The 57,671-nt window shown below is 41.1% G+C and carries 48 protein-coding genes (1 of these 48 running past the window's edge); 5 read left to right on the forward strand and 43 right to left on the reverse strand.

From position 1 onward, the window contains the following. The coding region (locus COD92_RS00490; protein ID WP_141561061.1) for a TPM domain-containing protein at nt 1–722 on the reverse strand (722 nt) is incomplete at its 3' end. Further along, nucleotides 722–1,297, reverse strand: coding sequence for a LemA family protein (locus tag COD92_RS00495; RefSeq protein WP_098531076.1), 576 nt, complete (start codon nt 1,295–1,297; stop codon nt 722–724). The genes COD92_RS00495 and COD92_RS00490, both read right to left, overlap by 1 nt. A gap of 409 nt (nt 1,298–1,706) precedes the next feature. On the opposite strand from COD92_RS00495, the gene COD92_RS00500 reads away from it, so the two are divergent. After that, entirely contained in the window at nt 1,707–1,988 is a 282-nt protein-coding gene (locus tag COD92_RS00500) for a YggT family protein (RefSeq protein ID WP_098531077.1), read from the forward strand. An 81-nt stretch (nt 1,989–2,069) separates the two neighbouring features. On the opposite strand, the gene COD92_RS00505 is transcribed toward COD92_RS00500, so the two are convergent. The 7 genes from COD92_RS00505 to COD92_RS00535 all read right to left on the reverse strand — a co-directional run bounded on the left by COD92_RS00505 (nt 2,070) and on the right by COD92_RS00535 (nt 10,349). Then, on the reverse strand, nt 2,070–3,077 hold the full coding sequence (locus tag COD92_RS00505) for a 2-hydroxyacid dehydrogenase (protein WP_098531078.1): 1,008 nt from the start codon (nt 3,075–3,077) through the stop codon (nt 2,070–2,072). A gap of 159 nt (nt 3,078–3,236) precedes the next feature. After that, nucleotides 3,237–4,568 (reverse strand): MFS transporter, encoded by a 1,332-nt coding sequence (locus tag COD92_RS00510; RefSeq protein ID WP_098995820.1) that lies wholly within the window; start codon nt 4,566–4,568, stop codon nt 3,237–3,239. 87 nt (nt 4,569–4,655) lie between these two features. After that, nucleotides 4,656–6,191 (reverse strand): xylulokinase, encoded by a 1,536-nt coding sequence (locus tag COD92_RS00515; RefSeq protein ID WP_098995821.1) that lies wholly within the window; start codon nt 6,189–6,191, stop codon nt 4,656–4,658. 13 nt (nt 6,192–6,204) lie between these two features. Further along, nucleotides 6,205–7,029 (reverse strand): class I fructose-bisphosphate aldolase, encoded by an 825-nt coding sequence (locus COD92_RS00520; protein ID WP_098531081.1) that lies wholly within the window; start codon nt 7,027–7,029, stop codon nt 6,205–6,207. 35 nt (nt 7,030–7,064) lie between these two features. Then, nucleotides 7,065–8,102, reverse strand: coding sequence for a zinc-dependent dehydrogenase (locus COD92_RS00525; RefSeq protein ID WP_098531082.1), 1,038 nt, complete (start codon nt 8,100–8,102; stop codon nt 7,065–7,067). Nucleotides 8,103–8,415: 313 nt separating this feature from the next. Next, nucleotides 8,416–9,282 carry a MurR/RpiR family transcriptional regulator gene (locus COD92_RS00530; RefSeq protein ID WP_098531083.1) on the reverse strand — a complete coding sequence of 289 codons (867 nt, stop codon included), beginning with the start codon at nt 9,280–9,282 and terminating at the stop codon, nt 8,416–8,418. A gap of 221 nt (nt 9,283–9,503) precedes the next feature. Beyond that, on the reverse strand, nt 9,504–10,349 hold the full coding sequence (locus tag COD92_RS00535; RefSeq protein WP_369689338.1) for an NRDE family protein: 846 nt from the start codon (nt 10,347–10,349) through the stop codon (nt 9,504–9,506). A 151-nt stretch (nt 10,350–10,500) separates the two neighbouring features. Between COD92_RS00535 and COD92_RS00540 the strand changes: the two genes are divergently transcribed. After that, entirely contained in the window at nt 10,501–10,731 is a 231-nt protein-coding gene (locus COD92_RS00540) for a hypothetical protein (RefSeq protein WP_098531084.1), read from the forward strand. Between the two features lie 67 nt (nt 10,732–10,798). On the opposite strand, the gene COD92_RS00545 is transcribed toward COD92_RS00540, so the two are convergent. Continuing rightward, nucleotides 10,799–11,644, reverse strand: coding sequence for a VOC family protein (locus COD92_RS00545; RefSeq protein WP_480254012.1), 846 nt, complete (start codon nt 11,642–11,644; stop codon nt 10,799–10,801). Between the two features lie 255 nt (nt 11,645–11,899). Between COD92_RS00545 and COD92_RS00550 the strand changes: the two genes are divergently transcribed. Together COD92_RS00550 and COD92_RS00555 are read left to right on the forward strand one after the other, a co-directional pair. Beyond that, the gene (locus COD92_RS00550; RefSeq protein WP_255286682.1) at nt 11,900–12,703 is read left to right on the forward strand and encodes a UDP-glucose dehydrogenase family protein; all 804 of its coding nucleotides are present in this window, start codon (nt 11,900–11,902) and stop codon (nt 12,701–12,703) included. A 105-nt stretch (nt 12,704–12,808) separates the two neighbouring features. Then, the gene (locus tag COD92_RS00555) at nt 12,809–13,339 is read left to right on the forward strand and encodes a phosphatase PAP2 family protein (RefSeq protein WP_098531086.1); all 531 of its coding nucleotides are present in this window, start codon (nt 12,809–12,811) and stop codon (nt 13,337–13,339) included. Nucleotides 13,340–13,497: 158 nt separating this feature from the next. Here COD92_RS00555 and COD92_RS00560 read toward each other — a convergent pair whose 3' ends face one another. The 28 genes from COD92_RS00560 to COD92_RS00695 form a co-directional block, all read right to left on the reverse strand. Next, a complete protein-coding gene (locus COD92_RS00560; RefSeq protein ID WP_098531087.1) occupies nt 13,498–14,880 on the reverse strand; it encodes an L-cystine transporter in 1,383 nt (460 codons plus the stop codon). Between the two features lie 254 nt (nt 14,881–15,134). Further along, nucleotides 15,135–16,760 (reverse strand): ATP-binding protein, encoded by a 1,626-nt coding sequence (locus tag COD92_RS00565; protein WP_098995822.1) that lies wholly within the window; start codon nt 16,758–16,760, stop codon nt 15,135–15,137. Between the two features lie 131 nt (nt 16,761–16,891). Further along, nucleotides 16,892–18,313: a sigma-54 interaction domain-containing protein gene (locus COD92_RS00570; protein WP_098531089.1), complete on the reverse strand. Its 1,422-nt coding sequence runs from the start codon at nt 18,311–18,313 to the stop codon at nt 16,892–16,894. Between the two features lie 124 nt (nt 18,314–18,437). Next, entirely contained in the window at nt 18,438–19,223 is a 786-nt protein-coding gene (locus COD92_RS00575) for a 3-hydroxybutyrate dehydrogenase (RefSeq protein ID WP_098531090.1), read from the reverse strand. A gap of 37 nt (nt 19,224–19,260) precedes the next feature. Then, nucleotides 19,261–20,694, reverse strand: coding sequence for a GntP family permease (locus COD92_RS00580; RefSeq protein WP_098995823.1), 1,434 nt, complete (start codon nt 20,692–20,694; stop codon nt 19,261–19,263). A 218-nt stretch (nt 20,695–20,912) separates the two neighbouring features. Continuing rightward, entirely contained in the window at nt 20,913–22,097 is a 1,185-nt protein-coding gene (locus COD92_RS00585; protein ID WP_098531092.1) for an acetyl-CoA C-acetyltransferase, read from the reverse strand. Continuing rightward, entirely contained in the window at nt 22,090–22,770 is a 681-nt protein-coding gene (locus tag COD92_RS00590) for a 3-oxoacid CoA-transferase subunit B (protein ID WP_098531093.1), read from the reverse strand. Before COD92_RS00590 ends, COD92_RS00585 begins: the two co-directional genes overlap by 8 nt. Beyond that, entirely contained in the window at nt 22,770–23,429 is a 660-nt protein-coding gene (gene atoD, locus COD92_RS00595) for an acetate CoA-transferase subunit alpha (RefSeq protein WP_098531094.1), read from the reverse strand. The genes COD92_RS00590 and atoD overlap by 1 nt, the downstream gene beginning before the upstream one ends. Nucleotides 23,430–23,641: 212 nt before the next feature. Continuing rightward, nucleotides 23,642–24,820, reverse strand: coding sequence for an ABC transporter substrate-binding protein (locus tag COD92_RS00600; protein ID WP_176541248.1), 1,179 nt, complete (start codon nt 24,818–24,820; stop codon nt 23,642–23,644). 376 nt (nt 24,821–25,196) lie between these two features. Then, nucleotides 25,197–26,249 carry a galactose/methyl galactoside ABC transporter permease MglC gene (gene mglC, locus COD92_RS00605; protein ID WP_255286683.1) on the reverse strand — a complete coding sequence of 351 codons (1,053 nt, stop codon included), beginning with the start codon at nt 26,247–26,249 and terminating at the stop codon, nt 25,197–25,199. Nucleotides 26,250–26,261: 12 nt separating this feature from the next. After that, nucleotides 26,262–27,767 carry a galactose/methyl galactoside ABC transporter ATP-binding protein MglA gene (mglA, locus tag COD92_RS00610; RefSeq protein WP_098531096.1) on the reverse strand — a complete coding sequence of 502 codons (1,506 nt, stop codon included), beginning with the start codon at nt 27,765–27,767 and terminating at the stop codon, nt 26,262–26,264. 491 nt (nt 27,768–28,258) lie between these two features. Continuing rightward, nucleotides 28,259–29,323 carry a galactose/glucose ABC transporter substrate-binding protein MglB gene (gene mglB, locus COD92_RS00615; protein WP_218011291.1) on the reverse strand — a complete coding sequence of 355 codons (1,065 nt, stop codon included), beginning with the start codon at nt 29,321–29,323 and terminating at the stop codon, nt 28,259–28,261. Nucleotides 29,324–29,562: 239 nt separating this feature from the next. Then, nucleotides 29,563–31,149 (reverse strand): response regulator transcription factor, encoded by a 1,587-nt coding sequence (locus tag COD92_RS00620; RefSeq protein WP_098531098.1) that lies wholly within the window; start codon nt 31,147–31,149, stop codon nt 29,563–29,565. Then, nucleotides 31,124–32,605, reverse strand: coding sequence for a sensor histidine kinase (locus tag COD92_RS00625; protein ID WP_098531099.1), 1,482 nt, complete (start codon nt 32,603–32,605; stop codon nt 31,124–31,126). Before COD92_RS00625 ends, COD92_RS00620 begins: the two co-directional genes overlap by 26 nt. Continuing rightward, nucleotides 32,605–33,606, reverse strand: a complete 1,002-nt coding sequence (locus COD92_RS00630) for a sugar-binding protein (protein ID WP_098995824.1) — start codon at nt 33,604–33,606, stop codon at nt 32,605–32,607. Before COD92_RS00630 ends, COD92_RS00625 begins: the two co-directional genes overlap by 1 nt. A gap of 167 nt (nt 33,607–33,773) precedes the next feature. Next, complete coding sequence (locus COD92_RS00635) at nt 33,774–36,164, reverse strand: beta-glucosidase (RefSeq protein WP_255295231.1); 2,391 nt, start codon at nt 36,162–36,164, stop codon at nt 33,774–33,776. A gap of 95 nt (nt 36,165–36,259) precedes the next feature. Continuing rightward, nucleotides 36,260–37,252: a LacI family DNA-binding transcriptional regulator gene (locus tag COD92_RS00640; RefSeq protein WP_098531101.1), complete on the reverse strand. Its 993-nt coding sequence runs from the start codon at nt 37,250–37,252 to the stop codon at nt 36,260–36,262. A gap of 3 nt (nt 37,253–37,255) precedes the next feature. Next, nucleotides 37,256–38,314 (reverse strand): aldose epimerase family protein, encoded by a 1,059-nt coding sequence (locus COD92_RS00645; protein WP_098531102.1) that lies wholly within the window; start codon nt 38,312–38,314, stop codon nt 37,256–37,258. A 35-nt stretch (nt 38,315–38,349) separates the two neighbouring features. Further along, on the reverse strand, nt 38,350–39,831 hold the full coding sequence (galT, locus tag COD92_RS00650) for a UDP-glucose--hexose-1-phosphate uridylyltransferase (protein ID WP_098995825.1): 1,482 nt from the start codon (nt 39,829–39,831) through the stop codon (nt 38,350–38,352). A 12-nt stretch (nt 39,832–39,843) separates the two neighbouring features. After that, a complete protein-coding gene (gene galE, locus COD92_RS00655) occupies nt 39,844–40,833 on the reverse strand; it encodes a UDP-glucose 4-epimerase GalE (protein ID WP_098531104.1) in 990 nt (329 codons plus the stop codon). A 15-nt stretch (nt 40,834–40,848) separates the two neighbouring features. Next, nucleotides 40,849–42,012: a galactokinase gene (locus tag COD92_RS00660; RefSeq protein WP_098531105.1), complete on the reverse strand. Its 1,164-nt coding sequence runs from the start codon at nt 42,010–42,012 to the stop codon at nt 40,849–40,851. Nucleotides 42,013–42,194: 182 nt separating this feature from the next. Then, nucleotides 42,195–43,595 (reverse strand): nickel pincer cofactor biosynthesis protein LarC, encoded by a 1,401-nt coding sequence (gene larC, locus COD92_RS00665; protein WP_218011289.1) that lies wholly within the window; start codon nt 43,593–43,595, stop codon nt 42,195–42,197. 123 nt (nt 43,596–43,718) lie between these two features. Beyond that, nucleotides 43,719–44,471: a nickel pincer cofactor biosynthesis protein LarB gene (gene larB, locus COD92_RS00670; protein ID WP_098531106.1), complete on the reverse strand. Its 753-nt coding sequence runs from the start codon at nt 44,469–44,471 to the stop codon at nt 43,719–43,721. Between the two features lie 41 nt (nt 44,472–44,512). Next, a complete protein-coding gene (locus COD92_RS00675) occupies nt 44,513–46,321 on the reverse strand; it encodes a sigma-54 interaction domain-containing protein (protein WP_176550381.1) in 1,809 nt (602 codons plus the stop codon). Nucleotides 46,322–46,415: 94 nt separating this feature from the next. Beyond that, entirely contained in the window at nt 46,416–47,240 is an 825-nt protein-coding gene (gene larE / locus COD92_RS00680) for an ATP-dependent sacrificial sulfur transferase LarE (RefSeq protein ID WP_098995827.1), read from the reverse strand. A gap of 120 nt (nt 47,241–47,360) precedes the next feature. Then, the gene (locus COD92_RS00685) at nt 47,361–48,146 is read right to left on the reverse strand and encodes a 2-keto-4-pentenoate hydratase (RefSeq protein WP_176541245.1); all 786 of its coding nucleotides are present in this window, start codon (nt 48,144–48,146) and stop codon (nt 47,361–47,363) included. 41 nt (nt 48,147–48,187) lie between these two features. Then, nucleotides 48,188–49,108 (reverse strand): molybdopterin-binding protein, encoded by a 921-nt coding sequence (locus COD92_RS00690; RefSeq protein WP_098531109.1) that lies wholly within the window; start codon nt 49,106–49,108, stop codon nt 48,188–48,190. A gap of 45 nt (nt 49,109–49,153) precedes the next feature. After that, nucleotides 49,154–49,993, reverse strand: a complete 840-nt coding sequence (locus COD92_RS00695) for a beta/alpha barrel domain-containing protein (RefSeq protein ID WP_176541246.1) — start codon at nt 49,991–49,993, stop codon at nt 49,154–49,156. A gap of 451 nt (nt 49,994–50,444) precedes the next feature. On the opposite strand from COD92_RS00695, the gene larC2 reads away from it, so the two are divergent. Then, nucleotides 50,445–51,644 (forward strand): nickel pincer cofactor biosynthesis protein LarC2, encoded by a 1,200-nt coding sequence (gene larC2, locus COD92_RS00700; RefSeq protein ID WP_098995828.1) that lies wholly within the window; start codon nt 50,445–50,447, stop codon nt 51,642–51,644. Nucleotides 51,645–51,747: 103 nt separating this feature from the next. Here larC2 and COD92_RS00705 read toward each other — a convergent pair whose 3' ends face one another. From COD92_RS00705 to COD92_RS00725, 5 genes are all read right to left on the reverse strand, one after another. Continuing rightward, nucleotides 51,748–52,458: a HoxN/HupN/NixA family nickel/cobalt transporter gene (locus tag COD92_RS00705; protein ID WP_098531112.1), complete on the reverse strand. Its 711-nt coding sequence runs from the start codon at nt 52,456–52,458 to the stop codon at nt 51,748–51,750. Between the two features lie 121 nt (nt 52,459–52,579). Next, nucleotides 52,580–53,962, reverse strand: coding sequence for a UbiD family decarboxylase (locus tag COD92_RS00710; protein ID WP_098531113.1), 1,383 nt, complete (start codon nt 53,960–53,962; stop codon nt 52,580–52,582). Between the two features lie 292 nt (nt 53,963–54,254). Beyond that, complete coding sequence (locus tag COD92_RS00715; protein ID WP_098995829.1) at nt 54,255–55,820, reverse strand: L-lactate permease; 1,566 nt, start codon at nt 55,818–55,820, stop codon at nt 54,255–54,257. A 147-nt stretch (nt 55,821–55,967) separates the two neighbouring features. Further along, a complete protein-coding gene (locus COD92_RS00720) occupies nt 55,968–57,371 on the reverse strand; it encodes a sodium:solute symporter family protein (RefSeq protein ID WP_098531115.1) in 1,404 nt (467 codons plus the stop codon). Nucleotides 57,372–57,396: 25 nt separating this feature from the next. Next, nucleotides 57,397–57,671 carry the 3' portion of an iron-containing alcohol dehydrogenase family protein gene (locus COD92_RS00725; RefSeq protein WP_098531116.1) on the reverse strand. The gene runs 904 nt beyond the window's last position, so 275 of the gene's 1,179 nt are visible here — the last part of the coding sequence; its start codon lies beyond the right edge, outside the window; it ends in the stop codon at nt 57,397–57,399.

Below are 57,671 nucleotides of genomic sequence, written 5' to 3' on the forward strand. Positions count from 1 at the left end.
CCAGAGGAACCGCCCCCGCCGCCTCGCGACCCTCCACCTCCACCGCCTCCGCCTCGTCCACCACCACGGGATAGAATGGAGAGGAGTAAGTAGGTAAGGGTACCTCCGAAAAATTTAAAGTCAAGGAAGACGACAACCAATACGATGATAATAATCAACCAGGATGGGATGCCGGTTCCTTCATTTTTTGGCGCCGTTTTTTGTCCACTTTCACCGTTATATTCGGCCATGACTTCCTTGGCGAGTGCTTTGTAAGTTTCCGTTACGGCTTGGTTGGGCTTGTTATTTTTTAAAAAAGGTATAGCATATTGATCTAAGATTCTTCCGGCTTTCGCATCGGGAATTCTTCCTTCGAGACCATACCCGACCTCAATCCGGATTTTGTGTTCCTTCATCGATAAAACAAGGAGGATACCATTGTCCTCTTTTTCGCTGCCAATTCCGTATTGGCGAAATGCCTCATTCGCATATTCTTCAATGGTTCTGTCACCAATACTATCAACGGTCAACACAGCAACCTGTGCGGTTGTCTGATCTTCAATGTTTCTGCCTAAGTTGATTAGTTCTGCTCTTTCTGTTTCGTTTAGGACATGAGCAAAATCTTGTACATAGATATCTCCGACGGGAGCAGGTATTTGGACATCCTCAGCAAGTGCACGGGCTGCACACAGAAATAATGTGGTAAAAACCAATAGAAGGCTGAAGATCCGTTTCGCTTTCATTACCCGTTGCCTCCAAAGTCAACTTTGGGAGCTTCTTGGGCTTGTGGGTCTGCTTTGAAGTATTCTTTTTCGTCAAAACCTCCGATTCCTGCAATAATCGAGCCCGGGAATCTTTTTACTTTTTTATTGAATTCCGCTACTTGTTCATTGTAATCCTTTCGTGCGACAGCAATTCTGTTTTCGGTTCCGGCTAGTTCATCCATTAGCTGGGTAAATTGCTGGTCTGCCTTAAGGTTAGGATAGTTTTCAACGACGACGAGCAAGCGGCTTAGTGCACCGGATAATTGATCGTTAGCGGTTGCTTCTTCTTCGGGGGTTTTTGCTCCGGCAAGCTTTGCACGTGCATCTGAGATGGAGGCAATGACTTCTTTTTCATGTGCTGCATAGCCTTTTACTGTATTGACTAAGTTCGGTATTAAATCTAGCCTTCGTTGGAGTTGATTTTCAATTTGAGCATGCGACTGATTTACGTCTTCTTCTAGATTGACAAAGCTGTTATAGCTGGACATAAACATGAGGCCAAAGATAACAATGACAGCGACCACAATTCCTAATCCTAACCAACCTTTTTTCAATCTAATCACGTCCTTTCTCACTTATAGTATATATCACTTGGTAAATAAGTTCCCTATTTAAGCCATTTAAAAACTTACCTATAAATCCATTTAATTAAACGTTTGATTAGTTTTGCTGCTGAATTAATTAAACGTTTGATTATTTTTTTTCATTCGCCAATCCAATTGAATTTAAGAATTTGTTAAGCTCCTTATGGCATAATAAAACCATTGTAAAACCTTTGTCACTAAAGGCTTTTCTCCAACTAATCAATCGTTTGATTAATTTTTATTTATGAGATGTCCGAATAAAAATAGCATTTTATGTCAATCAGAATTATGAAACCTTTAGTGGGCTTAGCCGTATATATATGTATCTTTACGAATTTCGTACCTACAATAAAAACTATAAAAGACGGGGAGATATAAATTGGGATTATACATTTTACAAATTGGACAGTATGCTTTTGAAATTTATTATTGGCTTATCTTAATATCAATTTTTGGCTCCTGGTTTCCACAATTTCAATCAACAAAGATTGGGATGTGGATCTCAAAGCTCGTCGAACCATATTTAGGCTTCTTTAGGCGGTTCATCCCTCCACTTGGGCCTATTGATATTTCACCTATTGTCGCTATATTCGTTTTTAGATATATAACAGGATTTGCTCTAGAAGGACTGCGACAGTCATTGAATGTAATTGGTGTGTGATTTTCTCTAACCTACATTAAAAAAAACCCGAATAAGGTGCACTAATTAAAGAAGTGATCCTTATTCGGGTTTTTTATTCACTTATTCATTAACCGTTTTTACACTGGTTTTAGAGGTTTCTTTATACTGCTGGACCGGGGTAATTGGTTCTTCACCATTTAATACTTTCACCATATTATCAACTGCAAGATTAGCCATCCTCATTCTTGTTTTAACACTTGCACTTCCAATGTGAGGCAAGGTAACAACATTGGATAAGGATAACAATGGATGATCCATTGTTACTGGTTCTTGTTCAAAGACATCTAAACCGGCACCCCAAATATCACCATTCCTCAAGGCTTCATATAATGCTTCCTCATCTACGATCCCACCTCTTGCAGTGTTGATGAGGATGGCATTCGGTTTCATCAGAGATAATTCCTCTTTACTAATAAGATGATGTACCTCCGCACTATATGGAAGCATGAGGCAAACGTAATCGGATTGCTGCAATAAATCCTTTAATTCTACGTAATTAATACCTAGCTCACGTTCTTTATCTTGCTTTCGCGTACGATTATAATAAAGAACATTCATATCAAATCCCTTTGCCCGCTTGACAAGGGCCTCTCCAATTCTTCCTAACCCAATAATTCCTAAGGTGGCACCATATATATCTTGTCCAGTAAACTCCATCAAAGACCATGCTCCCCACTTTCCGCTGCGCAAGACATCGGAGGCATTTACGACTCTTCGGGCAGCTGCCATTAAAAGCGCAAACGTTAAATCGGCCGTGGTTTCCGTTAGGACGCCAGGTGTGTTGGTTACAATAATTCCCTTTCTTGCTGCTGCTTGAAGGTCGATATTGTTATATCCTACCGCTACGTTACTAATTATCTTTAAATGCTTGGCTTTAGCTATGACTTCTTCATCTATCTTTTCTGTCAATAAGCAAATAAGACCGTCGATATTTTCTATTTCTTTCAGTAAAATGTCCCTTGGGACAGGGATATTTTCTTCTCCCCACATTTTCACATTGAAATAATGTGAAAGTTTATCAATTATTTCCTCGGGCAGCTTTCTTGTAATATACACGGTACTTTTCAACTAAATCTCCACCTTTTTATTAGAAATATGTACTTTACACGAGTAGTAAATTAAAAAATAAAAAAAGGGCACTGGATAATTCCCATGCCCTATGTGATTGACGTGTTAAATTGAGATCGTTTATGTTTAATAATTAAGCTTTTAAAAAATCCGTAGCTTTTAATCTTGTGCAGGTTCTTTTAAGGTCGTGATAATTATGAAACCAAGTACTAACAATACTGCAAAGAATCCAAAGGCAATATTGTAATTACCTGTTGCATCAAGAATTGCACCAACGATCATCGGAGAAAAGAATCCACCCAGGTTACCACCGCTGTTGACAGTTGCAATAGCAACTGGGAAAGTATTTCGGTTAGTTAATCCCATTGGATAAGCGGTAAATGCAGGCCAGCCAATGTTAAGGAAGAAACCTGCCAACCCTAGGCTAAGAGATACAAGTGTTGCGTTGTCTGGGATGTTAATAACGACTAGCATCATAATGGCTGTAGCGATAGCAGTAATTAACATCGTTGGTTTACGCCTTTTTAAAAATACTTTGTCAGAGATAAAGCCGCCTAAAAGCGCGCCAATTAATCCTCCAATTGCAGGGGTCGATGCAACAAATCCCATTTTCATAAAAGAGTAGCCTTTTGCATTAACCAGATACATAGGGACCCATGTCAACATACCGTATAATACACTGTTCATTAAGAAATAAGTAAGCGTATTACCCCAAATGTTCCAAGAAGTAAAAACTTTTTTGGGAGTACTAATTATTTCAATTTTCTGATATCTTATCGCCTTATCAAGCCAGCCAAGTGACCTTTGTTCCCCAGCTGCTTCAACCCTAACTTCTTCTTGGCGAATATATTCTAACTCAGCTTTTGATACCTTTGAGCTGTCTTCAGGCTTTGTTCGAACTACTAAGTACCAGACGAGAGCAATAACTAAACCAGGGATGGCAAACCAGTAAAACACATAACGCCAACCGAATGACATGGCAATCGCAGCCGCGATAATCGGTACAAAGATTGGAGCAAGCTGTGTAGAAGCAATATAAATACCTGTTGCAGTCGCTTTTTCTTTTGCCGGGAACCAATGGTTAATCGTAGTTGACATACTTACCGGTACAGGACCCTCTGCCAAACCTAATAGTAAACGAAGTAAAATCAAAAGTGCAGCACCTGAAACTGTTCCGAGTAAGAAGGTAACAACCGAAAAAGCAATAACGGCAAGAGCCACTACTCCACGAGTTCCTTTTTTGCCAAGTAAAAACCCTGCTGGAATCTGCGAACAGGCATATCCTAAGAAGAAGAAACTTGAGATCGCCCCTGCCTGGAAATTGTTAAGAGCAAAATCCTCTTTAATAAATGGGAGTACTACACCGATATTCGTACGGTCTGCATAACAAACAATGTATACCAAAAAAATAAGCGAAAGAACTAACCAACGATAGCCTGTCTTTTTCTTTAGTGCAAGACCTGCACTGATCTTAGATTCAGGTAAAGACATCCCATATCCCCCGTTCGATTAAAAATATTTTTTTAATATCACTTCAGAAAAAATTTCTTATCCTACTGTAAGGGTTTTCATTTTTTATTAAATAATAACCGCTTGATCCTCCTCAATTTTTTCGCCAGTCTCAGAACTTCGCCTAGCACTCAAGGCAAAAAATGATTTTAAAGAAGGATATAACTCATTAAACACTTTATATAATTCGTCATAGATTCTTAGATGACTCTGCTCTGGCTGTAGTGTGTATATTGTGTTATTACAAATTTCTTTTGCGGCATATTCCAAAGAAGAAAAATAACCAATCACCGTGCCAGCAAGTAAACAAGTTCCTAATACACCGGTCTCGGAAACATCTTTAATATGAACGCTTTTGTTTAATACATTGGCTTTGATTTGGGCCCATTCTCGATTTTTCGCCCCTCCGCCAATAGATTGGTAGCTTTCCACTTGAAGCTGATACTTTGTTTCAATAATTTCATTAATTTGTTTTAGACCAAAAGAGCATCCCTCTAAAACAGCTCGAAACATGTCTGCTTTCGTTGTGTTTAAATGAATACCAGCAAATACGCCTCTTGCATTTGAATCCCAAATCGGCGCACGTTCCCCTTGCATGTATGGCAGAAAAAATACACCGCCCGCACCAGGAATCGACTGTTTGCACAAATCCTCCAATATAGCTTTCGAATGGCCTTCCGGTTTCAAAAATTGCTCATAGAACCATTGAATAGCTGCACCAGGGAACGACATTGCTCCATGTGATAACCAGCGATTTTTTATAACATGACATCTATTTAAGAAACGCTTATCCAAAAGCTCCGTTTGATCTGTACAAACTGTAAATACATTAGAGGTTCCTACTGATTCAAACATTTCATTGACACCAATGCCGAGCGCGGCTGCAGAGCATGATGTGTCTGCTGCACCGGCAATGACCGGAATCTGATTAGATGAAATAAACGGATGCATATATTCTCCAACAATCGAACAAGGATCAACAACATCAGGAAGCTTATCACGATCGATGCCAACTTTCTCATAAATATCTGTCGACCATTGATAGTTTTCTACATCATATATGCCCGTGAAGGAGCTTTGCGTCCAATCCATCACAAAGTTTCCTGTTAATTTGTGTAATATGAAAGTAGAAAGGTTTCCCCATTTATATGTTTGGGCATACAGCTCTGGGTGATGGTTTTTGAACCACAAATGAGTTGTTACCGTATACATTCCAGGCTCTAAACGGTTTTTCGTCACTTTGAACAATAGCTCTTCGCTGACTTGATTTTTGATCCAGTCCGCTTCCTCTTTACTTCTTTGGTCCAAATACAATATCCCTGGATATAGAGGTTTACCGCTTTCATTTAAAAAGACCGAACTATTACAAAAAGTAGAAAGAGAGATTGCCTCTACCTTGCCTTCAGCTTCTACCTGCTGCCATACTTTTAAAAGTAATGTTTTTGTTTTATTCCAAATGTCCTCTAGATCAATTTCTACCCATCCCATTTTAGGGTAAAGAAGAGAATAGGGTTGATATTCAAGAAACCCTAATTCTCCTTCTCTATTCATTGCTCCAACTTTAATTCCGCTTGTCCCAATATCAATTCCAATAATGTGAGACATGGCTCATCACCCTCTATACAGTTACTGGTGAATTCATTAATTCGTTATAAAGCTCCAGTGTTTCTTTTACTGTTCCTTTATTATGGATAATGTTTTTAAATGCTGTAACAACAGCTGTTGGATTAGGATTGTTCCAAACGATTCTTCCAAAGGTGATTCCGACACCGCCAGCATCAATAACATCGTATACCATTTGGAAATAGTCTTCAATATTATTTCCGTTATCACCACCTGCCACAACGACCTTTCCTGGAGTAGAAGCGACGACCTTAGCGAAGGTTTCTGGATTGCCAGTATACTTTGTTTTGACGATATCTACTCCAAGCTCTGCGCCTGCACGAACAGCGTAAGCTACATGCTTCCAATTATTCTTGTCATCCTCTGGGATTTGATTTCCTCTTGGATAAATGTGGGCAATCATTGGCAAACCTTGAGCTGCCGCTTGACCGGCAATTATTCCAAGATTTCTTAGCTGTTCTGGCTGGTCCTCTCCACCAACAATACATCCCATGGAAACAGCATCAGCTCCCAAACGAACTGCCTCATCTACTTCAGTAACCCATGCATCATAATTTGGCTGCCAAGGTGAGAACGTAGAGCATTTCAAAATAAAGCCTGTTTTTCCTGCATGCGGACGGTAACACATATCAGCAATTCCTTTATGCATGGTAATTGCATCAGGTGCGCCTGCAACGATTTCATCCAACTTACGCTGAATTGGCATAAGTTCTTCAAAAATCCCCCGTGCCATTGCTTGGTCAACTGCAACTGCTAATAGTTTCCCAGACTTTTGGTTTAATAGACGATTCATACGAATTTCTTTACCTAAAAATGCCATAATAAAACACTCCTATTCTCATATTCATAGTTTTTTTATTGAGTAATAACAGTCTTCATACCATTTCCATTTTTTACATCCATGATCGCCCTCTCAATATCATCAAGAGTGTAACCAGTTGTGGTAATTACCTCTGTATTAATCTGACCAGAAGCAATTAGTGATAGTGATTTATGATAGTCTGCTCTTGTTAGAGCAGATGTTCCATTGATAGTAATTTCATTGTAATGAATGACGTTTGGATCGATTTCCGACATAACATCCTTCGTAAATCCGGCGAAAAGATTTAATGTACCGCCCTTTTTTAATAGATTCGAACAAGAGTTAACTAAGAACGGAACACCTATTGCCATGATGACAACATCGGCACCCAGCCCTTCTGTTTCACTTAACACGATATCTACTAATGATTCAATATCAGGGTTTACAGCGTAGTCAGCTCCTGCAAGGAGTGCTTTATCACGGCGATGACCAATTGGCTCACTCAAAATAACCGTACTTGCTCCTGCAATTTTCGCTAATTGAACATGCATTAATCCGATTGGTCCGCCTCCAATAACCACAACAACGTCGCCTATTTTGACATTAGCCTTTCTTTGACCATTGATGCAGCAAGCAAGCGGCTCTGTAATAACGGCCTGTTCAAAGGTAAGATGATCCGGGATTTTCACTAAATTCCCCGCTTCGAGAGCTGCGCTAGGAATCCTTACATATTCCGCAAAACCACCATCAAACTCATATCCAATCGCTGTACGGTTTGCGCAGACATTTTCTCTGCCATTTAAACAGTAGTAACACTTCCTGCACGGAATAACAGGCATTACTCCCACTCGATCTCCTGCAAAAAAGCCTTTCACTTGACTGCCAACTTCTTCAATTGTGCCAACAAGCTCATGACCAATAACTGAAGGGGTCCTCACACCCTTAGTCTTTTTTCCTTCAAAAATACGGACATCTGTGCCACATACAGCACTGGCATTAACTCTAACAAGTACCTCATGTTCATTTATTTCCGGCTTTTTTACCTCTTCAAGCTTCAGTTCATTTGGTCCATGAAATACAGCTGCTCTCATAACTCCTTTGCTCCTTTTAAGGTTAGTGTGGTTTTTTGTGAAGGAAATTTCCTTCATTATTTTTATAAAAAAAATAGAAGATAATTTCCTCTATTCTTTTATTTAAACCAGTTTATCCATGCTAGAAGAAAATCTTAGTGAATTTTGGAACCGAATTCACCTTTTTAGGGAACTTGACTATGCTTGCTTTATAAATCATAAAGAGTGTAGATTGAATTTTCTAAAAACTTATTTACAAACACATCATATCACGTGATGGTAATTTCCTTCAACATTTATTTTAAAAAAAGTGAAACTTTTTTTCTGAAATCCCTTACAGTTTTTTGTCTATGGTGGATTTACGTGTTTTCTGGAGGTTGCTGTAATACAATTCATATTGCTGGTTGGCAACCGCAGCAACTAAAATATCAATGATAGTTAATTGAGCAATTCTTGAAGAAATCGCATCGGTTCGAAACAATGTTTCATTTGAAGCTGTTTGCAAGACGATATCCGATATTTTCGTAATGGGCGATTTTGATGAATTTGTAATACAAATTATCGTTGCCCCCGCTTCTTTAGCTAACTTCAGAGCTGCTAAAACATCTGTATTGGAACCGGTATGGGAAATTCCAATCACAACATCTTGATTTGTGAGCACACTGGCTGACATAGCTTGCAAAATTGTATCGTTATAAGCAAATGATTTAATCCCTAATTTTAATAGCTTGTGGTGTGCATCTAATGCTACCGTTCCTGATCCGCCTGTTCCATAAAACTCAATGAAACGAGCATTTGAAATGGCATCCACAGCCTTCCTTAGTTCCTCATCATTACAAACCTCAATAGAATCGTATAGCGCTTGAATGTTTGACTGAAATACCTTCTTTTTAATCATGACGACGTCGTCACCTTTTTCAATAACTTCATGAATCTGCTTTTCCGGGGCGATGACTTCCTTTGCCAAATTTATCTTCAAATCTTGGAATCCTTTATAACCAAGCCTTTTACATAATCGGACAACAGACGATTCACTTGTTTCACTTCTTTCAGCTACTTCCGTAATGGAAAGATGTATAATCTCGTCCTGGTTTTGTTCGATAAACTCGATAATTTTTTTCTCCGAATCCCGAAGCCTTGACATGGCGGCATTTATTCTAGTGAAAAAACCTGGATTTGTATTTACGTTCAATTCGCTCATTGACGTTCCTCTACTTTCCCTTTCATTTTTGTCTATTTTCTATTTTATAATAATTATTTAACAATTTTCTACTTGATTTTATTTATTTAAAACGAAAACAAACATTTACGTCCAACAAGAAACAGAATTCTCTCTTCACTGAACTTAAATTTCCGACGGTAACTTCAGTCTTAAAAAATAAACTCCAGGTCTTCTAATTAAACGTTTGATTAGTTTTCAAGTTACAGTTCAATCGTATATTGTTGGTTATTTTCGCCGTTCTTCGAAAAGGCTCTTTCTATATATTGAAGCTTCGTCCCTGTCATTAACATCACCGTTGAACTTCTCGTTCCATAATGCTTACTCTCAATAAACAAGGGCGAAAGCAGCCGCTCCCATTCCAATGTAACCCCTGTACTTGGAAGAGCCTCATCCGGGGCGGGATCCGCATTTTGCAGAAGGGCAAACAACGCTTCTGCCATCCCATCGTTTTTCTCACTTATTATTCGTGCCAAACCTTCCCTCCCTTTTTCCACCTTCGGCCAGCTGCTATTTAATAAATGGTTACTCACTCCATATATACCTGGAGTTAGTTTTTCCAGTTTTCCGCCGACATTAGAGTAATAATATAAATCGTGCCCATCCCCTGCTAATAAGTTATAGCCGGGATACAAGTGATTATGCGCTTCAAGTTTTTTCATATACTCTTCCATATTCCCTTTATATATCAAGGCATCAGCCACTAATTCTCCTCGTGAACGTTTTCCCTCCGTTGCTTCCTTGGGATCGCGGTAATTAGTCAATGCCGCAAAGCGCCCGCTCGTTGTCACTCCCATCCAGGTGCCCATTTTTTCTAGGTCCCGTCCTGCAAGGATTTCAGGCTGGTCCTCCCAAAAGTGTGCCGGAGCAGTCGGCCGTTGATAAAATTCATCACGATTAGCCGCGACAATTAGTTGATACTCCTCATGAACACGATAGGCAAACAGAATCAAACACATGACCATCACACTCTTTCCAAAAAATAAACTAATACTAAATAGCCTTCCCATTTCATAATTCGTCACATTCTCAACAAAAACCTTTAACAAGTCCTACGACTTAATAATAGTGCCTGTCACCTATATTACGCTCAATGACGTAATAATCGTGACTGCACAGATTGAATGGTGAAAGGACCGAATTTTTTTTGTGGTTTTGAGGAAAATAATCTTGTTTGAAGGATGAATAGGAGGTTGTTTTATGTCTGAGCTTGAGCCAATTGAGTATGAGACGGGCACAGCGATTCGTGATTATGACATTATCCAAATAACTCAAACCGAGAATGGGTACGAGGTCCTGCTAGATGTGAATTTAGACAGCGGCTACTCTTTAGCGAGAACAAAATTGGATATTACGCATGAAGATTTACAAGGCTATGAAACCAATGAAATAGAAGAAGGCATTAAATATGCGTTGGGATTTTTTTCATAAGGGAAAACTGTAAATTTAAACCAAATGTCCCCGACCTTTTTTATAAGAGCGGGGATCCTTTCTTTCTTTATACTACTAAACGAATTTGGTTTCCTGCAGGGTCTTTTGTGAAGTAAAAGGTTCCTTCCTTCTTTAGAGGAGCTCCAATTTGCTCTAGTTGCCTCATGACTTTCTCTCTTGCCTCTTTATTTGGGAAGACGAGGGAATACCAATTTAAACCAACACTATTTTCCGGAGGTGTCGGGGCTCCTGATCCCTGCCAAGTATTGACAGCAACATGATGGTGGTACCTGCCTGAAGATAGAAATACCGCTTGCGGATAGTAACTCACAACCTCAAAGCCAATACCCTTTGTATAAAATTCTTTTGCTTTTTCTAAATCGCCTACATGGAGATGAATATGCCCCATAATTGTCCCGGGTGGAAGACCTTTCCACTCAGCACCACTCTCTGCTAGAATCCCTTCTCCATCCAGCTGTTCAGTGGCCATTTCCACTAAATCGTTTTTCCAAGTCCACTCAGAAGACGGACGGTCCCGATAAACTTCGATCCCATTACCATCAGGATCATTCAGATACAAAGCCTCACTAACATAATGATCAGCTGCTCCTAGCGGGTACCCTGTCAAGATTAAGTGGCGTAAAAAGTCCCCTAAGTCGGCACGCGTTGGAAGTAATATCGCAAAATGGTACAAACCTGACATGTGCTCTTGTTTCGTAATGACATCCACTGGTTCTTCCAGCGTTAACAGCGGAGTTTGTCCGTCAGCGGTTAGAACCGCTTTCCGTTCACTTTGCTCCAATAGTTGAAGACCGATAATATTTTGATAAAACGTAACAGAATAATCTAGATTTTTTACTTTTATATTAACCTCACCAACATAAATATTTGGCCCTTGATGAAACTGATCCATGTTCATCCCATCCTTTTTTCTTTTATTAACAAAACAATGATTATTATTATAGGGTTTAATTGGATTTCATTAATTATTCATTTTGAACATCTTAAGTGTACCTTGTATTTATCTTGAATTCAAGTATTATAATTTAAGTGTATTTTTGCCTATTAACTAAAACTAACACAGTCTTAACACTCTCTTTACACTACGTTTAGAAAAAATCCATCATCCGCTAATACAATAGAGTTAACAAAGTATTGGAGGGATTGGATGAAGGTTACGGTTGCTGGAGCAGGGTATGTAGGATTGGTCACTAGTGCTTGTTTAGCAGAGCTGGGCCACGAGGTGACATGCATTGATATTCAAAAAGAGAAAATTGATATCCTGGAAAGCGGACGTTCCCCCATCTATGAGCCTGGGTTAGAGTCGCTTTTAGAGAAAAATTTACATAACAAACAGCTGAATTTCACCATGAATCCGTATGATGCATACTCAAAAGCTGAGCTGATTTTCATTGCAGTTGGTACCCCAGAACAACATGACGGTTCAGCAGACCTAAAATACATTCATGTGGTTGCCCATACAATTGCTCACTATATTGAACAGGATGTCATTGTGTGCACAAAAAGTACTGTTCCAGTAGGTACGAACGAGCTCATTCAACAAATCATTGACAGCAGAAAACCTCCTAACCTTCAAGCAGATGTAGTTGCTAATCCCGGATTTCTTCGTGAGGGTACTGCCATTATTGATTTTTTTCATGAAGACCGTATCGTGATCGGCACCAGTGACCCCAAAGTGGCAGCCTTTATGGAACATTTTTACCAGCCGTTGCAGATCCCAATTTTCAAAACGGACATTCGAAGTGCCGAAATAATTAAATATGCTTCCAATGCTTTTTTAGCAACAAAAATTAATTTTATTAATGAAATCGCCAGCATTTGTGAAAATGCTGGGGCTAACATAGAGGAAGTAGCAAATGCATTAGGGCTGGACAAACGGATTGGTCCTCATTTTCTTAATTGCAGCATAACGAAACAAATTAGGTATTATGAAAAAAACAATAAATATTGATGGCCGTAATTGTTACCCACTTCAGGCCAATCACAGTTTCCGATAACGTATCGACCTGTAGGGAGACCTGACATTACTATTGTAAACTGATGGAGGGGAAGTGACATGATGAAAATAATCCATGCGGTTTACGGATTTGAATGCCGTCTGCTGCAACGAGTGAATCGACATTACGATAAAAAGCTGTTAAATCTATTCTTCCGAATTATTACACAGTTTGGAGGAGCAGACATCACCATCGCCGCTGCCTTCCTCCTTATCATAATCTCTTCAGGTGAACCTAGGTTAACCGCCATTAGCAGCGCTCTTGCATTATCGGCAAGTCATATCCCAGTCCATATCATAAAACAGCTGTTTCCACGAAAAAGACCTTATTTGATAATAGAAAGTACCAAGTTTCCAGCAAATCCTTTACAAGATCATTCATTCCCTTCAGGGCATACAACGGCCATTTTTTCCGTTGTAACCCCCTATATCTTAGCCGTTCCGCAACTTGCATTTGTGCTAATTCCTTTAGGAACGTGTGTAGGGATATCTAGAATTTATTTAGGACTTCACTATCCTTCTGATATCCTTGCTGGCGGCATGCTTGGGACCATCACCGGTGTTATTTGTTTTTGTTTGTTATGTTTGTAAGCTAGGAATGTTAGGAGGGATGGTATGAGAATTGCCATTTTCACTGATATTTTTATTGATACACGCTTAGATAAGTGTAAACATTAAAAAAGGTGACAGGCACCGCGTAAAGACACTGTCCTTTCTACAAGGACAACGCGCAGTGCCTGTCACTATTTTTAGGCTTCTACAATATTGGGCTGTGCATAGGTCTCCTCGTCGAATTCTCCTGTTGCTTTGCTTGTGAGGACACCTGCTGTCATTGCCCCACTGACGTTTAACGCTGTCCGTCCCATGTCAATCAGAGGCTCAACTGAAATGAGCAGGCCGACGATTGCAATTGGAAGGTTCATGACCGATAAGACAATTAAGGCGGCAAACGTGGCCCCGCCGCCAACTCCGGCAACGCCAAATGAGCTAATAGCTACAACTAGAATAAGTGTCACAATAAAGGATAGGCTTGTCGGGTCAATCCCGGCACTTGGAGCCACCATCACCGCTAACATCGCTGGATAAATGCCAGCACAGCCATTCTGGCCGATTGTTAAACCAAATGACCCAGCAAAATTGGCGATTCCTTCTGAAACCCCTAGATCCTTAGTTTGGGTTTTAATGGTCATTGGCAATGTTCCTGCACTTGTACGTGAAGTGAACGCAAATGTTAAGGTCGGGAGTCCCTTCGTCACATATCTAAACGGATTCAATTTTACCAATGATAAGAAGAGCAGATGCACAAGGAACATGATGATCAGTGCCACATAGGAGGCTACCACAAACTTTCCTAGTTTTACTATAGCCTCATAATCACTTGTTGCTGTTACTTTTGTGATAATCGCAAGAATTCCATAAGGTGTCAGGCGCAGGATGATGGTGACAACCCTCATGATAATTGAGTAAAGGGTGTCAATGATCTTAGCGAAAAACTCAGCAGGTCCCGGGTCCTTTCGTTTAACCCCAAGGTAGGCAATCCCAATAAAAGCAGCAAAGATGACAACCGCAATCGTAGAAGTTGCCCTCGCACCTGTTAAATCCTGAAATGGATTACTTGGAACTAATTCGATGATTTGCTGGGGCAGGGTCATATTTTCAATTCCTGCAGCCCTTTCTGCTAATTGATCATTTCGTGCCTTTTCGGCATCTCCCTGGGTAAGCTGGATGCCATCGAGACCAAAGCCTAATGCCGAGCCAATCCCAATCGCTGCAGAGATAGCTGTTGTTCCAAGCAAGATACCAATGACAAGGAAACTGATCTTCCCAATATTCTTAGTCAATTTGAGCTTTGTGAATGCCCCGACAATCGAAATAAAGACGAGCGGCATCACAACCATTTGGAGTAGTTTTATATATCCGATCCCCACAATGTTAAACCAATCAATGGATGTGGTGGTCACTTCATGTGTGGTTCCGTATATCAAATGAATAAGATAACCAAAAATAATACCTAAACCCAAAGCCGTGAAGACTCGTTTAGAAAATGACACATGCTTTTTTTGCATCATAAATAAACCAAACATAAGCAATAGTAAAACAGCGATATTTACAATGATCATAACGGTATTCATCGTATTCCTCCCCTGTTTCCTTATAGAAAATCCAATTTTCCTATCAGTTAACTCGGAATTACATTCATCTGAACATACTGCTGTTACCCTATCAAACGTTTGATAGTAAATAAATATGCCAAGTTGGTCATTATATACCACCCTCAAACCCTTCAAATATAACAAAGTTTTTAACTTGCAAACATAAAAAAAGGTGACAGGCACCGCCTGTGGACATTGTCCACGGGCGGTGCCTGTCACCCTATTTACTATTTTCAACTTACTAGTGGGAGTTTGATTTCTACTTTGGTTCCTTCGTTTAGTTTGCTTTTGTAGGTAATACTTCCATTGTGTTGTTTCAGGATCTTGTGGCAGATCATGACGCCAAGACCTGTACCTTTTTCTTTTAGGCTGTAGAACGGCTCGCCTAAACGAGGGAGCAGTTCCTCAGGGATACCGAAGCCGTGGTCTTGGATCCAAATCATGCAATTATTTGCTCCGTCTTTGCCCATTCGAATTTGAATATCACCACCAACGGGCATCGCTTCAATCGCATTTTTTATTACGTTTAGGAAAACCTGTTTTAGTTGATTCTTTTCCCCTTTAATAATAAAGGGCCCCCCATCAAGCTTTAAGTCAAACTGAATATTGTTCATATTTGCCTGCGGAGAAAGTAACTCGACTGTATTTACAAGTAAGTCCCCTAGATTTACTTGATCTAACTTCACGGCTTGCGGTTTTCCAAGAGAGAGAAGTTCACTTGTGATCGATTCAATCCGCTCTAGTTCGCTTAAAAGCAAATCATTATATACAATCGAACTATTTTCTGCTTTATATAACTGAACAAAGCCTTTGATTGTTGTCAATGGATTCCGTATCTCATGAGCAACACCTGCGGCCAGCTCCCCGACAATCGATAGCTTTTCCGACTGTAAGAGAACTTCCTCGGATTTTTTCCGCTCTGATATATCCCGGCTGATAATGACAATATTTTCAACAGTATCTTCTTCACCCTTAACAGGCATACACTTAGACTCAAATTCAATCCAGTGTCCATCTTTATGTTTTAATCGAATTTCCACCGATTGGGACTCACTATATTCAAACATTCCCTTAATCACATCTAGAAACATCGGTTTATCATCAGGATGAAGTAACATGAAACATCTATGTTTCTCTAATTCAGAGCATGGATAGCCTAATACATGTTCATGAGAAGGAGAAAGGTAACTAATAGCGTGTTCTTTATTCATCAACATAATAAGGTCTGACGTGTTTTCGGCAATTAACCGATATTTTGCTTCACTTGCTTCCGCTAGTCTGTACATGTCTGACAAACCGCGATTTAACCGGACCAGCTTCTCGTAGGATTCTATAAGTAATACGCCAATAATCACACCCAGCATCACAAACAATAAATACTGAATATGAAATAAGGGTTTATCGCTAAATACATGAAATATGACCGGTACAATGATGATATAAACTGCGACATATGCAGCGTAAAATAAAACGCTTCTTTTCACACAGGAAAGTCGTTTTGTTACAAAGTGAATAATAGATAAAGTAATAATAATAGCCGTCCAGCCGAAAATGGCTGTTGTCCATTGACCACTTTCAAGTAATCTCGTCACTAATGCAAAAATACCTGTAATGATTCCTGGCAACGGGCCGAAGTAGACAAATGTCAAAATGACTGGTGCATAGCGAATATCATAAGAATAGCCTTGCTGCTGAAAGGATAGCTTGATCAAGACAACGGATACGAATCCGGCATAAACCCCAACCCAATAACGCCAATGTCTCATAGGCTTATGATTAATAAATGAACCAATGACTAACGGGGTACTGACCAATAGAGAAAAAATGGAGAGATTAATAATGTAGTCTAAAAGAACCAACGGACTCCCACCCAAACTTTGTCAAATTTACACTTTCTCTCTTATCTTAAACCAGAGTTAGTACTATTTCTATATGGAAGATGCAATTTATTGCAGGACGATCATCCTAATTTTTGTATAAGATAGAGAATCTATTTTATATTATATAACTTACATTTCTCGTAAAATCTTGTTTTGCCTATTTCCAACAATCTTGCTGCTTCCTGCTTATTTCCGTTTGTCACGGTCAGCGCATTTATAATTGCTTCTTTTTCCACTTGAGCCAGTGTTTCCTTTAACGTGGGAATTGACGAAGACAATTTTTCAACAGGTTTTGTGTTAGTAACGGGACTATCAACTTGGCTAGAACTCTGCAATTCTAGTTCGCGTAAATATAATGGAAGATGGAATACTTCAATGGTTTGTCCATCAAGGACATTTATGGCCCGCTCCAACACATTTTCAAGCTCACGAATGTTTCCAGGCCAAGAATGCTCCATTAATCTTTGTTCCACTTCTTTGGAAATTTCAATTCCTGTTCGAAAAAATTTCCGTTCCAGCTTTTTTAATAGACCCATCGATATTAACTTAATATCCTCTTTCCTTTTATTCAAAGAGGGAATTTCAATTTTTATCACATTTAAGCGATAATATAGATCCCGACGGAACTTCCCTTCATCCACCATCTTTTCTAGATCGCGATGTGTAGCGGCGATGATACGGACATCAACAGGAATTGATTTTTGCCCGCCGACCCGCTGGACTTCTTTTTCCTGCAAAACTCTAAGCAGTTTACTTTGCATCGAAAGCGGCATATCGCCGATTTCATCCAGAAAAAGTGTACCATTATTCGCCATTTCAAACTGACCTTTTTTCCCTCCCTTTTTCGCTCCTGTAAAAGCACCATCATCATAACCAAATAGTTCTGATTCTAGAAGATGTTCAGGTATGGACGCACAGTTAATCGCCACAAACGGCAAGGAGGAACGGAGGCTGTGGTTGTGAACGGCATGGGCAAACAATTCCTTTCCTGTACCCGATTCCCCTATTAATAGGACAGAGGAGTTGCTTGCAGAAATTCGCTCCGCCAAATTTTTTGCCGCGAGAAAGGGCTGACTGCTGCCAATTAAATCCTGAAAATAGTATTTACTCTTTAACTCTTTTTCTACTTTAGTTTTATAATATTTTAATTCCTCCACTAAATGCTGAATCTTTGTTTTATACATCCGCCATTCTTCTGGACTGCGAAACATAACCGTCCCAAGGGCCCCCACAAGTTTCCCATCGACGAAAAGAGGGTACCGGTTTGCGATCATTTCACTTCCATTAATGGGATGCAGGGCGGCCAGCTCTTTTTTGCCTGTTTTAGCGACAATATGCATCCTTGAATTTTCAATCACATCCTGAACAGGGCGGTTGATCGCCTCTTCAACAGTTGTTCCTAAAAACTCACAATAGGCTTCATTTATATAGATAATTGTTCCTTCACGGTCGGTCACGACGATTCTTTCCGCTAATAGATTGATAATCTGTTCATGCCAGTTAGTTGGAATCGCTTCCATTCCTCTAGTCATAGATTCACATCCTTGCTGTATTGGATATATTTATTATAACAAAGGATGATTGGGAATAAATAGATTAGGAGATTTTTCATCATAACAGAAAATCCTATCCGATAACGAATAGGATTTTAAAAAATTATTGTGCTGTGTAACCGCCATCCAAAATAACGGCCTGTCCGGTAATTCCTCTTCCTTTATCACTTGCTAAAAAGACTGCATAATCGGCAATTTCCGAAACCGATAATAGTCTTTTTTGTGGAACAAGCGGTAAAAGCACTTCATCAATTACACTTTCTAAACTGACATTTCTTGTTGTGGCGAGGTCAGCTAACTGATTTCTAACGAGCGGTGTATCGACATATCCCGGGCAGAGCGCATTAACGGTAATCCCACTAGTCGCACCTTCTAATGCCGCGACTTTAGTTAATCCGATGACGCCATGCTTTGCACTATTATAGGCAGCCTTTCCAGCAAAACCAATCACCCCATTGATCGACGCCATATTAATCACCCGGCCAAAGCCCTGGTTCTTCATAATCGGGAAGACATTTTTAATGCCAATGAATGGTGCCGTTAACATAATTTTCACTAAGAGTTCAAACTTCTCCGTTGGAAACTCTTCAATCGGTGAAACATATTGCATCCCGGCATTGTTGACTAAAATATCAAGCCGGCCAAAAGTTTTATAGGCTTGGTGAATACTATTTTTAAAGGCTTCCTCGTTTGTTACATCACACGGTGCAGCTATGGCTTCAAAGCCCTGGTCCCTTAATTCTTCTGCCACCTGTTCACTCTTTTCAGCATTTAAATCGGAAATGACTACCTTTGCTCCCTCATGGGCGAAAGTTTTTGCTATTTCTAACCCAATTCCGCTCGCTGACCCGGTAATGAATGCTGTCTTTCCCTCTAGTAACATGCTCATTTATATGTGCCTCCTAATTGCTAATAATCTCTTTTTCTTAAATGATTCCAAAGACCGTATAAAGTGCGATAACAAAGAATACAGCTACTGTTTTAATCATCGTTATAGCAAAAATATCTTTATAGGATTGTTTGTGTGTTAATCCTGTTACGGCAAGCAGGGTAATAACGGCTCCGTTGTGCGGAAGTGTATCCATTCCGCCTGATGCCATGGCGACCACGCGGTGCATTACTTCTGGCGGAATATTGGCTGCAGCGATTGCCTGGTTATACTTCTCAGCCATAGCTCCTAACGCAATCCCCATTCCCCCTGAGGCTGAGCCAGTCATACCGGCAAGTGTACTTGTTGTGACCGCCCCATTTACAAGTGGATTCGTGAATGTACCAGAAATCCCGTCACTAATTTTTGCAAAGCCGGGAAGTGCGGCGATGATGCCGCCAAATCCATATTCAGCACCTGTATTCATCGTTGCCAGCAAGGACCCGCCAATTGCGGTATTCAACCCTTCCTTAAAGTTTTTCGTGACTCGTTTCCAATCATAGAGAAGTGAAGAAACAATACCGACTACTAATGCCATAATAATCGCCCAAATCGCGGCCATCGCTGTAACGTCGACCGTGTAAACCTTCAAGCCGATCGCTGAAAAATCAAAGCCGTTTGGATACCATTTTGGAATGAATGTTATAAATAATTTATTTGTCACTCCCACAAGAATGAGTGGAACAAAAGCTAAAATTTGTTTTAGGACGGATTGTTGTGAGGTCAAATCTGGAGCCGATGCTTCCTTTTCTTCCAGTTTTTCAGCAGCAGCAGCGTTTTCCGTACCAAAGCCGTAATAGCCCTCACCAGCTTTTTCTGCTTTTCTTCTTCTTGTTTCAAGATACAAGAGTCCTAGAACTAGAACAAAAATAGCTCCGATGATTCCAAGTGTTGGTGCCGCATAAATATCTGTTTTAAAGAAGTTAATTGGGATTACGTTTTGAATTTGCGGTGTTCCCGGTAGAGCGTCCATTGTAAACGTAAAGGCACCAAGAGCAATCGTACCTGGAATAAGCCTTTTAGGAATATTTGCTTGTCTAAACATTTGTGCTGCAAATGGATAAATAGCAAAAACGGCTACGAATAAACTTACGCCGCTATAGGTTAAAATCGCTCCTAATAAAACAATCGTCAGCATCGCACGTTTTGCTCCAAGTAAACGAACAATCGTTTTAGCGATGGATTCGGCAATCCCTGACATTTCAACCACTTTTCCAAAAATCGCCCCTAATAAGAAGACGGCAAAATAGTTTTTAATGAATCCAACCATTTTTTCCATAAATACTCCAGAAAAGAATGGTAATACATGGCTTGGATCAATAAGTAATACAGCAAGGAGTGCACATAATGGCGCGAATAATATAACTGAAAATCCACGATAGGCTACAAACATCAGCAGCCCAAGCGCCAGTAAAATAACAAATAATTCCATGTAAATCCCCCTAAAATGTTTTTGTAAGCTTCCTCGTTTACCTCCCCATTAGGTAAGCGTTTCCATTTAAAAACTTACAACTACTTATTTGCAAGAATTATGCCAAAGTTATTTTTCTAAAATTTACTCAAATCGAACTGGAACGATTCCGTTATTCCGGAAAATTGTTTGTAAGCGTTTCCGCAATAACGGAATTTTCCGCTATTGCGGAAATAACCTTATTTCTCCATTTCTACTACTGTGGCAATTCCTTGCCCCCCGCCAATACAAAGTGTCGCGAGCCCGTAGCGCGAATCTCTTCGTTTCATTTCATGAATTAGTGTAACTAACACGCGGGCCCCACTGGCACCGATTGGGTGTCCTAGGGCAACCGCACCGCCATTAACATTCAATTTCTCTCTAGGAATCTCTAGATCCCGGCCAACAGCCAATGATTGAGCCGCAAATGCCTCGTTAGCTTCAACCAAATCCATCTGATTCATTGAAAGCCCAGCCTTAGCTAATGCCTTTTTAGATGCTGGCACAGGGCCAATTCCCATGATTTTTGGATCCACCCCTGCTGTACCATTACCACGGATGACAGCCATTGGTTTAATTCCCAGCTCTTTGGCCTTTTCTCTGCTCATCAGTACGAGTGCGGCCGCACCGTCATTGATTCCGGAGGCATTTCCTGCGGTCACCGTACCGTCCTTTTTAAAAGCAGGCTTTAATTTTGCTAGCTTTTCAGCTGTTACCCCTGCACGCGGGAATTCATCTGTCTCAAAAAATATGGACTCACCCCTGCGCTGTGGAATGACAACCGGAACAATTTCATCCTTAAATTTACCTTCTTTGATGGCTACCTCTGCCTTTTGCTGGCTCCAAGCCGCAAACTCATCTTGCTCTTCGCGGCTGAGTTCATATTGTTCGGCAATATTTTCGGCCGTTACGCCCATATGATAGGAGTTAATGGCACAATGCAGTCCATCTTGAAGCATACTGTCGAGAACTTTACCATCTCCCATGCGATAGCCTGTTCGTCCATCCATAAGTAAATAAGGTGCTAGACTCATATTTTCCATACCGCCAGCCACGACAATTTCCGCTTCACCAGTTTGAATAGCTTGCGTTGCCAAATGGACCGCTTTTAATCCTGAGCCGCACAGTTTATTGATCGACATAGAAGATACCTCGATTGGCAAACCTGCTTTAAGTGCGGCTTGGCGGGCAGGACCCTGGCCAAGACCTGCTTGCAAAACGTTTCCCATAATGACTTCATCTACTTGTTCGCCGGTTATTCCGGCCCGGTTTACGGCTTCTTTGATAACAGTAGCCCCTAACTCGGTTGCCGAGGTATTACTTAAGGTCCCCATGAAACTGCCAATTGCTGTACGTACTGCACTAACGATAACTACATCACGCATGAATATTTCCTCCTCTGCTTAATTCCTTTATTGTCGAACTTACAGCAAAAGAAGCTTCCGTCTTTTCCTTTACTGTTTTTAAATCAACACCCTCTTGAAGTTCCTCCAAAACCAAACCATTCTCTGTTACACGGAAAACAGCTAATTCCGTTACAATTAAGTCAACTACTCCCTTACCGGTCAAGGGTAAACGGCACTGCTCGAGGATTTTAGACGAACCATTCTTTGCTGTATGTTCCATCGCAACAATCACCTTTTTTGCACCTGTCACAAGGTCCATTGCCCCTCCCATGCCAGGAACCATTTTTCCAGGAACCATCCAGTTAGCGAGATTTCCCTTCACATCTGCTTCAAGCCCTCCAAGGACAGTAACATCGACATGCCCGCCGCGGATTAGTTCAAAGGAAAATAGACTGTCAAAGAAAGCACCGCCGCGAATAATACCTGCAGGCTGTCCGCCGGCATTAACCAAATCCGGATCAATGTCGCCTTCTAAAGGACCAAGACCGACATAGCCATTTTCCGATTGCAGGATCACGTTAACGCCCTCAGGCAGGTAGTTGGGCACCATGGTTGGCAGCCCAATGCCAAGATTAACAACATCTCCATCTTTCATTTCCTTTGCTACGCGCGCCGCAATGATTTGTTTTGGATTTACGAGTGTAGTAGTCATTACTGACAGCCTCCTTGAACATAAATTTTATCAACGAGGATTCCAGGTGTCATTACCTCATCTGGATCAATTTCTCCCACCTCAACAAGCTGCTCTACTTGCACAATTACAGTGTCTGCAGCCAATGCCATCAAAGGGTTAAAATTTCTGGCAGAACGATGATAAATCAAATTCCCAGCTTTATCAGCTTTATAAGCCTTTAACAAAGCAACCTCAGCACGAAGTGGTTTTTCAAGCAAATATTCACGACCATCGACTGTGATTTTTTCTTTCCCCTCTTCGACAATCGTTCCCACCCCAGTAGGAGTTAACACTCCACCTAATCCTGAGCCCCCGGCACGCACACGTTCAGCCAAAGTCCCTTGTGGTACTAGTTCTACTTCCATTTCACCAGATATCATTTGCCGGCCGGTTTCTGGATTTGTCCCAATATGTGAAGCGATCACTTTTTTCACGCGTTTATTTACAATTAAAGGCCCTATACCCGCATCCGCGAAAGCGGTGTCATTTGCGATCAAGGTAATATCCTTTACATTTGCTTCAAGCATGGCCGCAACAAGCTCCTGTGGTGTACCGACCCCCATAAAACCCCCAGCCATAATCGTCATGCCATTTCTAAAAATGGATGAGACTTCTTCCAATGAAATAATCTTATTCACTTCAAAAGCACCTCCTGAAATTAAAAGCGAAGTAAATATCTTTACGCTAAATTAATATGCAAGAACCGTGCCAAGAACAAAAGCGCAAGCGNNTTTTATTAACAGTTATCCACAAGCGAAAATTTTTTAATTTCCTAAACGAAAAAAAAGACTTTTTCGCCATACTAGCGAAAAAGTCTTTTTCAAAATCATATTTTGAGAGAAACCTCGATTTATTTAGGATCTACTTTTGTATTAAATACTTGCTTACCGTCTTTATATTCTAAAACAGTTGCCGATTTAATTGGGTTGTGGTTTTTGTCGATTGTCACAATACCTGTTACAAGAGAAAGATCTTTAGTCTTTTCTAAAGCTTCTTTAATTTTAGTTGAGTCCGTGCTGCCTGCACTCTTGATAGCATCTGCTAATAGATAGACAGTGTCATAACCAAGGGCGTTAAAGGCATTTGGTGAATTGCCATCATTCTTTTCTTTATATGCAGATACAAACGTTTGAATCTTCTTGTCTGGATCTTCAGATGAATAGTGGTTGGTGATATATGTGTTGTTTAACGCATCGGCACCCGCTAATTCTACTAATTTCGGTGAATCCCAGCCGTCTGCACCCATAAGTGGAGCAGTGATTCCTAATTCACGAGCTTGTTTTACAATTAAACCAACTTCTTCATAATATCCAGGGATAAAGATAAATTCCGGATTTTTAGACTTAATGCGTGTTAACGTTGCACGGAAGTCTGTATCCTTCCCAACATATGCCTCTTCAGAAACGACCTTACCGCCTTCCTTTTCAAACGTTTCTTTAAATGAAGCTGCCAAACCTTTCGCATAGTCACTTGCACTATCAGCAAAGATAGCAACGTTTTTAACCTTTAATTCGTTAGCTGCAAAGTTGGCTGCAACTGTTCCTTGGAATGGGTCAATAAAAGAAGTACGGAATACGTATTCGTTTAATTTCCCTTTATCTGTAACCGTTACGTTTGGAGCTGTACCTGATGGAGTTAATAGAACTGTTTTATTGCTATCGGCGATTTCAGCTTGGGCAACGGTGTCACCGCTTGTAGCAGCACCGATAATAGCTGTTACTTTATCTTGGCTGGTTAACTTGATGGCACCATTTGTAGCTTCAGCTGCATCTGATTTATTGTCCACTTTAACAAGCTCAATCTTCTTGCCGTCAACTCCGCCCTTTTTGTTAATCTCATCAACAGCAAGGTTGATCCCTGAAGCTAGTGACTCCCCGTAAGAAGCAACTCCTCCTGAAAGCTCTAAGTTCACGCCGACTTTAATCGTATCCCCACCGCCGCCGGCACTATCTTTCGCTCCCGAACATCCGGCTAATACGCCAGCCAATAATGTTGAAGCCATAAACATCTTTGCAAAATTCTTCTTCATCATGATAATCCCCCTCATATATATATATTTTCTGATTTTTCTGACATAAACAACCGTTAATTAGTAGTTTCGTAGAAAAGGTATGTTTAGTCGTTGAATTAATTGATATTTAGTATTGTAATACAATTAATTTCATTCGTCTAGTATATTATTTATTAATTTTAATATTTCTGAAATATATTATTTTTCGAACTCATTTAACCTGCATAACACATATTATTAAGTAATTACCACGATGCTTCACTTCTTCCACTAGTCTTCAAAGATATTCTATAATATCGAACGATCTATTTTACAGATAATAAACATAGTTGCGTTTTCATCGTTCAAATAGTAAAAGACAGCTCTCCAAGTTGGAGGCTGCCTTTGGTTTTGTTTATTTTTTCTTTGCGTGTTTGCGCATATCGAAGGCTACTGCGACGATGATGATTAAACCTTTTACGATAAATTGGATGTACGGGCTTACCCCTAGGAAAGCTAATCCATAGTTGATAACCTGGAAAATAAGAACCCCGGTTACGATCCCCGGTACTGTTCCAATTCCACCTGTTAAGGATACCCCACCGACTACACAGGCTGCGATTGCATCCATCTCATACATATTACCCGTATTGTTTGTGGCACTACCTACACGGCCTGCTTCAAGAACACCCGTGAAGCCGTAAAGAAGACCTGCGATCATATAGATGATGATGATATTTTTTGCTACGTTAACCCCTGAAACCTTTGCTGCTTCAGGATTTCCACCAATTGCATACATATTTTTACCAAGCTGCGTTTTATTCCAAATTACCCAAATAATGAGTGAAACAATAATGGCATAGAAGATCAGGTATGGGAATTCATATTGCCCAAGCTTAATTCCTCGTTGTGCAAACGTTGTAAACTTCTCGCTTAAACCGCCAATCGGCTGTGCACCATATGGAGGGCGGTCAAAGTAGATAGAAGAAGTACCGTACACGACAATCATCATACCTAGAGTGGCAATGAATGGCGGAACATGAAACTTAGCCACAATCACACCACTGATAGCAGAAATCAAACCAGTTGCTAACATTGCAATTATAATTGGAACAAATAGCGGTAATTCTTGTAAATGTGGGTACATTTTATAAGCATAATCACTTGCTTGAAGCATGGAAGCTGAAACAACCGCTGCTAATCCGACCATCCGGCCTGCTGAAAGGTCAGTACCGGCTAGAATAAGGATACCAGCTACCCCAAGGGCGATAATAACACGTGAAGATGCCTGACTTAGAATATTAATTAAGTTCGTCATCGATAAGAAATCCGGGGATGCTACCACAATCCCAACCACTAGTAGAAGTAATACCAAATATATAACATTATCTACAATCCATTTTGAGAAACCTGATTTCGATTTTTGTACATCCTTAGATCCCAATTTTTTTAAAGCTTCTGTACTCATTTTTGTCGCCTCCTAATACAATGCGGCTAACCGCATGATTTCTTCTTGGGAAGTCGTCTTCGTATCAACGATCCCAGCTGCTTTTCCATTACTCATCACAAGAATTCGGTCTGTAGTACCCAATAGCTCCGGCATTTCGGAAGAGATCATGATAATTCCTTTTCCTTCTGCGGCTAATTGGTTGATTAATTGATAAATCTCGAACTTTGCCCCAACATCAATACCCCGGGTTGGTTCATCCAGCAATAGAATATCAGGCTTTGTTAAGAGCCAGCGCCCGATAATAACCTTTTGCTGGTTCCCACCGGATAGACTGCCAATCGATGTTTTTTGCGATGGGGTTTTTACCTTCATCGAATCAATGACCCATTGAGTATCATCCGCTACTTTCTTATTGGATAAAAACCCGCTCTTTGTTTTGTACTGCCTCATGTTCGAAATAATCGAGTTAAAGCTGATGCTTAAATCTGAGAAGATTCCGGTTGACCGTCTCTCCTCGGTTACAAGTGCAAATCCGTTTTTGATGGCATGCTGTGGAGAATGGTTTTTAACCTCCTTACCGTTCAGCTCAATTTTTCCGGATTTTAATGCTCTGATTCCAAAGATCGCTTCGACTACTTCTGTCCGCTTGGAACCAACTAAACCAGCGATTCCAAGTATTTCACCCTTTTTCAGCTCAAAGCTAACATTTGAAAAAGAAGGCTGTGTTTCTGCTGTTAAATCAGAAACCCTCAAGATTACATCCCCTGGCTTGTTTTCCTTGGCTGGGAAACGCTGTGATAAGTCGCGGCCTACCATTAGCTTAATAATCTCGTCTGTAGTTAAGTCCTTTGCACTTCTGGTCGCAATGTACTGACCATCACGCATAATCGTGACTTCGTCAGAAATCTTTAAGATTTCTTCCATTTTGTGCGAGATATAGATGATCGCGACATTTTCACTTTGAAGCCTTTTAATGATTCTAAATAAATGATTGACTTCCGTCTCAGTTAAGGATGATGTAGGCTCATCCATTACGATTATCTTTGAATGATAGGAAACAGCTTTTGCAATTTCGACCATTTGCATCTCTGAAACAGATAACGAACTAACCTTGCTGCGCGGGTCGATATGAATATCTAAACTTTTAAAAATAGCAGCAGTATCCTCGTACATTTTCTTTTCATCTACGAAAATACCTTTTTTCGGATAACGCCCAAGCCATATATTATCCATGACATTTTGTTGGCGGACCTGGTTCAACTCCTGGTGCACCATGGAAACGCCGTTTTCTAAGGCTTGTTTGGAGTTGGCAAATGAAATCTCATTTCCATTAAAGGTGATTTTGCCTTCGTCCATCGAATAAATTCCAAATAAGCATTTCATTAAGGTCGATTTCCCTGCACCGTTTTCACCCATTAAGGCATGGACCGAACCCGGTTTCACTTTCAAGGTAACATTGTCTAAAGCAAGTACCCCGGGGAATCGTTTTGTAATATTTTGCATTTCAAGTAGATTGGCAGTACTAGATCCTGTCATAAGTGAACCTCCTAACTTAACAATTTTAAAAATATGAGTGGCCCTTCCTAGTCCGGCTCATATCTATTTAATAAAAACTATCTGAATTTAAAATTGCACGGTTTCCAGCTTTACACATGTAAGCTTAGTTCTCCGAACGAAGGAAAAGCATGATCTTTTCCTTCGTTCGAAGAGCGCCAAGGGGTGATAACCCCAGACAGGCGCTTCCGCTTTTCTATTTGTCTAGCTCCAGCTCCTAGGGGCTCGGGTCATAAGCCAATCCGTCAAGAAGGCTAAAGGGCAGCCTTCTCGCCGGCTCGTCTTATGCCGGTCGCCCCTGGGCAAGGCGCTTCCGCTTTTCTTATTGTCTAGCTCCAGCTCCCAGCGGCTAGTGTACTTCGCTCTTTGCCCTACGATAAGTCAACATCGAATCGCTGGTCGCTCTTCGTGTTTCCTTTATCTCGGTCAAAGCGCTCCAGTCCATACGCCGCTAAACGGTCGCTTCCGCTTTTCTATTTATAAGCATCCTTACCAACTTGGATGTTGTCTTTTGTGATTTCGACGTAAGGAACACGGACTGCTTTCTTGTCGTCAAGCTTCCACTCTGTTCCGTCTAATACATCCTTGCCTTTTGCAGCATTTGTAGCTAGGTCAATCGTTGCTTTACCTTGGTTCTTCGCGTCATTCAAGACTGTACCAACCATTTTGCCTTTTTCAATCATTTCAAGTGCTTCTGGAATTGCATCAACACCTACAACTGGGACAAACTTATCTCCAGAGAAGTAGCCTGCTTTTTCAAGTGAGGAAATTGCACCTAATGCCATACCATCGTTGTTAGCAATTACAAATTCGATTTTATCGCTGTACTTAGAAACCCAAGCATCCATTTTTTCAGTTGCTTTGGTTGCATCCCACATCGCCGTATCCATTGCTAATTGTTCCACTTGAATACCTTTAGATTTCACAGTGTCAACTACATATTTTGTACGAGCCTCCGCATCTGGATGTCCTGGCTCACCTTTTAATAGAACATATTGAAGCTTGCCGTCATGGTTTTTGTCCCACTTATCTTTGTTCGCTTCCCAAGCCTTAGCGATTAATTCACCTTGCAGAACGCCTGATTCTGATGAAGTTGTTCCAACATAGTAGGCTTTATCGTAGCCTTGTAATACACTTTCATCTGGCTCTTTATTAAAGAAGATGACAGGAATATTTTTAGCTTTTGCTTTGTCCACAATGGTTTGTGCTGCTTTTGGATCTACTAGGTTGATCGCCAGCGACTTTGCACCTTTAGCGATTAACGTATCCACTTGCTCGATTTGTTTGGCTTGGTCATTTTGTGAATCGTTCAGCATTAAGTTAACATTTCCTTTTGCTGAAGTTTCCATTGCACGGCGTACGTAAGACATGAAGTTATCATCAAACTTATAGATGGTTGCTCCAACAGCTGGCAGCTTGCTGTCTTTGCTGCTTGCAGAACCTCCTGAACCGCTCGTGGAACTGCTGCAGCCTGCCGCTAATAGAATACTAGATGCAACTGTTAAAGATAGAATCAAACCTTTTTTCTTCACACTGATCAATCTCCCTTTACTGTTTTATAAAGACCCTATTAAGCTGTTTTCCTGGAGCTTAATTCAGTCTTAATGTAAGCCCTTGCAAATATATTAGCATGGTGACAACGGTTACAGTAGGGGCGACCTATAGCACATATTTGCGATTATCTAGATTATTTTGCAATCTTTGAAACATCAATGTAATAAAACTGTTTGAAAAAAAGGGGGCCAATTTCACAAAAATTGGCCCCAACAAGATAATCCTAATTTACCGTTGCCTTACGAAACTCACTTGGCGACAATCCTGTCAGTTTCTTAAACACCCTGCTGAAATAGTTTGGATCCCGGTAGCCGACAGAATAACAGATTTCCTTCATGCTCTTTCCCGGATCGAGCATTTCCGCTTTGGCTTTCTTGATTCTAATCTCCGTCAAGTAATCAATAAAAGTCATTCCAAATCGATCTTTAAATAGCTTGCTAAAATAAAACGGACTTAGTTCTACGTATTCAGCTGCAGATTCCAATGTAATCGCATCTGCATAATGCGTTTCAATATAATCCTTGGCTTTTTGCAGCATTCCCTTTGCATGATTATTCCGCCATACCTGAACATGCTGAACAACCGCAAGTAAGTGAGCTTTTCCCGCTTCTAGAACCATCCGAATATCCTCTGACTCATCAATGTTAGGAATCCGATCATATGTAATCCCAAGATCATGAAGCATACGCGAAAGGAGGATAAACAGCTCCTCGAACGATTTTTTTACAAAGGAGGCTTTTATATTATTTGACCCAAGCTTTGACACAAAGGAATCAAAGATCAGCATCACCTGATTAACATCACCCTGTCTGACACTATCAAGCAGCCTTTTCTCCACCTCAATGATCTCAGAATCAGAAGGTAATTCAAAGGCAGGCCCCTGCTTGTTGTAAAATAAATATTTGCGGTTAGGCGTTTTTAAAAGCTCCTCAAGTGCCAGTATTGCTTCATGATAGGATTTATTCAGCTCATGGGCATGGTTATATGGGTGGCCAATCCCAATCCTTAATTCTGCGCTAAAGTTTACTTGTTTAAAGAGACGATAAAGGTTCTCTATTATGCTTTCTGCGTTTGTTCTAAAATGGGTCTTCTCCGCTGACTTTTTACAAAGAAATAGAACTGGAACTTGGCACTCCATCATCGCCCCCACCATAATTTCATGCTTGACCACAATAGACTTTAGCGTATTTTTAAGCCAGCTATACCATTTCTCTTTTTCTAACGAAGTTAGTTCCGTCTTAGAGGTTTGCTTTAATGTAAATAACATCGCATACCCCGATGTAATCTCCACGCCTAGCAGCTGGCTCCACTCATCAAAGGTCATATCTTGTACCTGATTCATCAACAAGGATGATACCCACTCTTTCTGAGCAATTGATACGGCCCGGTCGAGGTTTTCTCTCAGGCTTTGCTGTTCTTCCTTTGCCCTTCGTTCTGCAAGAATCTCGTCTGCAACCCGCTGCAAGCTATCAAGAAGATCCTTTTTACTGCTCGGCTTGAGGATATATTCCTTGACCCCTTGCTGCATTACTTCTTTGGCATACTCAAACGTATTAAAAGCAGAAACCATGATAAAACGAATCTCTGGTTCGAACTTTTTAATCTCTTTTACTGCTTGGACACCGTCGGTTCCCGGCATTTTGATATCCATAAAAATAATATCCGGGCGGTGTTCCTGGGCCATTTCAATGGCGATTCTCCCGTTTGGCGCTTCCCCAATAACCGTTACGTCCACTTTCGAGCCCTTTATGATTTTGGCAACTGCTTTTCGTTCAAGTATTTCATCATCTGCTATAAGAATTTTCAACAAGTTTGTTCCCCCCTCTAGCCGTGACAGGTATCTTCAGTCGGAAAATCGTTCCTTTGTTTAATTCTGATTCAATTTCCACCACATTCTTTTGTTGGTAAAAAAGCTGCAGCCTTTTAATCACGTTTTTTACTGCAATACCATTGGATTGTTCCTTCGTTTTCTCCAGTTCCACATTTTCTTCATTGTCCAATCCATCTACATAATGAAGGAGCTTTCTCTTCGTCCGTCCGTCCATTCCCACACCGTTATCAATTACTTCAACATGTATATGGTCATTCAGCCGATAAATATGAAGTTCGATAATACCATTTTCTTCATATTCTTCAACGCCATGGGTGAATGCGTTTTCAATTAAAGGCTGTAAAATAAGACTAGGAATCTCTATGTCTAGATATTCTTCCTGAATTTCCGTGATAAATTGAATACGATCGCCGAATCTTGTTTTTTGAATAAAGAAATACTCTTTCACAATACTGACTTCGTCTCTTAAGGTTGAAACTTTATCGAAATCACTTAGATTGTAGCGTAATAATGCCGCAACGGCTTCAATTAATCTCGACGTCTCCTCGGCTTCTTCAAGATATGCCATCTTAGAAACAGTGTTAAGCGTATTAAATAGAAAGTGCGGATTCATTTGGTTTTGCAGACTTCTTAACTCTAACTCTTTTAACAGCTTATCGAGCTCTCCTTGTTGTTTGATTTCAGTGACTAGTACTTTAAGGTTGCTGCGCATTTGATTAAATGTTTCTGTTAGCAATTTGAGCTCATCCTTAGTGGTTATTTTAATATCCTCACCAGAAAGGTTTCCTTTCGAAATCTCCTTAGCCGCTTTCGATAACAAACTGATGGGTTTGGTAATCCCGCCCGATATCCATAACGCAAGCAAGGTGCTTAGGAAAAAGGCAGCCGCAAACAGAGATATCGACAAGAGTTTATAGTAATGATTTTGCTGCTCCATTTGGTCATAGAATTTTTGATAGTCTGTTAATTTATTATTTAACAGGGCAAGTGTACTTTCCTGGATAAAGGAGTTAACTTTCAAAACTTCATTAAAGTGAGTGGAGTATAGGTTAATCTGATCCTGTTGGAATGCGCCAATCGTGGCATCTCCCTCATCTAAAAAGCTATCAATCATATTTTTATAATTCGTGAGTGTCACATCATTGGTGTTCATCACTTTCACTAGTCTTTTTTGGTCCTTAATTAATTTTAGTTTTTCGCTTCGGTAGTCTTGAAGATACGATTTTTCCTTATCTAAAATATACCCATGAAGCTTTTCCGTCAGGAAATTACTTCTTTGTGAAATATCATTAAGCAAAAGAAATCGTTCAAAACTTTCATCGTATTCAGAAACGAGTTTTTCACTTCGGTCATAAAAAAACATCCCGACTGAGGTAAGTAAAACGACAAGAACAATAAAATATAGTAACAGTTTCGATCTTATCCGGAATAACATCAGTTATCAGCCGCCTTTCGGTGCTGATCACTCAAAGGTAAGTCTGATTTTCTTAAGATTCGAGTATCGGTATGAACAATTGGCGAGACTTTATTTCCTTGGATAAGCTCAATCATCGTTTTAACGGCCCCATATCCCATTTGATAGGGTTCCTGAATAACAGTGGCATTGATCGTACCCTCTCGAATAAAATCAATTGTTTCCGGGAGTGTATCGAAGCCAATTATATAAATCTGCCTTTGTTTATGATATTTTTTTACGACATGCGCTATTTCAATTCCATCTAAGGCACTTGTCCCAAAGAAGGCTGTTACCTCCGGGTGTTCCTGCAGTATTTGATTTGCCTTTTCTGCCGCTTTTACCCTGCTAATCTCGGATTCTTCCACGTCGATTATATTGATTCTTCTTTCCGGTTTAACGGCATCTTCAAACCCCTTGACCCGCTGCTGCATATGGTTGGCATAAAAGCTGCCGGTAATAATCGCCACATTTACTCTCCCAAATGTATCCGCTATCAAAGCTTTGCCCGCCAAATACCCCGCATAATAGTTATCAGTTCCAATATAGGCTAGTCTTCTGCTATTAGCGGCATCCGTATCAACAGTGACAACTGGAATCCCGCTGGCAACGACCCGATCAATCAGCGGAGTGAATTGCTCGTCATTCAACCCTTGGGTCATGATGCCATCTACTTTGGAGGCTGCTGACATTTCGATCGTCCTTACGTGCTCATCAATGTTTGCCTGTTTTGGCCCTGCATATTCTAGCAGAACACTATATTTTTTTGCCGCATCCTTTGCGCCTTTTTCTACGAGTTTCCAATATTCATTGTCCAACTCTTCTGGAATAAGGACAAAATGGTAGTTATACTTTTCTACTGTTTTTTGTTCTTTAGGTAAATCATGGGTAATCACCTTGTAGCCAAAAAATATAGAAAATGAGCAACTAATTAAAAAAAACAAACCTCCAACAGTATACGCTATGATGGATAATCTGCTCATATAACAACTCCGATCCCAAAGCATAAGATAAATCCATTATACGTAACATCCCAAAAATCGACAATCTGAATTATGTGAGCTTGTTTCTTGATATTAATCGATTTTTCGGTTGAAACCTAGAAAAAACCAGCCTGCATTTTCTTTTAATGCAAGCTGGTTTTTTCGATTTATTGTTTAGTAAGCCGCTTAAAGCCAATTGTAGGTTTTAGGACATCAGTGACTTTTTGTACAATCATATCATGGTCGACTGTAAAAGTTGCAGACCCTTTTATATTTTCGGAAGATGCGCCTACTTTTACTGTATAGGTACCTTTTTCAAGAACCCAAGCGGATTCTTCTTCGTCAAATGAAGCTAGGTCTTTAGCATTTAAATTGAAATAAAGCAGTCGACGCTGATTAGGTTTTAACACCTTTGTTTTGGCAAAAGCCCTTAATTCTACTGCAGGCTTTTCAAGCTTTCCATCTGGCGCAGAAACATAGACCTGAACTACTTCTTTTCCCGGAAGGCTGCCGGTATTTTCAACCATCGCACTAATAGTGAGTTTGCCCTTAAATTTCTTGCCCTTGTTGACTTTCACATGGCTAATGTCAAAGTTTGTGTAGGATAACCCATAGCCAAACTCATAAGCAGGTTTTTCTCCAAAGGTTGTAAAATACCGATAGCCGACATAAATATCTTCCTGATAAATTACTTTAGCTGGGTTTGCAGCCGGTGTTCCTGGGAAGCTAGCTGCTGAGGGGACATCACTGTACTTTACAGGAAAAGTAGTAGTCAATTTCCCAGACGGATTTACTTTACCAGATACTACATCGGCTACAGCTTTACCCGCTTCCTGACCTGGCTGCCATGCTAAGAGAATGGAATCCACCTTATCCCTCCAGCTTGCTACTTCAATTGGCCCTCCAATGTTCAGAATAACAGCCACCTTTTTCCCTTGCTTATGGTACTCTGTTGATACTCTTGAAATCATCTCCTGTTCAGCATCACTTAAAAGGTAATCCCCTTTTACCACTTTTCGGTCTTCAGCTTCTCCAGAATTTCGTCCAATAACGATGATCCCAAGATCCGTTTCTTTTGAAGCAGAAGTAATTTCATTCTCCTCTAAGGGTTTCTCTGGAATCACTGGGACCAATTTCCCAAAATCTTCACCCCATGGATGCGGTTTAATTTTATATGGTTCTTGCCGGCGCAATGAATCAATATAGGTTTTATATTTAATTAATAGGTCTTGATTAATTTGGTAGCCAGCTTCCTTTAAACCTTCTGCAATCGAAACCGTATAGGCTGCGTTTACGTCACCGCTGCCAGTCCCGCCCTTAATGGTCTCAATCTGTGTATTCCCGAATAATGAAATCTTTTTATTTTTATTAATAGGCAGAGCTCGTTCTTTATTTTTTAATAGGATCATTCCTTCTGCAGCAGCTTTTCTTGCCACTATTGCATGTGCCTTTAAATCAGGCTGGTCAGAATTTTGATATTTCTTAAACTCAGGCGTTTGAATGACGATTCGTAGAATGTTCTTAATATTACGATCAAGTATTTTCTCATCTAATCTTCCGCCTTCTACAGCTAACTTAATAAGATTAGATTTATTTGGCGACCCTGGCATAATTAAATCATTTCCAGCCTTCATTTGTTCCACTGGGTCCTTACCAGCAAACCAGTCGGTCATAACAAAGCCTTTATAACCCCAATCTTTTCTTAATACTGTCGTTAATAAATCAGTACTTTCAGATGTATATGTCCCATTGATTTTATTATAAGAGCTCATTACAGCCCATGGATGGGACTCTTTTACCGCCATTTCAAAACCTTTTAAATAGATTTCCCTTAACGCGCGTTGGGATACAATCGTATCGATAATCATCCGGTTCGTTTCCTGGTTGTTTGCAGCAAAATGTTTAATTGTTGCCCCTACACCATTGGATTGAATCCCATTCACAACGGAAGCTGCTATTTTTCCAGAGATTAAGGGATCCTCTGAATAATACTCAAAGTTTCTGCCGTTTAACGGATTCCTATGAATATTTAGAGCTGGTGCCAAAAACATATCAATTCCATATTCTTTTACTTCATTTCCCTGAGCCTTGCCCACCGCCTTTGCCACAGCTGTATCCCAAGTAGAGGCCAATGATGTGGCGATCGGGAAGGCAGTTGCGTAATAGGTTTGAGTCTGCCCAGGTCTTGTAGGACGGATCCTTAGTCCTGCTGGGCCATCTGCCATCCGCAATTCAGGAATACCAAGTCGTGGAATTCCATATGTACCACCTACTGCTCCTGTAATTTCAAATGGTCCTCTTGAGATACCAGGCATTCCTACTCCCACAACAAATTTTGCTTTTTCCTCTAAGGTCATGGCTCGAATAACTCTGTCAATGGAAGCTGCATCTGTCAGGTAAGGGTCATTCTTTTGTACAGTAGATGTTTGGCTTTTTTGTACTCTGGGTAAATGCTGGGTCTCTGCGGATGCCATGTCAAAGGCGAATCCTGAAATAAGTAATGAAGATGAAAATGTTATAACAAATAATTTTGATTTTCCCTTTAGCCTTTTTAGCATATTTTACTGTCCCCTTTAAGTTAGGATTTCTAGACTAAAAACAAAAAAGCCGCTTTATCCACAAATAGTGTGGACAAAGCGGCTTTTTTTATGTTCTAAAAGCTGCTATTTCGAATAATAAGTTTGGTGGCGATGAGGATTTTTTTGGCGGTCTTTCGGCCTTCGATTCGTTCTAAAAGGGTATCTACTGCTGTTTCACCCATCAACTCGGTATAAACTTTGACGGTGCTCAAGGTTGGGAACACATATTTCGAGATGCTTATATCATTAACACCAATGATGTTAACCCGATCCGGCACTGCGATTCCTTCTTCTAGTAATGCCCTTAAGGCCCCGACAGCAATGGAGTCATTTCCCGCAAAGAAAGCTGTCGGTAAGTTATCACCATGTTCCCCGATAGCCTGTTTCATCAGGGCATGACCATCATCCGCCGAAAATTTTCCATTATACAAATAGTTTTTATCAAAAATGCCCTTTTCAGTTAGATAACGCTTAAAGGTTTCTTCTCTAGCATCCTCGATTGCAGCAGTCTTATCTTTAAATTCCTCTTTGCCGCCGATATAGCCAATTTGCTTATGACCCTTTTCGATAAAATGATCAAGCACCTTTTTTGTCGCCTTCTCAAAATCAATAACAACAGAATCAAACTGCTCTTCATCTGGAGAGGTATCAACAAACACAATGTTCTTGGCAACCGACCGGAGCTCCTTCACTTGCTTGCGGCTAAACTTACCAATGGCGATTAACCCTTGGAGCTCAGTATCTTCCCTTAATTCTTCATAGTTATCCTGAAAATACTTAACAAGTTGGAGACTCTGATGACGACAACGGTTTTCAACACCTAGCCGTATCGACATATAGTATAAATCTTCAAGTTCTTCCTTTTCGGTATACCATTGGAGGACGGCAATCCTGCCGGAATCCTGTCTTTTAGCTGGTTTCTTCTTGTATGAAAGCTCCTCAGCTGCCTCAAAAATCTTCTTTTTTGTTTCATCGCTGACAGAAAGCGTCGTATCGTAATTCAGTACGCGCGAAACTGTTGCAATCGAAACCCCTGCTAACTGAGCAATATCTTTTATTGTTGCCATAAATTAATCACCTAATGTATTGGTTATGAAACGATACGTGGTATTAGCACGATATACATCCTCTGGATTTAATGTGACCGATGGAAAGCTTGGATGATGGATGGCATCCGGCAGCCCTTGGGTCTCTAAGCAGACACCAAGATAATTTCTAGCCTTTACACCCGAAATTTCAAACTCTCCATCTAACATATTCGAAGTATAGAGAACAACGCAAGGCTGGTCGGTCGTCATCAGAAGGACACGTCCGCTCTCTTCCTCACTTAGCACAATCCGATTATTTCCTTCTTTTGAAAAAATAAGCGGGTGGTCGTAGCCTTTTCCTACCAAAACATTCTGGGGATAGGAAGTTTCCATGCCATCTTTCAATTTTCTTCCCGCAGTAAAATCAAATGGAGTATTGGCCGTCTCCAGCATTTTACCTGTTGGCATAAGGTCAGGAGCCAATTCTAAAAAGCGGTCACTATCTAATTGAAGGACGTGTCCCGAACAATCGCGTTTGATATTTCCGCTTAAATTAAAATAGGAGTGATTGGTTAAATTCACTACTGTTTTTTTGTCTGTTCTAGCTTCATAAGTTACTTTCAACTCATTATCATTTGTTAATAGATACGTTACTATGGTATCCAGATTTCCAGGGTAGCCTTCCTCCCCGTCTGGACTACGATAATGGAACCTCAATCCAACAGCATTTTCTTCCTCGACCTTTTCTGTTGCCCAAATCACGGAATCAAAACCTTTTACACCGCCATGCAGATGGTTCGGTGCCTCATTTTGAGCGAGTACATGTTCTTTTCCATCCAGTTCAAAACTTGCACCCTTAATTCTTCCCGCCACACGGCCGCAAACAGCTCCGAAATACGGCGAATATTTCGGATAGTCTTCAAAGTTGTCAAAGCCAAGGACTACATTTTCTAGCTTTCCGTTACGGTCAGGGACAATGATTTTCGTAATCACACAGCCGAAATTTAAACAAGATACAGACATGCCTGAATCATTGCAAAATGTATATTCGAACACTTCTGCTCCATTATAACGGCCAACAAGTTTATTTTCCATTTTCATTGCTATTCCACTTCCTTTTTTCAATTAGGTCACGTTTATAAGGTGCCAATAAAGCGGTGGAATCCTGCCTCTCCCTCTTGATTCCGCTTAAACACACCAGCATCTTCTAAGACTCTTAAAAACTTCTTGCCTACTTCTTCTCTTACCATCGCTTGCACATTAGATTCATTTGCAATCATTCCATAGTGGGCTTTTAATTCATTTGCCCAATCTAAATGATAGTCTGCGACTGCATCTGTTTTACCAAGCAGGAAGTTTTCTACTTCTTCTAGCTCTCCTTTAAGGCGGGCAGGCAGCACTGCCAATCCCATTACCTCAATCAGACCGATATTTTCTTTCTTAATATGATGGACATCGGCATGTGGATGAAAAATTCCTAGTGGATGTTCGTCACTTGTCCGGTTATTACGGAGAACCAAATCTAGTTCAAACAAGTCACCATTTTTCCGGGCGATCGGGGTAACCGTATTATGCGGTGTCTCATCCGTCCGAGCCAATATACCAAGGGCTTCATCACTGTAAGCTTTCCATCTTTCAAAAATATGGGCTCCTGCTTCCACCAGATTCCCTGTTTCAGATGATCGTAAACGAATCACTGACATCGGCCATTTAACGACAGAGCATTCCACATTCGGAAAACCATCAATGGTAAAGCTCCAATCAGCCCCGGCCTTTGCCATTGCAAATTGATAATTCCCGCCTTGATAATGCTCATGCGATAATATCGAGCCGCCGACTATTGGAATATCAGCATTAGACCCTAAGAAGTAGTGTGGGAATTGCTCCACAAATGCCAACAGTCTTTCAAACGTCAATGGACTGATCTTCATGTCTGTATGTTTTTCCGATAAGACAATGCAATGCTCGTTATAGTAAACATATGGTGAATACTGTAAATGCCAATTTTCATCTGTTAAATTCACTCTGATCATCCGGTGATTTGAGCGGGCCGGGTGGCCGATTCTTCCTGCATACCCTTCATTTTCGATACAAAGCAAACATTTCGGATAGCTGGATTTCTTTGCGAGCTTCTCTAGTTCGATACTCTTTGGATCTTTTTCCGGTTTCGATAAATTAATAGTAATATCTAACTCGCCGTACTCGGTCGCGGCCTTGTACTCGATATTTTGACGGATTCGTTTCATCTGGATGTAATTGCTATTTTTACTTAGTTGATAGAAATATTCGGTCGCCTGCTCTGGACTTTGTTGATATTTTTCATAAAACTGCTGGTTCACACTTGAAGGCCGTGCGATAAAGCAATTCATAATTTTACTAGAAAATATATCCTTTACATCAAAAATATCTTCGATGATGCCTTGTTCCACTGCATACTTAACGATTCTATCAAGGAGTTCAGGAATTTCCGGGATACTTGCCCCGATCTCAACTTCCTTATACTCCTCCAATTGCAGCAGTGCAAGCACTTGATTCCTTGCGTATATTTCGTCTTCCCGCTCAATTAACTGAGTGGCAAGCGCCTGTTGAACTAAATGTTGGACTAATTGAAAAATCATATTGATCGCCACCTATTTTTGATAACCATTTGGATGATGTTTATGCCAATTCCAAGCATCTGTTATAATTTGTTCAATTGATGTTCTTGAGGGGTTCCAGCCGAGTACTTGCTTAGCTTTGTCCGATGAAGCAATCAGTGTACTAGGGTCGCCTGCGCGACGTTCTCCCATTTGGACCGGAATATCTAACTGTGTTACAGCTTTAGCCGTCTCGATAATCTCTTTTACTGAAAACCCTTGGCTTGATCCAAGATTGAAATAATTACTTTCCCCGCCATTTTGTAAATACTTCAGCGCTAAAATGTGGGCTCCAATCAAGTCCTCTACATGGATATAATCACGTACGCACGTACCATCCGCTGTATCATAGTCTTCTCCAAACACAATAATGGCAGGTCTTTTCCCAAGTGCAGCTTCGAGAACAACCGGAATCAAATGCGTCTCAGGATTGTGGTCTTCCCCAATCACACCTTCACTTCGCGCTCCCGCCACATTAAAGTAACGCAATGCCACAAAATGAATCCCGAATCCTTTTTCGCACCAACCCATCATTTTTTCCATTGCAAGTTTCGTTTCACCATATGTGTTCGTCGGCCTTGTTTCCGCTGCTTCGGTGATTGGCATTACCCTCTGTTCACCATATACAGCTGCGGTTGAAGAAAAGACGATGTGCTTTACGCCAAATTCCTTCATTATTTCGAGAACAACCTGTGTACCAAATACATTGTTATCATAGTATTTTAACGGCTCTACCATCGATTCCCCGACGAGAGAATTGGCGGCAAAGTGGATGATTCCTTCAATCTTTTCTTTTTGAAAAACAGACCGTATGAACTCTCGATTACGGATATCTCCTTCGTAAAAGTGTGCCTTTGGATGAAGTGCATCACGGTGGCCTGTTTGCAAATTGTCAATAACAACCACTTCATAACCCTGATCAATTAATTGGTATACGGCATGTGATCCGATATAGCCCGCTCCGCCTAATACAAGAATACTCATGATACCAACATCTCCTTATAATTGTTTCGCTCCGTCACCAATGCAGGCTACGTAAAAATCCGCCTCATAACCAATCTTGTCAGCATATACTACTCCTACGTTGTTAATAAAGCTTTCCACCTCATCATTTTCCACTATTGCAATCGCACAGCCGCCAAAGCCTGCGCCAGTCATTCGTGCCCCAAGCACCCCTGGCTGTTTCCATGCTGCTTCTACTAAACTGTCAAGCTCAATCCCGGTCACCTCATAATCGTCTCTTAGTGAGATGTGTGATTGGTTGATCAATTGTCCGAATGCCTCTAGATTTCCAGCTTTAAGTTCTTCAAGTGCACGCAATGTTCTAATATTTTCATACACCGCATGCTTTGCCCGTTTACGAACTGTTTCGTTAGTAATCAAGTACTGATTCTCATCAAACTCACTGTCTGAAAGCTGACCCAGAGCTTCAATTGGAAGCTTCTGCTGCAACTGCGATAAAGCCTCTTCACATTCTCCTCTGCGTTCATTATATTTAGAGTCTGCTAGCTCACGGCGCTTGTTAGTATTCATAATTATAATTTTGTAGTTTTCTAATTTAATAGGTGCGTATTCATATTTGAGCGTCTGACAATCAAGTAAAATCCCTGCATCTTTCTTTCCCATACCAATCGCAAATTGGTCCATAATTCCACTATTAACGCCAATAAACTGATTTTCAACCTGCTTGCCAATTTTAATTAGATCAAGTCGTGGAATTTCTAAGCCATACAACCCTGCAACTAAAACCCCGGTTAATAGTTCAATGGATGCTGAAGAAGAAAGACCTGCACCATTTGGAATATTTCCTTCGATGACACACTCAAAACCGGTAGGGATTGGGTATCCTGCCTCTAAAATGTAGCGAATCATCCCTTTTGGATAGTTAGCCCAATTGTGATCTTTATTGTAATCAAGCTGGTCTAATGTAAACTCAATAATCCCTTTGTCAGGGAAGTTAGCTGAATACAAGCGGACTTTCCTGTCTTCACGCTTCTTAGCAGCTGCATAAGTCCCGTACGTAATCGCACATGGAAAAACATGGCCGCCATTATAGTCTGTATGTTCACCAATTAAATTAATTCTCCCTGGAGCAAAGAAAGACTTCTCAGGCGCTTTTTCAAAAATTCCATCAAATATTGAGTTAAGTGTTGTATTGTTCATTTTATCGTCCTCCACAAATGTAATCCTTTTCATTTCTTTTAATAATTTAATATGTTTATTTACTTTTATTTTACTCGCCCTAGTAAAATATATCAATCTTTTTACTAAAAAATTACTAAAAACTTTACAAACTAAAAGAGGTGCATACTTTTATGCACCTCTTCTTTTAAATTTTAATTCTTTTATTTCATTGCGGACTGATATATTTCTTGAAAGGGAACCTGGTGTTCTCTTGCGGCTTTTGCCACATCTTCGTATTCAGGGGCTTGGTGCAGCATCCTATTCTCCATAAACGCCTGCTTCACCTTTATCTTTCCATAAGGTGTGTCAGCAATAAAAAATTTTCTTTCCAGAATTTTACGGCTCCAATGACTTCTTCGGACCCCAAGAGTCGTGGTTTCAACCAACAAGATTTCTTCACAGAGATCGGCTGATTCTATGGATGCCAAGACCGTCACAAGCGTACCTGGCCGATTTTTCTTCATGTAAACTGGTGTATAAAATACATCGAGTGCACCCGCTGACAAGAGTCGCTCCATCGTATACCCAAAACCTTCCCCTGTCATATCATCCAGTTGCGCCTCCAACACAAAAATTGATTCACGTTCTTGTAAATCTTTAGCTTTTAATGTTTTTTTTAAGTCGGATGCTGTAATAAGCATCACTCTTAATACATTCGGATGATCAAAGTCTTTCTCCCCAGCACCATACCCAATCTCTTCTACTGTAAATCCACCCGGAAGGATAAATTCTTTCACAAGTGCTCGTAAAATTCCTGCTCCAGTTGGGGTTGTTAATTCCCCCTTAACGTTTAGTTCAGCTAGCGGAATTCCCCTTAGTAATTCCATCGTCGCTGGGGCGGGGATTGGATATAAACCATGCGCCATCCACTTTTTTCCTGATCCTGTTGGTACAGGTGAGGCATAAATGTCGTCAATACCAAGACTTTCAAGTGCTAAGCAAACACCAATTGTGTCAATAATTGAATCCATTGCTCCCACCTCATGGAAATGAACATCACTAGGATCGACCCCATGAATTTTTCCTTCAGCAATCGCGATTTCTTTAAAAATTGCCAGACTTCGCTCTTTTACCCTCGGCGGAAGATCACTTTGCTCAATCATTTCCAAAATCATCGCTGCACTTCGATGGACATGATCATGCCCATGTTCGTGGCTATGACTTTGCCCATGCACGTGGATATGGTCATGATTGTGGCTATGATTATGCTCGTGAACATGGTCATGGCTGTGATTATGACCATGCCCGTGAACATGGTCATGACTGTGATTATGTCCATGCTCGTAAACATGGTCATGGCTGTGATTATGTCCATGCTCGTGACTGTGCTCATGACTATGGATATGTTCACTATTTTCTGAGGATAATGGAAAATTGATTTCCAATTTGGTTGCATTGATACCAAGTTTAATGATTTTATGTACTTTAATTTCAAATGGATCCACTGGTAATTTCCTTAAATGATCCACTATATATGATGAATCCGCCCCCATATCGATTAGCGCACCCAATGTCATATCCCCTGAAATCCCAGAAATACAGTCTAAATAAATCGCTTTCATTATGATTTCCTCCCAGGTCAGCATTTATATAAACTTACGGTATAGCCAGAGAACAACAGGACAAGATTTTTCTTGTCCCATCTTGTTCACTTCCTCTAGCTCAAAGAAGAGACTTACTCCCTTTTATTCGCCCAATGGTCCTTCCTTAATGGCTTGTTGAATCATGGAAGCAGCCACGGCGGCACCAAATCCATTGTCAATATTCACCACGGTTACACCAGCGGCACATGAAGTAAGCATAGAAAGCAACGGTGTCAATCCAGATAAATGGGCACCATAACCAACGCTAGTTGGAACAGCAATGACAGGACGGCGTACCAACCCACCCACAGCGCTTGCTAATGCCCCTTCCATTCCGGCAACAACAATGACAATGCTGGCCTCCTGAATCCGTTTCCGTTGAGCGAGCAGTCGATCAATACCGGCCACGCCAACATCATAAATACGGTCCACTTCATTTCCCATCCATTCAGCCGTCTGCGCCGCTTCCTGGGCAACTGGCAAATCAGCGGTTCCTGCTGAAAGAACCGCGACCTTCCCTGCAAATCGCTTTTCCCCATGGCCGATCGTGATTAAGCGCGACATCGGATCATAATTGGCATCAGGGAAATCCTGCTGAATGATCTCGGCCATTTTTTCAGTAGCTTGCGTAACCATGGCCTTGCCGTGCTTTTGATAGATGCGGGAAAAAATAATTTGAACCTGCTCGACCGTTTTTCCTCTTCCGAAAATAACCTCAGGAAAGCCTGTCCGGGATTCCCGGTCATAGTCAATTTTCACAAATCCCAAATCTTCAAACCCCTGTATCTCTTGTTCAGCTTGATTTACTGAGATTTCCCCGTTCTGAACACGATGTAATATTTCCTGTAAACTCATGTTGTCTCCTCCTTTGTCTTATGAAAATACCTGTGCTTCCTCTATCTTGTGATGCCGTACTTTTTCATCTTTTTAATTACGGTGGTATGGGAGACTCCAAGAGCCTGTCCTACCTTCCGAATGGAACCATATCGACTGAGTGATTCAATGATTAAATCACGTTCTAATACATTAAAGGCGTTATAGTTATCGGATTCATTTATTTCTGTCATTTGAGGATTGGAAGCAGCTATTGCAACCTTCGAGTTTCCCTTTGGTATTGCTGGATGGTACACTGTCCTTGCCAACGGGCCTTCCAATGTCATAACATCCTCAGGGAGATGATGCAGTAGTATGGTAGGTTCAAATATCGTAACTACCAAACGCTCAATTAGATTAGACAACTGACGAACATTACCCGGCCATGAATAATTTTTTAGCGCATGGATGACTTGCGAGTCAATCATTTTTTGGATTCCATGTTTTTGATTGTAGCGATTTAAAAAGTACTGAATCATCGCTGGAATGTCCTCATGTCTTTCCCGCAATGGAGGAATATGAATTGGCACCACATATAACCGGTAATATAAATCCTCCCGAAATAATCCCATTTGAATTCTTTCTTGCAAATTCCGATGTGTTGCAGCAATAATACGGCAATTTACCTGAATCGGCTCAACCCCGCCTACCCTAGTAAACTCTTGTTCTTGGAGGACACGGAGAACTTTCACTTGAAGGGAAGATGACATTTCTCCGATTTCATCTAAAAAAATCACTCCTCCTTCGGCAGCTTCAAACAGTCCTTTTTTTCCCGATCTGCTAGCACCTGTGAAAGCCCCTGCCTCATATCCGAACAACTCTGATTCGAGCAAATCCGCAGGAAGAGCACCGCAATTGATTTTTACAAATGTCCCCTTCGAACGCCGGCTATTCTTATGAATAAAATTTGCGAGAACTTCTTTTCCAACTCCAGACTCTCCCAAAATCAAAACTGTGGAATCAAAATCGGCTACCCTTCCTGCTAAATCAAACACACTTACCATTTTCGGAGAGACGGCAATCACTTCGTCGGAAAGGACTTGCTTACGAAGCTTCAATATTTCTAATTGATACTCCTGGCTTCGTTTTTGCACAAAATTCAATTCTTCCCTCAGCCTGGCAAGTTCTGTCATATCTCGGACGGTCGCAACAGCACCTTGCATTTTTCCAAATTCATCAATAATGGGTACAGCACTTACAATATGTTCTTGACCGGTTGGATATCGCTGCAGTCCAATTACTTCTCGTTTTTCCTGTAACGCTTTCCATGTAATCGAAGGTTCCTGAAAAACCCCTTGGCTAAACAGTTCAGTCAAATGCCGGCCGATAAAACGGTTTTCTAAAATGCCGGAAAAACGGGACATGGCTGGGTTCACCCTTGTCACCACGCCAAGCGAATCTGTAATTAAAATTCCATCATACGCAGAATCTATAACGGCATCAAGATGCTTTCGCTGCTCATATACTTCCTTATATTTATCCCAAATGACTCTTTTTTGTTCGACTATCTTACCTGTCTCTGCTATGCCCAAAAATTGATTTTCTTTATCTACCACGCCAACTAGACTAAACTTGACAGGCAGTTTTATATCTATTATCTTAGTATCCTTGTAGAAGAAGGGGGCATCTTGAACCCATATTCCCATTTCTGTCCCTGAAGGAAATGAATTTGAAAACAATTGAAATACACCGGACCAGCATCCTTGATCAATGACTGGTATTTCCTCAATGGATAACGCTTTCATTTTCACTACAATTTGGTCGTATTCATTCTGAAGCATGTTCGACTCAACCATAAATGCAGGTTTTTGTGTTATATCTGAGAGAAGCATTGTTTCCCCCTCCATTTACCAAAATAAGCGGTTTATTTAAAAATTCACACTTATTTTATTTATACCTTAAAACACAGATGCTGGAAACTATTTATTAAACCATTGATAATTTAGGCGTTTTTATTGTTTCATTTAAACTACCAGAACGGTAACCTTGCAAATCAATGGTGATATACATATATCCAATACTCTTCAGTTTGCTGACAATCATTTCGTTAAAACCTGCCAATTTCTGGATATCTTGCGGTACAACTTCGATACGTGCTAATTTTTCATGCTGTCGCACCCTAACTTGACGGAAGCCGAGGTCCATTAGGAATTGTTCCGCCTTATCTATCATCGTTAACTTCTCTTGCGTAATCTTCTCACCATATGGAATCCTAGAAGAAAGACAGGCAAAAGAAGGCTTATCCCAAGTACGTAAATTCATTTGATAGGATAAGGCACGAATGTCCGCTTTCGTTAACTCCACATCCTGCAGCGGAGCACGAACCCCTTTTTCCTTTGCAGCCTTAAACCCTGGGCGATAGTCACTCAAATCATCAGCAATGGCTCCAAAAATAACTTGATCAAACCCACGTTCTTGGGCAACCGGAATCAAATTGGTGAAAAGCTCCTGTTTGCAAAAATAACAACGATTGATTGGATTTTCTGCATATCCTGGAATATTCAATTCGCTTGTGTGAATAACCAAATGTTCGCAGCCAATTTCTTTCGCTAAACTCATCGCTTCTTTCAGCTCGCGCTCAGGATAAGTCTCAGCATCAGATGTTACTGCAAGGACATTTTTTGCTCCTAAAGCTTCCACTGCCGCCTTAAGCAAAAAAGTACTGTCAACGCCACCAGAAAAAGCGACGGCAACGCGGTTAAACCCTTTAAGACTCTCTAGTAACTTTTCATATTTTAATTGATGTGACATGCTGAAACTCTCCCTTTTTAATAATTAATTTATATTAATGTAAATTGAAAATCAGTTTGACTCTAGTGAGATCTGTGATCCTAGCATTTTTAAAACAACACTAGCCTTTTTTGTAAAGTCTTACCTTTCCTTAAAACCAACTTGCACGCTGCCAACACCGCCGAAATGGGCTGTATAAACATCTCCCGGCTTCGCCTCATATGCTTTTGTAAAAGAGCCTGAGAGAACGATATCTCCCGCTTTTAATCCTTCACCAAATGCAGCCAGCTTGTTACACAACCATGCCACGGCTGCCGCCGGATGACCGAGCACCGCTGCGCCTGCAGCTGTATCGATGACTTCACCGTTTTGCTCCAATACCAGCCCAATCGTCCGTAGATCCAAGTCACTCACTCGACTTCCATAGCTCCCCAATACCAATGCCCCGTATGAAGCATTATCTGCTACCGTATCTTGAATCTTAATCTCCCAATTTCTGACGCGGCTATCAATAATTTCAAAAGCGGGCACGATATAATCCGTTGCCCGGATCACATCATGGAAGTGTACCCCCGGTCCCATTAAATCGTGTTTCATCACGAAGGCCAATTCTGCTTCTACCTTTGGCTGCAGAAATTGCTGATAGTCTACAAAACTTCCTTCCGGTAAAAGGGTATCATCGAACAATGAACCAAAATCTGGTTCAGGAACGCCTAGAGCATTCTGCATAGCCTTTGAAGTTAAGCCAATCTTATGTCCAATCACACGACTTCCGGAATCGAGTTTCCAAGCCTGGACTTGCTTTTGAATAGCGTATGCATCTTCGAGCGTAAGATTAGGGTACATTTCTGTCAACGGCGCAATCGGCTCTTTATTTTTATCTGCTTCCCATAATTGTTTCACTGCTTGTTCGATCATCAGACTCATCTAGACTCTCCCTTTCTATCCTTCTATAAAAATAGTAGTTTTTAATTTGTATGATTTCCATGATGATGTGCATGACCGTGAGTACCCACTGTTCTCATCCACCGCTCCCGAAGAAGATCGGCCAACTGTTCTCCAAGGATTTCCGGTTCGGGCTGCTTTTCGATACTCTCCACAAGCACATCTGCACAAAGCCGCACTTCTTCATTCGGTCCGGGAAGTGTAACCACATAGCTTAATCCTTCTTTAGCGACTCCAATCCGAATCCCATCCTTTACGTGCCTTCCATGTCCGCGAGTAAATTTTGCAATATATGGTGTTGCAGCATCGGGGCAAACCTTTAGCAAAGCTTCAACCGAACAATCTTTATCTTCGGCGCCAACCCCGCCGGTGGTAATAATCAAGCCAAATCCCTGTTCGAGGGCCTGTCTTAATGCCCCTGCAATCTCGTCAATATCGTCCTCTAACGGCCGATGAGATTGCACCTTACACCCTGCTTCAGTAAACCTGTTCACAAGGTAAGGCGTATTGGTATCTTCTATCATGCCCCTTCCAACTTCAAATCCAGTAGGGAATACCTTCACACGGCGGCGAATCCGGTTTTGAATCTCGTTACCCATCGCTGCACTCTGCTCAACCACCTTTTTCCCTTCTATTGGAGATAATGCGATCATCCCCAATACTCCTTCGGAATGAATGTCCGGTTCCGGACCAAAATTCACACCTGGAAGCGAACCTACTGCTTTTAACAATTCTTCTTTCTTTCCTACAAACTGATCATCATTTATGGTCTGAACGAGTAAATCCAATGCGATATGATCCTCGCGAACATCGATAACAAATACCCGGTCCCTTGGGAGCTTTAGCACCTCAGCCACTGTATTGGAAATATCCGATAAGTCACAATCACTTAGATATACATCGGTTAAACGGAGTTCTGTTTTATTTAAAAGACTATATTCCACTTCTTTTCGCCTCCCTCAATTTTTATGACTCTCTTTGCTGACTGTTTATTCGGACAATTTAACCTCTAGACGCATATCGAGTAAGGGAGCGTTTAGAATCGAAGCACCTACATCGACCAAATCAACCGGAACATCACGAAGCAAAAGCAGTGTCTCTTCTGTTACGCTGCCCGCAAAAGCTACCTTTACCCGATGGCGGGCATTAAGCTGATCCAAGATTTGCAGAACAATTTTAAGATCGTTCAACGATCCTGTATCCACCATAAGGACATTCGCTCTTCCATGAACCGCGGCCTCTGTCTCCTCAGCGATAGATTGCAATTCCCCACGGATTTGAATCACGGTCTTATGGTCAGGAAACTGTGCAGCCGCTTGAAGTGCTTGGCCGACTCCTCCAAACATCGAAACATAATTTTTATCGATATAGACAAACGGACCTTCAACCATTCGCATCCCAATCCCCCCTGCCGCCAGTGCAGCGTGTAGACCAGGCTTGGATTCCTGCGGGAGTTTCTTCCATCCCCCGCACACCACCTTCAAATTGCTTCCTGCAATAATCTGCAGTTGTCGTGCCCGAGTGGCATAGCCGGACGGAACCATCATCGACCCAAGCACCCGGTCTTCAGCTATAGCAACACTTTTCGGCGTACCTCGAAAGGTTAAGATGACATCCCCCGGCTTTACTGCCGCGCCATCTTCTAAACAAGTTAATAGTTCAAGGCCAAGTTCATATACAAACGCAACAGCACACATGCTATTTGCCAATATCCCATAGTTCGTAGCTACCACTTGTGCTGTAAATAGGCGTTCTTGAATGGGTATAAACAATGTATCACGCAAATCATATACAGCTGCTTCTTTTTTGTGCTGAGTTATTTCCAACATGTTTCTGATCATCCTCCTACTCACATAGATCTCTGTGTGCGATATCGATGTACTTTTTCAACTGGAATTTGTTGGGATTTCCACTGCCATCACCCATTTCAGCAGCTCGGTTCAATATCCTTTTTTGTGACGGTATTACAGCCGATCATGATTGAAGCGCATTCATTCTAATTAACGCCAGTTGGAGTTCCTTCACTTTTTATAATTGCAAGATTTGTGCCAAGCGTAAATATAGGGGTTAATACGAATCCATGGAACCCACCTAGTTCCATTTATCAATCAGTGGTTTCCACAATAATGGAAACCATGTGTTTCCATTTTAGTATGCATGGCAACTTTAAATGATTCCGCATTGGAACTCTCTTCGATTCGTTATATTTTTCCTGTTCTTGACTGCTTCCTGTTTATGCTACAATCGAAAGAAAATGGGACATGAAAGGAGAGGGCAGCAATGACAGGTGCATATATTGAATGTTTCGAAGGGGTGGACAACGAAAGGTTATTAGGTGCTTGGTTCGATCTGGGATTACCCGAAAATGAATGGCGTTCGTATATGGGTAAAATTGGTGTACATGAAAATAATCTTGCGGTTCAGCGAATGAAAGTGAAAGGAATTGCGGCAACGTCTGCCTGTATTTATCCATTTAAACTGCATGGTTCTATGAATCTATCCGATATGGAAAAAATAATCGATAACTGGGAGCTGCCACAAATAGTAAAAGAAAAAAGCAAACTGTTTTTTCAACACTGGGGTGCGGCCGAAGCAGTTGTGCGTGATACGAACCCTAGCCTCATACCTTTTGATCAAGAGAATTCTGCAGAAATACTCTGTTACACGGTTGGAAACATCTTGGCCTGGCATTTGATAGGAGAACCGGAATGTTATGTTTCCACCATTAATCTGGGAAGCGGGTGGAACCAATATGACGAGGGGTGGAAAGTATTTCCTGAACCAGCAACCGTTCAATTATTACTAGGATACCCTACCTTGACTTCCGGAGCGGCTGGAGGAATAACCAGCACCGCAGCTGCTGCTCTCATTCGAACCTTAGCTGTACCTGCTCCACAATCGGCATTTATTACGGAAAAAGTAGGATATGGAGCCGGACCAGAATATGCTTCCACGAACATTCTGCGGATTCAGCTTGGAGAGTGGTGCACCTCTTCTCAAACGGTGAAATCTTCCAATCCCCAAAAAAGAACGATTGTGATTGAAACCAACATTGACGATATGAACCCTGAATTAGCAGGCTATCTCATCCAGCGCCTTTTATCCATTGGGGCAATGGATGCGTACATCATTCCAATCATCATGAAAAAGGGACGCCCTGGATTGCAGCTTCGGGTAGCCTGTAAGACTGAACGGCAAAAAGAAATCCAAGAGGAAATAGTACGTCAGACAACCACCATCGGGATGCGTCATTATACAGTCAGTGGTTGGGCCGTTCCCCATAAAATTGTCCAGGTAAAAACTTCTTTTGGTGAATTGCCGGTCAAGATTGCTTTCTTGGACGGAGAAATTGTAAATGTGGCTCCGGAATATGAAGCCTGTCGACAAGTAGCTGAATCCCTCGGAATTTCAGGAAAACGAGTCTATCAGACCGTTCTAGGCGAGGCTCTGGCACAATATCCATTCACATCTAAACAATAACCATACATAAGAATAGGGGTTGACTAGCTTGTTTTAGCTGGTCAACCCCTACTTTATGAAATATAGCTTATCCTGTTATCCCAATATGAGATCAGATGTCAATTTACTGCATCCAAATTTTAAATAAGCCCTCTGTTACTCCTAAGTTATACATATAGTAAAGTCCAAATGCGGTACTGATTAGCCCGGTAATTCTTGTCAGTTTTAAATTTACACTTTCCTTTTTCGCACTAAGGACAAACGGAATGCCAATAATCGTTGTAAATCCAAGCATACCAATGGTCGTTCCCAGGCCAAAGATAAGAATATATACGGCCCCTTCCCAAACACTTGTAACTGAACTCATGGTTAACAGCACCATTGCCGCACTTCCGCCAAGCCCATGCACTAAGCCAATCAGCAAAGACTTACGATAGGAAATCTTTTTATGCTCATGCAAGTGTGGAGCACCTTCAGCGCGATGATGAAAATGATCATGAACAACCTCATTATGCTGATGTTCATGATGATGGACTTTTTTAAAGGAAAGAATACTTGCTATGCCTAAATAAACTAGCATAATCCCAACTAAAAACTCAAAGGACATCGCCCACTCTTCCGGTATGTTCCCCTTCATAATAATCAAGATGATTCCAACTAAAAATAGTGTTGCAGTATGCCCGATTCCCCAAAAAACCCCTGCCAGAGAAGAGCGCCATAATTTTTTACTTTGACTAGCAATTGTAGAAACCGCAATGACATGATCAGGTTCAATTGCATGTTTGATCCCAAGAATAAATCCTAAAAATAGTATAGATAGTAAGCTGCCTTCCATTTTTCCCACTCCTGTCTTAATAATATGTCTGGCCCGGCAGCAGTCTTCAATCATTTAAAGGGTGCTCTCTGCTGCGTAGTTGATTGCTAGTTAGAACATCACTAGTTTTCTATTCTTTTCACTATTCTAGATGTTCAGCTTTAATAGAGGCCTTAAAATCAACATAATCCTCTGTTTTCACTTCATTGTATCCCGGAATATATACCGGTAAATAACGCATCGGTTCACTATTCAACGGAACGGTACAATCCAATCCCATCTTTGATCCTACACCATCCTCTGTAGAAGGGTCCAGTTTCGATCCCTGGGACTCGTGGATGAGTACCAAATCTTTTTGGGCTTGAAAGCGGGTGGCAATCACCCACTCCACTTCCTCCATGTTAAAAATATCAATTTCTTCATCGACGACAACCACATGTTTAATGTCGAAACTATTCGCAAAGGCGGCGATAATAGCATTTTTCGCCTCTCCCTGGGTTCTTTTCTTAATCGACACTATTGCATGATAGCGGCAGGTTCCTCCTGGGCTCATATGGACGGCCTTAACGCCTGGAACCGTTTGACGGATGCTTTGAAACAAGCTTGCCTCCCGAGGAATCCCACCCAATAAAAAGTGCTCGTAGCATGCAGGTACAATCGTATAGAAGATCGGGTTATTTCGGTGCGTGACCGCACTAATTTGAACAACTTCCTTATTACTGCGTGGTCCATAATATTTGGGGAATTCTCCAAAAGGTCCTTCCGGCTCGCGAACATGGGGCAAAATCCTGCCCTCTAGGACAATTTCAGCAGATGCAGGTACATCAATATCAACCGTCTCGCAGCGAACCACTTCCAATGGTTCTCCGCGCAGGCTGCCGGCAATCTCTAATTCATCCACACCATATGGCGTGCTTGCTTGCGAAGCTAGTAATGTAACCGGGTCTACTCCGATAGCAATGGCACATTCCAATGCCCTTCCCGCCTCCTCTGCCTCTTTAAACAGATGAAACGTGTGGCGTGGAAGGAGTAAGACGCCAAGCTTGTCCTTTCCTGAAACCTGTAGACGATGAATGGCGACGTTCTGCTTGCGGGTTTCAGGATCCCGAACAATAAACAGTCCAGCTGTAATATAGTTGCCTGAATCTTTCTCGTGATGAACGGGAATCGGAAGCAGCTTCATTAAGTCGATATCTCCGAGAATGATATTTTCTTTAACCGGAGCCTCCGCATCATTCACCAATCGACAGGGTGTCGGCGAAGCCACCGCTTCATTAAACTTATGGATAATTCCGTATTGATCAGTTTCGAGTGCTTCAGCAAAATCTTCCCGGCTGGAACAAATGCCAGAAACAACTGGTATCGAATAATCTTCTACATTTGTAAAATAAGTGGCCTTTTTTCCATCCAATTTTTTGCTTACTGCGGCAATCTCATACTGTAAACTGACGTTTCGATTAATAACAGCCAAACGGCCTTCGGTCTGAAGGTGCTTCAACCATGTCCTGAATGTTTTAGCTCGCATACTAGCATTTCCCCCTATTATATAAAATCAATGTTAGGTAACTCTATTTATTTTTTATAAAAAATGTTTAGATGTTCAAAATTACTTCTAACATATTTTTACAGCCATTACATTTGTAATTGATAGTAACAGCCTATAAATTAATAAGCGCATTCTTCCGCTCCTCTGAGCTTAATTTCACAAGTCAATTAATCTAATGCAAGTATTGTGCCAATTGCTATATGATTACAGACGACGATAAACTGGTCACTTTAATTACCAGTTTTGGTGCCTATCACTTCCAAAATGGAAACTATTCTGTCCCAAAAAGTTTCCACATCACAATCACCACGATGGATAGACAGGGAACCAACAAACTAAATACGATCAGTTTTCTGAGCAGCTTCGCCTCGGAACTGGAATCCATACCGGACGATTTAACAGCAACTTCGAGCGCTTGAGGAGCTATCATTTTCCCGCCGACCGCCGCAACTGCAAAGCAAGCCGCAATTCCAACAGCGGGCAGACCGGTAATTTGGGCCGCATAAGCCTGCATACCGCCAAACAGGGCAATTGAAGCTGCATTACTGCCCGTTAAAAAGGTTCCAAGCCAGCCCATTAGTGGAGCCACCACCATATATCCAGCGGCTAAATGTCCAAATGGATAGTCAAGCGTACCAGCAATACCACTATAAACCATTAAAAACCCAACAGATGAGATCATCGATAAATTAAATGCCACCATTCCAACAGAACTTAAAGAAGAGAACAGCATCCTAATCCAGTTTAGCAAGCCCATACCAGATGTTAACGCAGTAAACAACGAAGCTAAAATGATGGCTGTTCCCGGTGAGGCAAGAAAATTATTTTTCCAGGATACAGATATCACATCATGTCCAAATGGAGCTTCTGTCATAATCTGTCGATCCAGAAACGGCATGGGCCATGCTTTCCCTACCACTTCCAATATTGATTGGAGGGATGGGATATTCCAGATGGAAACAAACACGGTTAAGAGGACAAACGGCCACCAGCTTTTCAACCACTTTTTCGGTGACAATTTTTCAATAAAAATCCCTTTCTGTTTGCCTAACAGGAAAATGACAACAATATAGACAGCTGCACCGACAATCGCTCCTAAATAGGGAGAGACAAAAAGGACACTTAAGAGAGTAGCGGCGGCATAACTGCAGCCTCCAATGAAGATCTGTTTAAAGAATTTCCTTGTTGATTGAAAGCCGCAGGTGGCTAAACAGGTAATAAGTGGCGCCGCCAGTGCAGGAATGATATCGAAAAAAGCAACCTGTCGGATTGTTTCCTCCAAAGGCTGCTCAGTCACCTTGGAAAGGAGAATCACTGGAACTCCAACCGCACCAAATACAGCCGGTATCGCACTGGAAGAAAGCGTGGCGAGCGCACTTTTTCTTGGTTCAACGCCTAATTGCACCAGAAGCGCAGTAACAATCGCGACTGGCGCCAAGAATCCAGCTGTGCTATCAATAAAAGCAGTCAACCCAAATCCGACGAGAAGCACTTTCCATTCTATTCCCTCTTCTGCCGTCTTAAGCGTATTTTTAATGCGATTAATATACCCGCATTTGTCGGCCACCCGAAACAAAAAGATTGAACTCCAAATCATATAAAAGAGTGGAAAAAGTGCAAAAAGAATCCCATAAAACACGGTACTTGTAATCATCGATACTGGCATTTTCCAAACTGTCCCTGCTAATCCGGCGGTCAGAAGCAAAACCAATCCATAGGTAAGGGCTGGTTTTAACCATCCCATGACAAGCAGGAGGCAAAGGATAAATAAGGGTAAGATACCCAAGAGTACCGACCAGCCGATTGGGGCGATGGGAGTATAGGTTTGTACGAACATGGTTGATACACCTCAACTCACAATTAAAATCTAATTTGATAGAATTTGATAAATATAGGAAAAAGCAATACCAACAAACTTGTTGATATTGCCTTTTAATAAGATTTACATATTGAAGATCCCATTTGGTTCTAGTACAAGAATCTCTTAAAAATTTTCCTTCTTTTCCCACAAGATGATCTCCTGGTTTGGCTGCTTAAAAATGTGATCAATTAACATGACAACCAATGGCGTAAGGCCGGCAATATAAATATTATCGATTCCCAACGGGTTCCCTGCCAAATACCAAGCAGTGGTTATGATTACGGCAAGAATCATTCCCCAGGTTGCCCCGCGGCCGCTGCTGAATTTCGGGAAATAGAACATCAGCACAACGATTACCGCGATCGTTGTCCGCAATGCTCTAGCAAAAAAGATTGTCGTTAAAATTTGCGGAGCAAATATTGCAAAAGGGATCGGAAGCAGCCCCATCACGACAGTCGCAATTCGGGAGAACCGCAGCTTTTGCTTTTCGGTTGCACTTTTGTTGAAAAAGGGAATATAAAAATCCTTTAGTATCAAAGCCGCAGAACCAATTGTACTTGCAGCAACAGTACCAAAGACCGCAGCAATCAAACCGGCAACGACCAATCCACCCAGAACAGGGTTCATCAAAGTAGTCATGATCGGCAAAGCCTGAGCTGAAGGAATAGTTGGAAATAGGCTTTTTGCAGCCATCCCAATTACCGCCGCAATAATCCCAACAGGAATAACCAATAATCCTGAATAAATACTTGCTTTTTTTGCCTGTGCTTGGTCACTAGTGGAACATACCGCTTGGATTATATATTGAGTTGAAAAAATAGACCCAATATTGGCAATGGTCCACGCAATAATCATAGGCCAGCCTATTCCAGTCCAGCTAAACATTTGGGGTTTAAGGTCTAAAGATACTCCAGCAAATCCTCCCGCTGCCGCCAATCCAAATGATAAGGCAAGGATTAATCCTAAATACTTGAATGCCACATGGATCAAATTTGTATAAGCTACGGCAAACATTCCGCCTGCAGTAACATACACCACAGTGATCAATCCTACTAAAATAGCTGCCAATGAATGTGGTATTTTAAGAATCGCAGATAATGTTGCCGCACCACCTGCATACATGGAGACGTTTACTACACATAATGCATAAATCATAATAAGCGAAGTAATAACCATTGCGCTTTTTCCATAGGATTTGGAAATGGCACCGGAAATGGTGTACTCCCCTCGTTCATGAAACTTTTTGGCAAGAGTATAAGCAAATAGTATAAACGCAAGCGCTAGAGTAATTAGATTCCAAGAGGCGGAAATCCCCTTGTCGAAAGCGGTTTGTGCCGTCCCTAGAGTTGAACCGGTACCGATAAACTCGGACATCATTAAAAGACCAATGATTAAGGGGCCAAACTCTTTTCCACCTGTCATATACTTATCAGAACTCTTTGAAAACTTCTTGGTGTAGAGACCTATGCCTGTTGTAATTAGTACATAAAGTAAAGCAATGCCCAAAATAATCGTACTTGCAGCCACTGTCGATCCCTCTTCCCATATATAATCACAATATAGCTTTTAATAAGGCTAAAACTTCATCGTCAGAAGGCTGACGCGGATTCATTTTCATCATCCCGCTCTTGAATGAATCCTTCGCAATATCAGCAAGCTTCTCCTCCGTTACCCCCACATCTCTTAGTCTTGTTGGAAGCCCAATTGACTCAACAAGTCTTGCAACAGCACCACCTGCTTGAGACGCTAACGCCTCCTGGTTCTCACCCTTCACTCCCATCTGTTCAGCAATTCTTGCTGCTTTTTCCGGAAGAGCAGCCGCATTGA

The sequence above is a fragment of the Bacillus sp. AFS037270 genome, assembly GCF_002585305.1.

Bases quoted from the DNA above. Each gene is read 5' to 3' on its own strand.
- larB (WP_098531106.1), bottom strand. From the start codon at position 44,471: ATGAGTTTACAGGAAATATTACATCGTGTTCAGAACGGGGAAATCTCA.
- COD92_RS00625 (WP_098531099.1), bottom strand. From the start codon at position 32,605: ATGTTATTCCGGATAAGATCGAAACTGTTACTATATTTTATTGTTCTT.
- COD92_RS00510 (WP_098995820.1), bottom strand. From the start codon at position 4,568: ATGTCTTTACCTGAATCTAAGATCAGTGCAGGTCTTGCACTAAAGAAA.
- COD92_RS00570 (WP_098531089.1), bottom strand. From the start codon at position 18,313: ATGACTAGAGGAATGGAAGCGATTCCAACTAACTGGCATGAACAGATT.
- COD92_RS00525 (WP_098531082.1), bottom strand. From the start codon at position 8,102: ATGAGAGCAGCTGTATTTCATGGACCAAATGAACTGAAGCTTGAAGAG.
- COD92_RS00635 (WP_255295231.1), bottom strand. From the start codon at position 36,164: ATGCTAAAAAGGCTAAAGGGAAAATCAAAATTATTTGTTATAACATTT.
- COD92_RS00590 (WP_098531093.1), bottom strand. From the start codon at position 22,770: ATGACTACTACACTCGTAAATCCAAAACAAATCATTGCGGCGCGCGTA.
- COD92_RS00575 (WP_098531090.1), bottom strand. From the start codon at position 19,223: ATGAGCATGTTACTAGAGGGAAAGACAGCATTCATTACCGGGTCAGCG.
- COD92_RS00520 (WP_098531081.1), bottom strand. From the start codon at position 7,029: ATGGCATTTTTAGGTAAAGAAATTCGTATGAATCGTCTATTAAACCAA.
- COD92_RS00530 (WP_098531083.1), bottom strand. From the start codon at position 9,282: ATGAGCGAATTGAACGTAAATACAAATCCAGGTTTTTTCACTAGAATA.
- COD92_RS00685 (WP_176541245.1), bottom strand. From the start codon at position 48,146: ATGAGTCTGATGATCGAACAAGCAGTGAAACAATTATGGGAAGCAGAT.
- COD92_RS00515 (WP_098995821.1), bottom strand. From the start codon at position 6,191: ATGTCTCACATTATTGGAATTGATATTGGGACAAGCGGAATTAAAGTT.
- larE (WP_098995827.1), bottom strand. From the start codon at position 47,240: ATGTCACATCAATTAAAATATGAAAAGTTACTAGAGAGTCTTAAAGGG.
- galT (WP_098995825.1), bottom strand. From the start codon at position 39,831: ATGATTTTTCAATTAGTCCAACATTTAGTTCAACAGGCGCTTGCCACT.
- COD92_RS00640 (WP_098531101.1), bottom strand. From the start codon at position 37,252: ATGGCAACAATAAAAGATATTGCTCAGTTAGCAGGGGTTTCGATTGCA.
- mglA (WP_098531096.1), bottom strand. From the start codon at position 27,767: ATGACAGGATCTAGTACTGCCAATCTACTTGAAATGCAAAATATTACA.
- COD92_RS00545 (WP_480254012.1), bottom strand. From the start codon at position 11,644: ATGGATCAGTTTCATCAAGGGCCAAATATTTATGTTGGTGAGGTTAAT.
- COD92_RS00600 (WP_176541248.1), bottom strand. From the start codon at position 24,820: ATGAAGAAGAATTTTGCAAAGATGTTTATGGCTTCAACATTATTGGCT.
- COD92_RS00560 (WP_098531087.1), bottom strand. From the start codon at position 14,880: ATGAATACCGTTATGATCATTGTAAATATCGCTGTTTTACTATTGCTT.
- COD92_RS00580 (WP_098995823.1), bottom strand. From the start codon at position 20,694: ATGGAATTATTTGTTATTTTACTGGCGCTTGGGCTGCTGATGTTTGTA.
- COD92_RS00550 (WP_255286682.1), top strand. From the start codon at position 11,900: ATGAAGGTTACGGTTGCTGGAGCAGGGTATGTAGGATTGGTCACTAGT.
- COD92_RS00555 (WP_098531086.1), top strand. From the start codon at position 12,809: ATGATGAAAATAATCCATGCGGTTTACGGATTTGAATGCCGTCTGCTG.
- COD92_RS00540 (WP_098531084.1), top strand. From the start codon at position 10,501: ATGTCTGAGCTTGAGCCAATTGAGTATGAGACGGGCACAGCGATTCGT.
- COD92_RS00710 (WP_098531113.1), bottom strand. From the start codon at position 53,962: ATGCGAGCTAAAACATTCAGGACATGGTTGAAGCACCTTCAGACCGAA.
- COD92_RS00675 (WP_176550381.1), bottom strand. From the start codon at position 46,321: ATGCTTCTCTCAGATATAACACAAAAACCTGCATTTATGGTTGAGTCG.
- COD92_RS00705 (WP_098531112.1), bottom strand. From the start codon at position 52,458: ATGGAAGGCAGCTTACTATCTATACTATTTTTAGGATTTATTCTTGGG.
- larC2 (WP_098995828.1), top strand. From the start codon at position 50,445: ATGACAGGTGCATATATTGAATGTTTCGAAGGGGTGGACAACGAAAGG.
- COD92_RS00695 (WP_176541246.1), bottom strand. From the start codon at position 49,993: ATGTTGGAAATAACTCAGCACAAAAAAGAAGCAGCTGTATATGATTTG.
- mglC (WP_255286683.1), bottom strand. From the start codon at position 26,249: ATGAGTACAGAAGCTTTAAAAAAATTGGGATCTAAGGATGTACAAAAA.
- COD92_RS00715 (WP_098995829.1), bottom strand. From the start codon at position 55,820: ATGTTCGTACAAACCTATACTCCCATCGCCCCAATCGGCTGGTCGGTA.
- COD92_RS00660 (WP_098531105.1), bottom strand. From the start codon at position 42,012: ATGAACAATACAACACTTAACTCAATATTTGATGGAATTTTTGAAAAA.
- COD92_RS00645 (WP_098531102.1), bottom strand. From the start codon at position 38,314: ATGAAAATGGAAAATAAACTTGTTGGCCGTTATAATGGAGCAGAAGTG.
- COD92_RS00630 (WP_098995824.1), bottom strand. From the start codon at position 33,606: ATGAGCAGATTATCCATCATAGCGTATACTGTTGGAGGTTTGTTTTTT.
- COD92_RS00585 (WP_098531092.1), bottom strand. From the start codon at position 22,097: ATGCGTGATGTAGTTATCGTTAGTGCAGTACGTACAGCAATTGGCAGT.
- larC (WP_218011289.1), bottom strand. From the start codon at position 43,595: ATGAAAGCGATTTATTTAGACTGTATTTCTGGGATTTCAGGGGATATG.
- galE (WP_098531104.1), bottom strand. From the start codon at position 40,833: ATGAGTATTCTTGTATTAGGCGGAGCGGGCTATATCGGATCACATGCC.